The 57,671-nt window shown below is 53.1% G+C and carries 49 protein-coding genes and 3 riboswitches (1 of these 52 running past the window's edge); of the genes, 48 read left to right on the plus strand and 1 reads right to left on the minus strand.

Annotation, left to right across the window (positions count from 1 at the left end; all coding sequences use genetic code 11):
- Window positions 1-218: 218 nt before the first annotated feature.
- A riboswitch (cyclic di-GMP riboswitch) is annotated at window positions 219-306 on the plus strand.
- A gap of 34 nt (window positions 307-340) precedes the next feature.
- A riboswitch (cyclic di-GMP riboswitch) is annotated at window positions 341-426 on the plus strand.
- Between the two features lie 13 nt (window positions 427-439).
- The gene (locus tag DFP98_RS34730; RefSeq protein WP_116065228.1) at window positions 440-1,255 is read left to right on the plus strand and encodes a transglutaminase-like domain-containing protein; all 816 of its coding nucleotides are present in this window, start codon (window positions 440-442) and stop codon (window positions 1,253-1,255) included.
- Window positions 1,256-1,315: 60 nt separating this feature from the next.
- On the opposite strand, the gene DFP98_RS34735 is transcribed toward DFP98_RS34730, so the two are convergent.
- Window positions 1,316-2,008 (minus strand): class D sortase, encoded by a 693-nt coding sequence (locus DFP98_RS34735; protein WP_116065229.1) that lies wholly within the window; start codon window positions 2,006-2,008, stop codon window positions 1,316-1,318.
- Window positions 2,009-2,247: 239 nt separating this feature from the next.
- On the opposite strand from DFP98_RS34735, the gene DFP98_RS34740 reads away from it, so the two are divergent.
- The 47 genes from DFP98_RS34740 to DFP98_RS34970 form a co-directional block, all read left to right on the plus strand.
- Window positions 2,248-3,696, plus strand: a complete 1,449-nt coding sequence (locus DFP98_RS34740; protein WP_116065230.1) for a polysaccharide deacetylase family protein — start codon at window positions 2,248-2,250, stop codon at window positions 3,694-3,696.
- 28 nt (window positions 3,697-3,724) lie between these two features.
- Complete coding sequence (locus DFP98_RS34745) at window positions 3,725-5,038, plus strand: nucleotide sugar dehydrogenase (RefSeq protein WP_116065231.1); 1,314 nt, start codon at window positions 3,725-3,727, stop codon at window positions 5,036-5,038.
- Between the two features lie 29 nt (window positions 5,039-5,067).
- On the plus strand, window positions 5,068-6,939 hold the full coding sequence (locus DFP98_RS34750) for a glycosyltransferase (RefSeq protein ID WP_116065232.1): 1,872 nt from the start codon (window positions 5,068-5,070) through the stop codon (window positions 6,937-6,939).
- Between the two features lie 38 nt (window positions 6,940-6,977).
- Entirely contained in the window at window positions 6,978-8,711 is a 1,734-nt protein-coding gene (locus DFP98_RS34755) for a polysaccharide deacetylase family protein (RefSeq protein ID WP_116065233.1), read from the plus strand.
- A 28-nt stretch (window positions 8,712-8,739) separates the two neighbouring features.
- Complete coding sequence (locus DFP98_RS34760; RefSeq protein ID WP_116065234.1) at window positions 8,740-9,846, plus strand: glycosyl hydrolase family 18 protein; 1,107 nt, start codon at window positions 8,740-8,742, stop codon at window positions 9,844-9,846.
- 350 nt (window positions 9,847-10,196) lie between these two features.
- Window positions 10,197-11,705, plus strand: a complete 1,509-nt coding sequence (gene wsfD, locus DFP98_RS34765; RefSeq protein ID WP_116065235.1) for a glycan biosynthesis hexose transferase WsfD — start codon at window positions 10,197-10,199, stop codon at window positions 11,703-11,705.
- Window positions 11,675-12,514 carry a GGDEF domain-containing protein gene (locus DFP98_RS34770; RefSeq protein ID WP_116065236.1) on the plus strand — a complete coding sequence of 280 codons (840 nt, stop codon included), beginning with the start codon at window positions 11,675-11,677 and terminating at the stop codon, window positions 12,512-12,514. The genes wsfD and DFP98_RS34770 overlap by 31 nt, the downstream gene beginning before the upstream one ends.
- Window positions 12,504-14,090: a DUF2334 domain-containing protein gene (locus DFP98_RS34775; RefSeq protein WP_181918132.1), complete on the plus strand. Its 1,587-nt coding sequence runs from the start codon at window positions 12,504-12,506 to the stop codon at window positions 14,088-14,090. The genes DFP98_RS34770 and DFP98_RS34775 overlap by 11 nt, the downstream gene beginning before the upstream one ends.
- A 5-nt stretch (window positions 14,091-14,095) precedes the next feature.
- The gene (locus tag DFP98_RS34780; RefSeq protein WP_116065238.1) at window positions 14,096-15,358 is read left to right on the plus strand and encodes a glycosyltransferase family 2 protein; all 1,263 of its coding nucleotides are present in this window, start codon (window positions 14,096-14,098) and stop codon (window positions 15,356-15,358) included.
- A 10-nt stretch (window positions 15,359-15,368) separates the two neighbouring features.
- Complete coding sequence (locus DFP98_RS34785; protein ID WP_116065239.1) at window positions 15,369-17,510, plus strand: cellulose biosynthesis cyclic di-GMP-binding regulatory protein BcsB; 2,142 nt, start codon at window positions 15,369-15,371, stop codon at window positions 17,508-17,510.
- 6 nt (window positions 17,511-17,516) lie between these two features.
- A complete protein-coding gene (locus tag DFP98_RS34790; protein WP_147310322.1) occupies window positions 17,517-18,602 on the plus strand; it encodes a glycoside hydrolase family 113 in 1,086 nt (361 codons plus the stop codon).
- A 14-nt stretch (window positions 18,603-18,616) separates the two neighbouring features.
- On the plus strand, window positions 18,617-19,597 hold the full coding sequence (locus DFP98_RS34795) for a glycosyltransferase family 2 protein (RefSeq protein WP_116065241.1): 981 nt from the start codon (window positions 18,617-18,619) through the stop codon (window positions 19,595-19,597).
- Window positions 19,598-19,812: 215 nt separating this feature from the next.
- Entirely contained in the window at window positions 19,813-20,967 is a 1,155-nt protein-coding gene (locus DFP98_RS34800) for a D-alanyl-D-alanine carboxypeptidase family protein (protein WP_116065290.1), read from the plus strand.
- Window positions 20,968-21,127: 160 nt separating this feature from the next.
- Window positions 21,128-21,481 (plus strand): anti-sigma F factor antagonist, encoded by a 354-nt coding sequence (gene spoIIAA / locus DFP98_RS34805; protein ID WP_116065291.1) that lies wholly within the window; start codon window positions 21,128-21,130, stop codon window positions 21,479-21,481.
- Window positions 21,478-21,924: an anti-sigma F factor gene (gene spoIIAB / locus DFP98_RS34810; RefSeq protein ID WP_116065242.1), complete on the plus strand. Its 447-nt coding sequence runs from the start codon at window positions 21,478-21,480 to the stop codon at window positions 21,922-21,924. Before spoIIAA ends, spoIIAB begins: the two co-directional genes overlap by 4 nt.
- Window positions 21,925-21,949: 25 nt before the next feature.
- Window positions 21,950-22,708, plus strand: coding sequence for an RNA polymerase sporulation sigma factor SigF (gene sigF, locus DFP98_RS34815; protein ID WP_116065243.1), 759 nt, complete (start codon window positions 21,950-21,952; stop codon window positions 22,706-22,708).
- Window positions 22,709-22,845: 137 nt separating this feature from the next.
- Entirely contained in the window at window positions 22,846-23,502 is a 657-nt protein-coding gene (locus DFP98_RS34820) for a stage V sporulation protein AA (protein ID WP_116065244.1), read from the plus strand.
- The gene (locus tag DFP98_RS34825) at window positions 23,495-23,920 is read left to right on the plus strand and encodes a stage V sporulation protein AB (RefSeq protein WP_116065245.1); all 426 of its coding nucleotides are present in this window, start codon (window positions 23,495-23,497) and stop codon (window positions 23,918-23,920) included. Before DFP98_RS34820 ends, DFP98_RS34825 begins: the two co-directional genes overlap by 8 nt.
- Window positions 23,921-23,934: 14 nt before the next feature.
- Complete coding sequence (locus tag DFP98_RS34830; RefSeq protein ID WP_116065246.1) at window positions 23,935-25,575, plus strand: spore germination protein; 1,641 nt, start codon at window positions 23,935-23,937, stop codon at window positions 25,573-25,575.
- Window positions 25,576-25,796: 221 nt separating this feature from the next.
- Window positions 25,797-27,128, plus strand: coding sequence for a diaminopimelate decarboxylase (gene lysA / locus DFP98_RS34835; RefSeq protein WP_116065247.1), 1,332 nt, complete (start codon window positions 25,797-25,799; stop codon window positions 27,126-27,128).
- A gap of 120 nt (window positions 27,129-27,248) precedes the next feature.
- Window positions 27,249-27,674, plus strand: coding sequence for a peptidylprolyl isomerase (locus tag DFP98_RS34840; RefSeq protein ID WP_116065248.1), 426 nt, complete (start codon window positions 27,249-27,251; stop codon window positions 27,672-27,674).
- Window positions 27,675-27,739: 65 nt separating this feature from the next.
- A riboswitch (FMN riboswitch) is annotated at window positions 27,740-27,938 on the plus strand.
- A gap of 278 nt (window positions 27,939-28,216) precedes the next feature.
- Window positions 28,217-29,392 (plus strand): bifunctional diaminohydroxyphosphoribosylaminopyrimidine deaminase/5-amino-6-(5-phosphoribosylamino)uracil reductase RibD, encoded by a 1,176-nt coding sequence (gene ribD / locus DFP98_RS34845; protein WP_116065249.1) that lies wholly within the window; start codon window positions 28,217-28,219, stop codon window positions 29,390-29,392.
- Window positions 29,373-30,041 carry a riboflavin synthase gene (locus DFP98_RS34850; RefSeq protein ID WP_116065250.1) on the plus strand — a complete coding sequence of 223 codons (669 nt, stop codon included), beginning with the start codon at window positions 29,373-29,375 and terminating at the stop codon, window positions 30,039-30,041. Before ribD ends, DFP98_RS34850 begins: the two co-directional genes overlap by 20 nt.
- Window positions 30,042-30,055: 14 nt before the next feature.
- Window positions 30,056-31,285, plus strand: coding sequence for a bifunctional 3,4-dihydroxy-2-butanone-4-phosphate synthase/GTP cyclohydrolase II (locus DFP98_RS34855; protein WP_116065251.1), 1,230 nt, complete (start codon window positions 30,056-30,058; stop codon window positions 31,283-31,285).
- 15 nt (window positions 31,286-31,300) lie between these two features.
- Window positions 31,301-31,771 carry a 6,7-dimethyl-8-ribityllumazine synthase gene (gene ribH / locus DFP98_RS34860; protein WP_116065252.1) on the plus strand — a complete coding sequence of 157 codons (471 nt, stop codon included), beginning with the start codon at window positions 31,301-31,303 and terminating at the stop codon, window positions 31,769-31,771.
- 62 nt (window positions 31,772-31,833) lie between these two features.
- The gene (locus tag DFP98_RS34865) at window positions 31,834-32,619 is read left to right on the plus strand and encodes a segregation and condensation protein A (protein WP_371822893.1); all 786 of its coding nucleotides are present in this window, start codon (window positions 31,834-31,836) and stop codon (window positions 32,617-32,619) included.
- On the plus strand, window positions 32,588-33,199 hold the full coding sequence (gene scpB / locus DFP98_RS34870; protein ID WP_116065254.1) for an SMC-Scp complex subunit ScpB: 612 nt from the start codon (window positions 32,588-32,590) through the stop codon (window positions 33,197-33,199). The genes DFP98_RS34865 and scpB overlap by 32 nt, the downstream gene beginning before the upstream one ends.
- Before the next feature lie 46 nt (window positions 33,200-33,245).
- Complete coding sequence (locus DFP98_RS34875; RefSeq protein ID WP_181918134.1) at window positions 33,246-33,938, plus strand: DUF2953 domain-containing protein; 693 nt, start codon at window positions 33,246-33,248, stop codon at window positions 33,936-33,938.
- Between the two features lie 98 nt (window positions 33,939-34,036).
- A complete protein-coding gene (ytfJ, locus tag DFP98_RS34880; protein WP_116065256.1) occupies window positions 34,037-34,531 on the plus strand; it encodes a GerW family sporulation protein in 495 nt (164 codons plus the stop codon).
- A 176-nt stretch (window positions 34,532-34,707) separates the two neighbouring features.
- A complete protein-coding gene (locus tag DFP98_RS34885; protein ID WP_116065257.1) occupies window positions 34,708-35,928 on the plus strand; it encodes a D-alanyl-D-alanine carboxypeptidase family protein in 1,221 nt (406 codons plus the stop codon).
- 3 nt (window positions 35,929-35,931) lie between these two features.
- Window positions 35,932-36,594 carry a nucleoside recognition domain-containing protein gene (locus tag DFP98_RS34890; RefSeq protein ID WP_116065258.1) on the plus strand — a complete coding sequence of 221 codons (663 nt, stop codon included), beginning with the start codon at window positions 35,932-35,934 and terminating at the stop codon, window positions 36,592-36,594.
- Between the two features lie 5 nt (window positions 36,595-36,599).
- On the plus strand, window positions 36,600-37,139 hold the full coding sequence (locus DFP98_RS34895; protein WP_116065259.1) for a spore maturation protein: 540 nt from the start codon (window positions 36,600-36,602) through the stop codon (window positions 37,137-37,139).
- A gap of 19 nt (window positions 37,140-37,158) precedes the next feature.
- Window positions 37,159-37,902: a pseudouridine synthase gene (locus tag DFP98_RS34900; protein WP_246017036.1), complete on the plus strand. Its 744-nt coding sequence runs from the start codon at window positions 37,159-37,161 to the stop codon at window positions 37,900-37,902.
- 270 nt (window positions 37,903-38,172) lie between these two features.
- Complete coding sequence (locus DFP98_RS34905) at window positions 38,173-38,706, plus strand: redoxin domain-containing protein (RefSeq protein WP_116065261.1); 534 nt, start codon at window positions 38,173-38,175, stop codon at window positions 38,704-38,706.
- 23 nt (window positions 38,707-38,729) lie between these two features.
- Complete coding sequence (gene resB / locus DFP98_RS34910) at window positions 38,730-40,439, plus strand: cytochrome c biogenesis protein ResB (RefSeq protein ID WP_116065262.1); 1,710 nt, start codon at window positions 38,730-38,732, stop codon at window positions 40,437-40,439.
- On the plus strand, window positions 40,436-41,695 hold the full coding sequence (ccsA, locus tag DFP98_RS34915) for a cytochrome c biogenesis protein CcsA (protein ID WP_116065263.1): 1,260 nt from the start codon (window positions 40,436-40,438) through the stop codon (window positions 41,693-41,695). The genes resB and ccsA overlap by 4 nt, the downstream gene beginning before the upstream one ends.
- Before the next feature lie 43 nt (window positions 41,696-41,738).
- Window positions 41,739-42,452 (plus strand): response regulator transcription factor, encoded by a 714-nt coding sequence (locus DFP98_RS34920; protein WP_116065264.1) that lies wholly within the window; start codon window positions 41,739-41,741, stop codon window positions 42,450-42,452.
- A 3-nt stretch (window positions 42,453-42,455) separates the two neighbouring features.
- Window positions 42,456-43,913, plus strand: a complete 1,458-nt coding sequence (locus DFP98_RS34925) for an ATP-binding protein (RefSeq protein WP_116065265.1) — start codon at window positions 42,456-42,458, stop codon at window positions 43,911-43,913.
- An 89-nt stretch (window positions 43,914-44,002) separates the two neighbouring features.
- Window positions 44,003-44,638, plus strand: a complete 636-nt coding sequence (gene lepB, locus DFP98_RS34930) for a signal peptidase I (RefSeq protein ID WP_116065266.1) — start codon at window positions 44,003-44,005, stop codon at window positions 44,636-44,638.
- Between the two features lie 208 nt (window positions 44,639-44,846).
- Window positions 44,847-47,765 carry an ABC transporter permease gene (locus tag DFP98_RS34935; RefSeq protein ID WP_116065267.1) on the plus strand — a complete coding sequence of 973 codons (2,919 nt, stop codon included), beginning with the start codon at window positions 44,847-44,849 and terminating at the stop codon, window positions 47,763-47,765.
- A gap of 105 nt (window positions 47,766-47,870) precedes the next feature.
- Window positions 47,871-48,800: a metallophosphoesterase family protein gene (locus tag DFP98_RS34940; protein ID WP_116065268.1), complete on the plus strand. Its 930-nt coding sequence runs from the start codon at window positions 47,871-47,873 to the stop codon at window positions 48,798-48,800.
- 6 nt (window positions 48,801-48,806) lie between these two features.
- Window positions 48,807-49,766 (plus strand): metallophosphoesterase family protein, encoded by a 960-nt coding sequence (locus DFP98_RS34945; protein ID WP_116065269.1) that lies wholly within the window; start codon window positions 48,807-48,809, stop codon window positions 49,764-49,766.
- Between the two features lie 20 nt (window positions 49,767-49,786).
- Complete coding sequence (locus tag DFP98_RS34950; RefSeq protein WP_116065270.1) at window positions 49,787-51,400, plus strand: DUF4091 domain-containing protein; 1,614 nt, start codon at window positions 49,787-49,789, stop codon at window positions 51,398-51,400.
- A gap of 53 nt (window positions 51,401-51,453) precedes the next feature.
- The gene (locus tag DFP98_RS34955) at window positions 51,454-53,250 is read left to right on the plus strand and encodes a sensor histidine kinase (RefSeq protein ID WP_116065271.1); all 1,797 of its coding nucleotides are present in this window, start codon (window positions 51,454-51,456) and stop codon (window positions 53,248-53,250) included.
- Window positions 53,240-54,682, plus strand: a complete 1,443-nt coding sequence (locus DFP98_RS34960) for a response regulator (RefSeq protein WP_116065272.1) — start codon at window positions 53,240-53,242, stop codon at window positions 54,680-54,682. The genes DFP98_RS34955 and DFP98_RS34960 overlap by 11 nt, the downstream gene beginning before the upstream one ends.
- Window positions 54,683-54,890: 208 nt before the next feature.
- Entirely contained in the window at window positions 54,891-56,231 is a 1,341-nt protein-coding gene (locus tag DFP98_RS34965) for an ABC transporter substrate-binding protein (RefSeq protein ID WP_116065273.1), read from the plus strand.
- An 80-nt stretch (window positions 56,232-56,311) separates the two neighbouring features.
- Window positions 56,312-57,671, plus strand: the 5' end (the start) of a protein-coding gene (locus DFP98_RS34970) for an extracellular solute-binding protein (protein ID WP_116065274.1). The gene runs 1,568 nt beyond the window's last position; 1,360 of the gene's 2,928 nt are visible here — the first part of the coding sequence; it begins with the start codon at window positions 56,312-56,314; its stop codon lies beyond the right edge, outside the window.

The following is a 57,671-nucleotide window of genomic DNA, read 5'->3' on the forward strand; positions in this document are numbered from 1 at the left end:
GAATGGGTCATGAGTCTAGATGACCGGTCAAAATTCTTCTGGCCGAGAAAGAACGTGAAATAAAGAGCATAACTGCGACATGAGTCGGTTTGATATGGAAGACTCCGGAATTAGGGGGTCGCACCGTAGAGATAGAATATTCCAAACCTACCGAGAAATCGGTAGGTTTTTCCTTGCATAATCTATGAAAATTTGCTATACTTCTACTATAAAAGCAAGCTCGATAACGGCAAACCTGTCGAAAGGCAGCGACGCAAAGCTAGAGGGTCTTCCCTTCCGTTGGAAGGATGACAGCCAGCTACCGAAAGTCTCGGCTTTTTTTGTTTTCTTCGGACGAGCTTCACGATAAAGGCAAACCTGTCGAAAGGCAGCGACGCAAAGCTAGAGGGCCTTCTCTTCTATGAGGAATGGCAGCCAGCTATCGAAAGGAGTCAGGATTATGATTAAATTTACAAGAGTGTTGCTGGCCGCTTTCGTTCTTTTCGCTACGATCCCGGCAATCGCTTTCGCTGATACGCAAGCAAATAAAGTTACTTTGGATACGATCCAATTGGAGAGAGGCACGATTGGCATCCGACTGGCTAACAAGACATCAGTCGACATGAAGGCGAAGATTTCGAAGGGAAGCGCGAGCTATACATATACATTGAGCACGACAACGAACGACCAGACGGTGTGGCTGCCGCTGCAGTTGGGCAACGGGCAGTATGAAATTACGGTGCTTGAGCATGTTGTCGACAAAAAGTACCGCGTGAGCCTTACAGATAAGGTCGATGTAACGGTAAAGAATGAGCCTGATGTATTCTTGAATTCGACGCAGACGGTAGCTTGGAAGGAAGCTGACAAGGCGTTGGCCAAAGTCAAGGAGTTGACGAAGAAAGCTGCTACGGATGAACAGAAAGCAAAGGCGATCTACGAATATATCATTCAAAATGTCAGCTACGATAAAGATTTGGCTCGTAAGGTTGCTGCGGATTACATTCCGGACATTGACGGAACTCTGACCTCGGGCAAAGCCATCTGCTATGGTTACGCTACTCTCTACGCGGCTATGCTGCGCAGCGTAGGCATTCCGACCAAACTGGCGATGGGCAAGACGAACTTGGTTGATGAATACCACGCTTGGAACGAGGTTTACTTGAACGGCAAATGGGTTGTTGTAGACACGACTGTTGACGCAGTGCTGAGCAAAGGTGCTAATAAGATCACATTCAATAAAAAAGCAAGCGACTACGCGGCAGTCAAATATTACTGATTGAACTTAAAAGCGTCCGGAATCGTTATAGATTCCGGACGCTTTTTTCGCATAGAGAGTTTAACTTTGAGCTTCAACCCGTTCGGCGTGAACGATGAGACGATGCGTTGGATTGACTAGCGGGTCACAAGTGATTAGTGTAAGAGTCGTTTTGTCTTCGTCTTTTTTCAGTACGGACAGATCGTTTGGAAGAACGACTTTAATGTCGGTCACCTTGTAGACGAAGCTGCTGTTTCTTGTCCGGATGTCGATTTGGTCGCCGATTTCCACTTCGTCAAGTCGATTGAACATTCGTCCTTTTGTTCGGGCTCGGTGGGCTGCGACTGCGGCATTGCCGACCTCGCCAAGCGGTGCGGTTTCCGTCATATGGCCCGCACCTACCTTCATATTTTGCGCGGATGCTCCTTCTAAAATCGGTAGCTTAAGATCGATTTTGTCAATCTCGATAATCCCGATTGTTCGCTCATCCATAGGCTCTTGAGATTCCTCAGGGACCTCGGACGAATCAATTTCCGTTCCTGCTTGTTCCAGCCCCGCGTCAAGCACGTTAGAAAGTCGGCTGTACTCTGCTTGAATATTGTAGGAGCGTGCGGGATCGCCGGACGACAAAGATTGCTCCAATTCTTGCAAAATTTGTTTCTGTTCTCTATCTTGGAGGTACTCTCGGGCAAATGGGAAAGCTAGCAATGTTAGGCCTGCGGCGATCAAAGCGTAGGAAGCGATTTTAGTGACGGTTGTTCCAGTTCGTTTCATAGATTTACCATCTGCCTTTATCTATACATGATACGTTCAAACTGAAATAATAAACTATCAGGCTGAACAAAAACTGTACAATAGAAAACGGATTTTTCTATTTGACTTAGAAAAGTTTAGAAATTGTTCAGTAGGGCGTGGTAGAATATAAATGTTTGGTTGATTGGTTCTTTTCTCCTATTAAATAGGTAATTTGATCTATTGATGAAAACCGGATATTAGAAAGAGGCTTGATCTTAATGAATGGATTATTAATTTGTCGAGTTCGTTGGATTGCGAAGGGCTTGTTTATCGTACTGCTAATTTCCATAGTTACGGGATGCGGAATATTCAGCGGCGAGAAGAACGAGCAAGAGCCAACAACGGCAACGCCGGTGATCGAGCGCTACAGCGGACCGATGAGCAAGGTAATGCCCTATGTGTATACGGCGAAGAAAGAGTTCTCTCTTACATTTAACGGAATGAGCGACAATGTTACGATGACCAAGCTGCTAGATGAGCTGGATAAGTACGGGATTAAAGCGACCTTTTTTCTGCCGGGGATGCGCGTCGCGGAAGAGCCAGACATAGCCAAGCTGATTTTGGCCAGAGGGCATGAGGTTGAGAACAATACGCTGAATCGCCTTGATATGTCCAATCTTAGTTACGAGCAGATTTATAAAGAAATTCGTCTCAGCAACGAAATTATCGAGAGAGAAACGGGGGTTGCTCCTCGTTACATTCGCACACGTTCTGGCGACTATACCGACGATGTAAGACTGGCATCTGCTCACAACGGTATGGATGCTGTTATTGTCTACAGCCTGTTTTTGCATAATTGGCAGAAGGAGACTGACTTAGAGAAGGAACTGTATATCAGGAAATACATTACCCGAGGCGGAATTATTTCCATTGATGCGGAAGAGAATACCTCGCTCTTGGAAGATGTTGTGCTTGTGGCAAAAGCTGCAGAAGAGGTGGGGTACGACTTCATTCCTTTGGGACAATTGATCAAGCATGGTGGAGAGCGGAAGCCGTTGGAGCAAATCGAAGGTTACGACGCCGTACGGATCAACCCGGATTACGAAAACTCGAAGTACAATTTGATTTATGATGTAATGACGGACGAAAAGAAAATTACGCTAACATTCGATGATTGGGGGACCGATTATACGGTTACCAAGATACTGGATATATTGGCCAAGTATGATGTGAAAGTGACTTTTTTCTTACGAGCCAAAGGAGCAGAAGCTAATCCGAATTTGGCAAGGGCAATGATTGAGGAAGGACATGATGTAGCAAACCATACATATACCCATCCCGTCATTACAACTTTGACTCCGGAGCAATTGCAGGAAGATGTCGTCAAAGCTCATCAAGTCATTACAGAAGCCATTCAACAGAAGCCGACAATGCTGTTCCGACCTCCTACCGGAGAAATTGACGATAAAAGCGCCAAAATCGTTTCTGCGATCGGGCTTCCCAATATCGCGCTGTACAACGTAACGACGCTCGATTGGAACTCGGATAACAGCGCAGAGGATATTGTGAATAAAATTATGGAGAAGACGGATAAAGGGAGCGTTATTTTGCTTCACATGCTTGACGATATTCATACGATCGAAGCTCTACCTACAGTGCTCGAAAGTCTGAGGAAGTCGGGTTTCACATTCGTCAAAATGGCGGAATTAGTCGGGTTGCAAGAGTAGACGATTCGGGAGTACGGGAGAGAACAGAATGAATATCTATGATCGGCTGTTGGACAGAATGGAGTCTATCGCGGTAGTAGGATTGGGGTATGTTGGCTTGCCGCTTGCGCTAGCCTTTGCTAAAAAAGTAAATGTGGTGGGATTCGATTTAAACAAGAAGAAAATCGAAGGATACCGGAATGGATTAGATGCGACTGACGATGTCGGCGATGAGGCTGTAAGAAACAGTACAGCATCGTTTACTTCAGACGTTTCGAGGCTTGAGGATGTGCATTTTTATATTGTAGCTGTACCGACGCCGATCGGCAGCGGGAATGTTCCAGATTTGACCTACATTGAGAATGCAAGCCGGCTTGTTGGGAGCAAGCTGAGTAAGGGAGCGATCGTTGTCTTCGAATCTACCGTATATCCTGGTGTGACCGAGGAGATTTGCGTACCGATTCTGGAAGCGGAATCCGGCTTGCGCTGCGGAGAGGATTTCAAGGTCGGCTATTCGCCAGAGCGAATTAATCCGGGAGATAAAGTCCATCGTCTGGAAAATATTATAAAAATCGTATCGGGAATGGACACAGAAACGCTTGAGACGATTGCCAAAGTGTACGAGCTCATAATTGAAGCCGGCGTATACAGGGCCGAGAGCATTAAAGTGGCGGAAGCGGCTAAAGTGATAGAGAATGCGCAACGCGACGTCAATATTGCATTCATGAACGAATTAGCGATGCTATTTAAGCAAATGAACATCCCTACAAGAGCTGTGCTTGAGGCTGCGAAGACAAAGTGGAACTTCCTTCCGTTTGAACCGGGTTTGGTCGGAGGGCACTGTATCGGGATTGATCCGTATTACTTAACTTATAAAGCGGAGGACACGGGATATCGGTCGCGCATTATTCTTGCCGGACGCCACATTAACGATGGTATGGGTAGCTTTGTCGCACAGAGTATCGTCAAAATGCTGGTCAAACTTAAAGTAGACATTTCCAGTGCCAGAATCGGTTTTCTAGGACTTACATATAAGGAAAACTGTTCAGACATTCGAAATACGAAAGTCATTGATGTGATTCATGAGTTGAACGAGTATGGCATAACGCCGCTTGTAACAGATCCGATGGTTGATCCTGAACAGGCGTTTGAGGAATACGGCATAGAGTTAATGAATATGGAGCATCTGCAGCAGCTTGATGCCGTTGTAGTTGCCGTACCTCATAGCAGCTTTGCATCGATGACAGCACGGGACTTTGAGGCTATGTTTGCCAAGAATAAAACCAAGGTTCTAGTCGATGTAAAAGGTGTATTCAACAAATCGGATTTTGAGAAAAACGGCTTCCATTACTGGAGTCTGTAGCGTCGGTCTCACGGATTGGAGGCAGCGAAATGTTAAAGTTGAAGAAGAAGCCGAAGAAAACTGTCGAAGAAATATTAACAGTTCCAAAAGGGGACAGGCGTACGTTAGCTTATGTGCCGGACCCGGATAAGCTTCGAAACTCGGCTGATCGCAGAGGGCTTAAGAGCGAGGAAAGTGGAGCCCAGCAGGAAGGGAATATCCACGATAAACTTCGTATGCTTAGTTTGCGTTATGTTGCGGAGTTTGAGGTGATGATCGATTTAGCTAGGAAGGGTAAGCCGGTCCGAGGTCGATCTGTGGATGTTTCAGCAACGGGCATCTTGATTGCGGTCGATGATCTGTCACAGGATTCCTTCAGAGTCGGAGGCAATGTCCAGATTCGTTTTCGTATTCCTCCAGGAGCGATGCCCGAAGGGTTCGAATCGAACGTTAAAACACAAGCTACTGTTGTGAGAATTCTTGTCAAAGAGCATGACGGACAAGAGCAGACAATGGTCGCATTCGAGTTCGTCAAACCGCTGACTGAATATTTCCAGAAAAAGCGCTGGGGATATTCCGTTTACATGGCTAGTAGTTTGCTGCTCTTTACGGCTTTGTTTGTCATGCTTATGCGCGCGGAGAGCGTTATTTATTTCAAATACAACTCGCTTTTGTATACGTACAGCATCATCGCCGCGGCATTCTTGCTGTCGAGATATTTGTTTGGATCGTTATATCGGGATGTGCCGATTAATCCTGTTTACACGCCCGGCGTTACAATTATAATCCCTTGCTTTAATGAGGAGCAGTGGATTCACCGTACGATTCTAAGCTGCGTCAATCAGGATTATCCGGTTCACAAGCTCGAAGTGATCGTAGTAGACGATCGTTCCACGGATAATTCCCCACAGCGTATTCAAGAGACGATTGAGCTGATTCACAAAGAGGCAGAGCGCTTCGGTACTAGAGATAGAGTGAAGATGCTCCTGCTTGAAGAGAACGGCGGGAAGCGGGTGGCGTTAGTCAAAGGCGTTGAGATGGCGAAACACGATTTGGTTGTGTTCGTTGATTCGGACAGCTTCCTCGAACCAACCGCGATCCGTCATCTTGTTCAGCCTTTTCAAGATCGTAAGGTTGGAGGCGTAGCCGGGAGAACGGACGTTGAAAACAAATTTACGAATTCCATCACCAAGCTTCAAACCGTCCGCTACTATATCGCGTTCCGGATTATGAAAGCGGCCGAATCCTGGTTCGATAGCGTGACTTGTCTTTCCGGGCCGTTGTCCTGCTACCGCAAAGAATTAGTGCTCAAGCATTCCGACGCATGGTTGAATCAGAAGTTTTTAGGGCAGCCGGCCACGTTCGGAGACGACCGAAGCATGACCAACTATATTTTGCGTACACACCGCACAACTTATCAGGATAAGGCGATCTGTTCGACTATCGTACCTTCGGATATGGGCGTATTTTTGAAGCAGCAAATGCGCTGGAAACGTTCCTGGCTAAGGGAATCCTTGCGCGCATGCAAATTCATTTGGCGCAAGGAACCGTTTATGGCACTTTTCTTCCTTGTGGGATTGATAGTGCCGATTGCCGCTCCCGTAATCGTAGTATACAACCTGATCTACGTCCCTTTGTTTCATCATGTTTTTCCGGGAACATTCCTTATGGGATTATTGCTGATGGCCCTGTGCATGAGCTTGGCGCATTTGTTTTTCCGTAAGAGCAAGCTATGGATATTCGGAATTGTATTCTGTTTGTTTTATGAATTTGTGCTTCTGTGGCAGATGCCTGTAGCCTGGGTTACTTTCTGGAAATCTACATGGGGAACTAGGGAAACCCCTCAAGATATCGAGGCCAGAAACAAGAAAGAAGCGCGCAAACAAAAAAGAGTCAACCGGAAGATCGGGCTGCCGTTTTAATATGGCGGTTACGTTCCGTTCAGTAAGGAGAAGCAGAGATGGGGAACAAGAATCGCGCTCATACCCTGGACACGCGGAAGAAAGACCGACGCAAAGTAATTAAGACGGTGATTCAGCTGACCGTGCTGCTCGTTGTTGGATATATCTTGTTTCACGCGCTTGTCGACGTTGAAAAGTACAAGGAACCAGAGCGGACTGAATGGGCCTCGGACAAAGGTTTTGTCGCCTTGTCATACTTCGGAGTCAGCCGTTCGGGCACACCAAAACTGATCTCGAAGCGAGAGCTGAATAAGCATCTCAAGGCGCTCAAGGATCAGGGCTTTGTCGCAATCTCTCAACAGGATGTGCTTGATTATTATCAGGAGGGAAAGAAGCTTCCAGATAAGGCGCTGTTTCTATCTTTTGAGGACGGTCGAAACGATTCCGCGTTATTCTCTCAGCCGCTGCTAGAGAAATACAATTTCAAGGCAACTTTTCTCTCATATGCGAACAAGATGGGGAACGGAGATCGCAAGTTTCTTCAGCCGAAGGATATGAAGAAAATGACCAAAAACGGTTATTGGGAGCTTGGCAGTAACGGTTATCGACTCACCTATATCAATGTTTTCGATAGCGAAGGCAATTTCATTGGTATGAAGGATGAGAACGAGCTTCGAAATAAAATGAAAATCGATTATTACAATCATTATCTAATGGACTTTTTAAGAGACGGCGATATGATTCCAACCGAGACGCGAAGCGAAATGGAAGCACGCATTTCGGAAGATTACAGGCTGATGGAAGAAATTTATACAGACCAGCTTGGTTTCGTGCCGAACGTGTATATGATCATGCATGCGAACGCTTTGGGAGCTGGGATGAACCGTCTTGTGACGGAGGCCAACAATACAGAAATACAACGGATTTTTAAAATGCATTTTAACAGGGACGGGATTTCTTTTAACGGCAAGGACGAGGATCTTTTTGATTTGACGCGAGTACAGCCTGCACCCTACTGGTATACGAACCATTTGCTTATGAAAATAGCTAAGGATACCGGCCAGGAGATGAAGTTTTTGACCGGGGACGCCAAGCGTGCGAAGAATTGGACGCTAGTGAACGGTGCGGCTGAATTTATCGACAATCGTATTGCACTGACTTCCCAGCCGGCCGCTCCCGGTACGCTTCTTCTCAACGGCAGCGAAAACTATCAAGATGTTGAATTTGAGGCGACTTTGGCCGGTAACGTAGTTGGCCGACAGTCGATTTATGTCAGATATGACCGGGAACGGAATTCGTTCGTTCGGATCTCGCTGGATAATAATCAAGTGACGATCGAGCAGAAAAGAGCCGGACAAGAAATTGAGAAGCTGGTACAATTGGATTTGGACGAAATTGACTGGAAGGAAACCGATCTGGCGCTGAACAAGGCTACAGTCTATTCGAAGGTTCAAACTTCTAAGATCGACTTGACGGAAGAAACCCGGTATCCGGTTAATATCGCGCAAAAAAGAAAGGTATTCGTAACTTTGCGCGGCAACGATCTTCACGTTGCGATAGACGACGTCCAAACGCTTGACAGCGCGATTGATGGAGAAATTTCTTCTGGCTCCATCGCACTTGAGTCGGAATACAACGTACAGAACGAGCGGGACGATATTTACGACGGCGTCTTCGATGACGTTCAGATCAAGGGCTTGTACAGCAATCGGTTTTCCGGCTTAGACAAATGGTTCAAAGAAATCGAACGTTCGATGGACGCTACTCTTGATTGGGTGATTGAAACGTTCTGACTAGCTGGAAAGGGAAGGAGTGCGATAGTTGAGCAGGATTCGTACAAGCAATCGTCGTAAACGGACTGTTGCCCTCTATGCGTTTGCAGGTTTGTTTGTGCTCTCGGCAGGTTTGCTTTATATTTGCAGACAGGATGTGTTTGGAGCGGCTAGCAAACCTAAAATGACAGAATATAAAACAGAGCGATCGGTATGGTTGGCGGATTGGCGATGGGAAGCTGGTGTGGAGCAGTTGGGAAATGTTGCAAAAGGATTAACCAGCTTGCAGCTGTTTGCCGCTTATTTCGATGAATCCGATCGTCTGCTGTTTACGGACGAATTCCGGGAGGCGCTTCCTGTTGTTCAACAGGAAGTGGATCGAGGCGGCTTGAACCGCTTGTTCCTGACACTGGTTAATGACATCAAGTACCAAGGCGGAGGGAACGTGCAGAAGGACAGCGAGCTAGTAACGAGGCTTGTCAAAGATTTTTCGAGCCGTAGCAGCCATATCAACGAAATAATTGCCGCTGTCGAGTCATACGGTTTATCTGGTGTCGAACTAGATTACGAGAGAATTGATGACAAAGATTGGACGAATTACGCGCAGTTGATCAGAGAACTACATGCGCGGTTGATCGGTAAAGGCAAGGAGCTCCGAGTCGTTTTTGAGCCGCGCGCGCCGATCGAGCGGCTTGATCTTCCGGAAGGGCCGGTCTATATTATGATGGCGTATAATCTTTTCGGCAATCATAGTGGGCCGGGACCAAAGGCGGATGATGCATTTGTTCGCCAGCTTGCTGCACGGATGAAAGGTTTATCTGGTCAGCCCTATATCGCATTGTCATCGGGAGGCTTCGATTGGCACGGTGAAACCGGCAAAGCTGTCGGAATTACCGAACGACAAGCGGCGGATCTAGCTAGCGGTGCTACCTCGCCCCCTGTAAGAGATAAGGCGAGTGGCGCTCTGCATTTCGAATATATGGATTCGAGCGGTGCTAAGCACAACGTTTGGTATGCCGACGGCAAGACCCTAGGGCAATGGATTCAAGCAGCCAAGTCCAAAGGCATTTACAATATCGCCATATGGCGGCTGGACGAACTTGGTGAGGAGTCGCTTAAGCAGCTCCAAAGCACTGGTTCCATTCAAATTGAATAAACAAATTAACGCGAAGAAGAGAAGGGTTTGACACTCTCTCCTTCGCGTTTTTCATTTTCCGTCCGGGAATCTGATACGAAGTTAAGAACGTGTTTCTCCTTGTCGAGAAGCACGTTCTTTTTGTCGTTAGCAGTTTTATAAAATGTTCTTTTTGAGACGGTAAATAAAGGATATTTTTATTCAACCTAGAAAAGTTTAGAAATTGTTCAGTAGGTTGTGTTAGAATAGTAAAGTCCAAAAAATGGTATTTTAATAGAAATATGCTCGAAAAGTCGGAAAGCTGTACTGTTCTTGTCGAAGCGAGGAATCGTTTCTAGCACAGTCCTGTGAGTACATGAAGGGGAATTGGCATGAAGAAGTGGCTGTACAGTGTGTTGGCGCGACCGGGAACGATTGTTGTCTGTTTTACGGTTGCTTTGGCTCTAATTGTCTACACGATCCTGTTCGTCAAGCCTTACATAGGCATGGCCGACAACGGAGACTACTACAGGGAAATTCATAATCTTGGACTTTACTATTTAACTGACAACTTCGACGATCGCCACTTCGGCTACTTTAACCGTCTGTTCGGAATCAGGCAGTATCCGTTCGAGCAGACTACGCAGTTCGTATCCTCATTATCCTTGGTCATTCGAACCGCGCTATCGCTTGATTTATGGTTTACCTGGGACAATGTGTTTGATTTGCGCACGATGGGCGCCATTTATTCAGTTACCTATCTCGTTGCTTTTTATTTGCTGCTGAAGCTGTTCGGGACCCAAATGTCGCTTCCTGTTCTGGTTGGAACCGGAGCGCTGGCAGTTTTAATTTTCGGGGATGTCGGATACGTCGCCTATTTTAATTCTTTTTACGGGGAACCGGCCTCCTACATTCTGTTGTTCCTAACCTTAGGATTCGGCTTTAGATTGCTTCGGGAGCGAGTTCCGGCGACATCGGATTTTGTTTTATTTTTCCTGTGCTCGGCGCTTTTCGTAGCGGCCAAACAACAGAATGCGCCAATCGGTATTTTGCTGGCAGTCATTAACGCGCGGATTTTCTTTCTTAGGAAGGATATGCGCTGGAAAATCGTTGTTAGCGGCCTGACTTTCCTTCTGCTCGTCATTTCCGTATTCGTGTATGCGGCGATCAAAGACGGAATCAGCCACATCAATCAATACCATACCGTTACGAGGGGGATTTTAGAAAGTTCTACGAATCCGGAACGGGATATGGAGGAGCTTGGGCTGGACAAGAAGTTTTCCGTGCTGGCCGGTACTACCTACTACGATAAGTACAGTATGGAGCACTCCGAATCGGCATTAATGAACGAGCAGTTTTACCCGAATGCAGGGTATGGAGCGGTGCTCAAATATTACTTGCTGCATATGGATCGCGCCGTTCAAAAGCTTGATCTTGCTTCCAAGCACGCCTACTCGATTCGTCCGTTGGTCATTGGAAACTATGAGAAAACGGTAAACAAGGATTACGGCGCCAAGGCGGATTTTTTCTCGGTATGGAGCAGCTTTAAGGAAAAATTTTTCCCGAAGAGTTTCCGTTTTCTAGCGATTTTCTATGCCATCTACTACGGCTTTCTGACAAAGTTCTATGTCGATTACTATCGAAGGAACGAGACGCGGGGCATGATTCGCTTGGAGCTGTTTGCCCTTGTCGGACTTATTGGAGTGCTGCAGCTGTCCGTCTCGTTCCTCGGAGCCGGCGATGCGGATTTGGCCAAGCATTTATTTCTGTTTAACGTTACGTTCGATTGGATGTTTATCACAATGGCTGTTTATGTCATGAACTATGTCTATGTCAAAGCAAAAACAAAGGTAGGGGCAGGTGTGTTGAGTTGGAAGCCAAAAAGATCGATATCTGGGTAATCGCGCTTGCAATTGTCGCTTATGGAATTGTGAACCTCTTTCATTTGATGCCGAAAGAGTTTTATTTCGAGAACATGATTATGCTGAGTCTTCTGTTTGCGGCAGGTTTGCTTTCCTACTTCTCGGGCATGATTTTCGCGCTCGGGATGGCGGCAGTCGTCATCTTTTTCTATGGCAGCTACGTGATGTACGGCAATGTCGTTTTAGGCAACCCGGTGGAATCCCATGTGTACTATTGGATCGTTTTTGTGCCGCTTATAGCTGCGCTCTCGGCTACGCTTGGCGGAAGAATTCGCAAGGTGCAGACCGACAACATGAAGCTGACCCGCGAGTTCGAGGAATTCGTCACCGTTGATCAGCATACGGGCTTGGACAATGTCAAGGCATTTTACGGCGTATTGAATCAGCATATGGGGCTGTCCCGCAGATTTAAGCTGCCACTAAGTCTGATGCTCGTTAATCTGACGTATTATGACGATGTTCGCGGTATTGTCGGTCCAGAGAGAATGCGGGATATTCTGAAGGCGATCGGGGAGCAGATGGTGCAGTTTACTCGTACTGAGGATTGCAGCTATATGCTGGAGGACGGACGGACATTTGCTCTATTGCTATTTACGAACAGGGAAGGAGCGCTTGTCGTCAAGGAGCGAATCAAGGAGGGAATGAAACGGTTTAATCTCGATAATTCGGCCAAGCCGGTCAGCATCAAGACAGAGCTCCGAATCGGGATTACGGAATATGAGGATCACGAGCAGGACGTATTGGGCTTCCGCAAAGCCGCCGAGAAGGACATGGAATATGACGTTTAGCCGTTCGAAGAGCATCACACGGGCGATTGCGGTTGCTCTGATTTTAAATGTCTTTATGCTTGGGGGGCATAGCTTCACTTACGCATCCGCTTCATTTGACGGCAGTGCTACCGAGAACGTAGTAATTGTGTACGGCAATGCAAGCTTGGAGCATTCGCGGGATACTCGCAATGCCGAGCAGCTTATGAAGCTGTACGACAGCCTTAGAATACATAGCAGAATTGTTTCATTGATTCGCGTGGACGATTATCGGGCCGGGCAGATTCAGGGCGTCACTCACGTTTTTCTGTACGGATTGGCGGAGGAAAATGTCAATGCAAGCCTGGGCGCCGATCTGCGTCGTTTTTCCGGCGTTATTGGCTGGATCGGAGGGGGGCTCGAGCGTTATTCCGATTACGGTTTGCAGGAGCGAATCGCCGTAACCGGCTATTCGAACCAATTCACCGAACTGATCTTCGGCCCGGGTGAGACGGATGATCGGAATGAAACTCGGACCTTGATCGGAGAAACGCTACACGTTCCCAAGCTTGCGGCGAGCGACGGGCAAACCGTACAGCGGTTCGGATGGCTGTCGGATGGTCAGAAGCGCTATCCCTATGTCTTACATGCCGACAAATTATGGGCGATCTCGGCAATCGGAGAGAACGCGTCGCTCAATGACGCTTTAAGTCGAATACTAGATCAAATGTTCGATGTACAACGATCGAGTTGGCCCAATGTATTGTTGATGCTAAACAATGTGAGTCCATTTATCGATCTGGAGAGGCTGCAATCGACTGCAGAATGGCTGTACGAACAAGGGGTGCCGTTTATCGTTGAACTCAGGCCCGTGTTCGCGAATATGGAATTCAAACAGATGCAGCGTTATTTCGAGGTCATTCGCGAAGTTCAACAGCTCGGAGGTACGGCGGTTTTAGGCAACCTGCAGGGGTGGTATCCCCCGGATGCCTGGAATACGGACATCGAGCGGTATTCGGAAACAAACGTGACGAGCCCGGAGGACGCGGATGTTCTCATCGCCCTTTCGTTGCAGGCTTACTTAGATGCTAGGATATATCCGCTTGCGTTTACGGGCCCCATGGATCTGCTATTCGATCAGGAATATGTACGGACAATGTCATACTTCTCCACGTTCGTACAGAACGGCGTCTGGAAAGGATACGTCAGCGACCAATTGCCGGAACAGGCGTGGGCGGGGAATTACGTTTCCGACAAAGTGCTGCTGCAGTTCGACAGCTCCAATGATTGGGAGGGGCTGCAGGCGACAGTCGAACGGCGGAAGAAAGACGGAGCGACCTTCGACGATTTTAGAAATCATCCAAATAAAGTCTCATTCGATGAGTCGGACATCGCATCAGTAAGCGGAGAGATACGGGTAGACGGACAACGCGTGCTTTACGAGAAGATGGTAACGGAGGAGCCTCCTGAACAGCCTCCTGCGGAGCTATCGGGCGTGAATCGCGGAATCAAGCAAACAATGTCTTTCATTTTCATTATTGCCGGGCTAATCGTCGGACTGTTCTTACTGGCTTTCGTAGCCGGCAAACGGATTGATCGTAAAAAGCATCTGAGGTGAGTGGGATGTCCAACGGCTTAGGCTTCGTAGATTATCTGTTTCTATACTGTATGATCTCTATCTGGGTAATGCTGTTCGTGAATATCGTACTCATGATCGGCGGTTACCTCTACTATTTGAAAACGTTAAAGATGAATCTCGATGAGCCGTTGCAAGAGTATCCGACCGTTTCGGTGCTTGTTCCCGCCCATAATGAAGAGGTGGTCATCGGGCAGACGGTTAATGCATTGATTGCCCTCGACTATCCTCGCGACAAGCTGGAAATTATCGTGATTAACGATAACTCGTCGGATCGCACGGGTGAAATTCTGGCCGAAATTCAGCGCAAAAATCCCGGCGTTAATCTCATTGTGCTGACGACGGATAAAATTACCGGCGGCAAGGGGAAGTCAGGCGCCTTAAACAACGGCTATCTGAGAAGCACGGGAGAGCTGCTCGCCGTATACGACGCCGATAATACGCCGGAGAGAAATGCGCTGAAGTACTTGGTGCATACGCTGTCTCGCGACGATAAGCTTGGAGCCGTAATCGGCAAATTTCGTACGCGCAACAAAACGAAAAACATGCTCACCAAGTTCATCAACATCGAGACGCTGGGCTTTCAATGGATGGTTCAGGCCGGCAGATGGCAGTTGTTTAATCTTTGTACGATTCCGGGAACGAATTTTATCGTCCGCAAAAAGCTGATCGAAGAGATGGGCGGCTGGGACACGAAAGCGATCGCGGAGGATACGGAAATCAGCTTCCGCCTCTATCGGCTCGGTTACAAAATCCAGTACATGCCCTTGTCCGTCACATGGGAGCAGGAGCCGGAAACGGTTAAAGTGTGGATGAAACAGAGAAGCCGCTGGGTTAAAGGAAACGTCTACGTGCTCGTGAAAAACTTCAAGCTGATGTTCTCCAAGGAATTCAGGCATGTACGGTTCGACTTGCTCTACTTTTCCTCCGTTTACTTTCTGTTCCTAAGCTCTGCAATCATCTCGGACGTGATTTTTATTTTGGGCGCATGCAACCTGATTACTTACAATATCGCAGGCAATACGGTATTGCTATGGATTCTGGCCTACTTGGTGTTTGTCCTGGAGATGGCAATTGCGCTGAGCATGGAAAAAGGAGAAAGCAACGCCAAAAATATCGGTTTGGTCGCGCTGATGTATTTCACGTATTGCCAGATGTGGCTGATTGTGGCCCTTAAAGGCGTTTGGCAGTACATCAAGGACAGCGTGCTCGGTTTGGAAGCGAAATGGTATAAAACTGAAAGGTTCTAGGAGGTAAGTCATGAAGTCAAGGGGATCGGCCTTAGGTATATTTGTGCTGGTACTGCTGTTGTTTCTGACGACGACAACGGGCGCGTTTGCCGCGCTGGAAGAGACCGCTTCAGAGGAGCAGGCGGCGCATTGGGAAGAGCAGGCCGAAGACGGCCCGCTGTTTAAATACTATTTGCTGAATCGCGATATTGAATTCAAAGGACCTTTAAGTTCCGACCGCACTTATATTAATGTGGATAAGCACTGGCAGGTGCGCAAAGCATGGATAAGCTTGGCGGTTACGGTCAGCGATCTGTCGAAAAATGCCGCTTTGACGGTGTATGTCAACAATCTTCCGATCAATACCGAATTGCTCGCGCAAAGCGAACAAAGTCAGATTTTACGTTTGCCGTTGCCGTTGACGGCGCTGAAGGAAGGCAGCAACGAGATTCGGCTCGAGGTGTCTACTACAGGATCGGAAAATAATGAGGCCGTGTGCATGGAGGAGACGGAATCCGGCAGGTGGGTGCTTATTCGCGGTACCTCTTATGTTCATCTGAATTTTAGCGAGAATGCGCCGACGTCGAACCTTAACGAATACCCGTACCCTTTCCTGAAAACGAGCGAGAGTCCGCAAGCTCATTCGAGCCTCATTCTGCTGCCAGACCAAGCGAGCGAAGAAGAGATCGCAGCTGCATTGCGTATCGCCGCCGGTCTCGGGGCTTTGGCGCAAGACGAGAGCACAGATTTGAACATGGCTAGCTACTCTCAAGTAACCAAGTCCGAACTGAGCAAATATGACATTATTTACTTGGGCGGTTACGATCAAGCGCCTGCTGAAATTCGCTCGCTGTTGTCAGAGAGCGATAAAGCCGGGCTGTCTCAAGGAGCCGTCATTTTCAGAGGAGCGTCTCCCTTTAATAAAGAGAAAACGTTGATGGGGATTACGACGCAGGGCGACAAGGCCGATCTAGTCGACGCGGCCAGACTGTTCCAAAATGGGGACTTGATCTCGCAGATGGATGCTAACGTTTTTCAACTGCGGCATGGTATGGAAGTCGGTACGCTTGCTGCTGCTGCCGATCAATATGTCCTGAAGGACATGGGGTACGGCAACGGTATTTACTTGGAAGGAAGATACCGGCAGCAGGCAACTGCAGGAATCAGGTTGACCTCCAATCGTCTCGTTGTTCCAGGCGCCAAGGCAGTCGTGCATTTCAGATACGCGCAGAACCTGGATTTCGACAAATCCTTGATAACGATTTATGTGAACGGGGTTCCGGTCGGAAGCAAGAAGCTCACGTCGGAGAATGCCCAGGAAGATAAGCTTGAGGTGCCGATTCCCGAGAATTTGATTTCCGCCGGTTATGTCGAAGTCAGTTTTTCTTTTGATTTGCTCTTGAAAAATATGGGCTGCGATCGGTTGCATGACGAAACGCCATGGGCTTTCGTGGATGGGCAAACGGCGATTTATTTGCCGACCAAGGGAGAGCGCGCGCTTCTGCTCGACAATTATCCGTGGCCGTTCGTCAAGGATGGGAGATTTAACGATACGGCCGTAGTTGTGTCGAGCCAACCGAGCAAACAAGAGTTGGATTTCGTTGCGGAGTTGTTTGGCTTCCTGGGCAAGGAAGTGAAGGACAATGAAGGGACGTTAACCGTCGTGAAAGATTCGGAGCTTAAGGAACTCGACAAACGTTATAATTACATTATGGCCGGAACGCCTAGTCAACTGCAGGCGATTCGGACAATTAACGAATCGTTGTGGTTCAAATATGACGACCAATTCGGCTACTTTCAATCCAATGAAATGAGAAGACTGCTTGAAAGCTTCTCTCGCAATCTTGCATCCGTGCAATTGGCAATTTCGCCTGTGAATCCCGAGAGGGGGCTGCTCATCGCAACGGCTCCCAAACAAGAGAATTTGCTTCACGTTAAGAAATATTTGACGGAGCCGAGGTTTGCTTCCAATCTGCTAGGAAACGCTATGCTCGTCGATCGCGAGGAGAACGCGACGAATCATTACTTCGCGGAAGAGGAAATTTTCTCGGTTGCCGACCGGATTAATATGGGAAGCTCCCAGTTTAAAGTATTTGCTGTCATGTTTGCTACGGTCATGCTTTTGATTTTCATAGGGATTTTCTGGTATTGGAAAAACCGTAGAAGGAGGTAAGAGCTTTTGGCACGACCGATAAACCGGCGAACTCGGGGACTAATCGCTGCAGCTGTCGTTATAGCCGCAGCAGGGTTGCTGTGGTTGGCAGACAACGTTACATTTCCGAGCGGTCGCTTGGCATCGGAGGAGCAGGACGTTCGCGAGCTCAAAATAAAGTCCGGAAATTTGTCGGTCGATTATACGCTTGAACAAGCGCTTGCCGATGTGGAGCGGTTACGATTAAACGCGGTGAATGTGCCGGTAATGGTCGAAGTCGACACTTTGACTTCCAGCCGGATGCGCGTGAACGGCGAGAGTCTAATGAAAGCTCAATCTGTGATACATGAGCTTAACAAGCGCAATGTGCGTGTATTACTGGAGCCTTACCCATGGATCGGCAAAGGCGTCTATTACGAGACCGATTGGAAGCCTGACGACGTTGAGCTTTTTTTCAGCGAATGGGGACGGGCGGTTGATGAAATCGTGGATCGAATCGCCGTTCCCGAATCGATATATGCACTGTATGTGGCATCCAATCTTGTTTACTTGGAGGCATACGAGAAACAATGGGCGGATCTGATCGATCGGGTGAAGTCGCGTTATGACGGGTTGGTCACTTATCGGACGAATTGGTGGTATACGGCGGATTGGGACGCCGCCAGTCTGGAAGCCTACGAAAGAAAAATCGACAATAACATTTTCGGTAAAGTCGACTTTGTTTCGATTGCAGCGTATTTCGAATTGTCGGATCGGCCGGTCAATACGGTAAGTCAGCTAGTCGATGCCTTGCATTCGACAACCGTGTATGGAAGGAAACAGGACGTTGTTGACGAAATCGAGCGATTGCAAGCGCGGTGGAAAAAGCCCGTTTTTTTTGGTGAACTAGGCTTTCCAAAACGCGAATACGCAGCCAAACATCCTTGGAACCCTTCTCCGTCGAACGACTACAGCGCAGATGAGCAGGCTAGAGTATTTGAAGCCTATCGCCTAACCTTCACCCAGAACTGGTTCATGGGCTTTTCCGTATTCGCGATCGGCGAAGCGGGAGAGGACAAGCATTATTATCCATCGGAGCAGAGTGTGGAAGTGATACGTAACTGGTACTCATGACGAGACTGTCAGGAATGGAGAACATTAAAATGATCAAATACTCAGTTGTCGTTCCGCTGTTTAACGAGGAAGAAGTGTTGGAGGAAACCTATAAGCGCCTGACCGCGGTAATGCGGCAAACGAATGAATCCTATGAGTTGGTTTTCGTCAATGACGGAAGTCGCGATCGGACGGCGGAGATTGCGTCGGGGCTATGCCAGCGGGACAGATGTGTGAAGTTCATTCAGTTTTCGCGAAATTTTGGACATCAGATTGCGATAAGCGCAGGCATGGACTATGCGGCCGGACAAGCGATAATTGTAATCGATGCGGATTTGCAGGATCCTCCCGAAGTCATACTTGAGATGATTCAGGAGTGGAAGAACGGTTATGATGTCGTTTATGGCAAGCGCTTAGTCCGCAAAGGCGAGACATTCTTCAAGAAAGCGACGGCTTCGATGTTCTACCGTCTATTGCGAAAAATGACCAGTGTCGAAATTCCTGTGGATACAGGGGATTTTCGTCTGATCGATCGCAAGGTGTGCGATGTTTTAAAGGGACTTACAGAAAAAAACCGCTTCGTGCGGGGATTGGTTAGTTGGGCGGGCTTCCGTCAGAAAAGCGTCGAATACGTGCGGGAGGAACGTTGGGCCGGAGAGACGAAATATCCATTGAGAAAAATGATCCGATTTGCGCTCGACGGGATTACGTCTTTCTCCCACAAACCTTTAAAAGTAGCGAGTTACCTTGGTTTATCGCTTTCTTTCTTCAGCTTTATTTATTTGTTGATCGTTCTTTATCAGAAAGTGTTCACGAGTACGACGATTACCGGGTGGTCTTCCATTCTGGCCGTTAATTTGTTCTTCAACGGCATCATTCTTGTGATCCTTGGAGTTATGGGCGAATACATAGGAAGGGTGTACGACGAGGCCAAAGGACGTCCTCTGTACATCGTTTCCGAGACAATAGGAATCAAACGTCAGGAACGCGTTGAAGTTCTAATCGGCACTCGTTAATCAACAAATTGAATAAATGATGCTCCGCAAGAGTGGCTCCACCCCGATGGAATATATTTCTTCCCCGAAGGACAGACTAGAAAAATGAAGTAAACCTCTAAAGGGAAGAAATTATTGGCCGACAATCGGCCTTTCAGGAGGGGGAGCCACTTTTGGCTTGTAAAGAGACACGAATATCGTCCGGACGTCGTCTGTGCGCTTGGCTGCTGGCCGGGATGTTGACAGCGGCTCTGATTGCTCCGTCCGCTGCCGCAGCTCAGGAACCGGCTTCTAAGCAGCCGGCTGCGGATCTCGCGGCCAACGCCAAATCTGCGATTCTGATGGATGCGGACAGCGGTACGGTCGTCTACGAGAAAAATAGTACGCTCTCTTTGCCACCTGCCAGCATCACCAAAATTATGACGATGCTGCTTGTGATGGAGGCGCTTGACGAAGGTCGGCTGAAGCTGTCCGACAAGGTAACGGCAAGCGAACACGCCGCTTCGATGGGCGGGTCGCAAATTTTTCTGGAGCCGGGCGAAGAGATGACCGTTGAGGACATGCTTAAGGGCGTCGCGCTCGCCTCGGGCAATGACGCCTCCGTTGCGCTCGCCGAAAAGCTGGGCGGGAGCGAGCCGCAATTTGTCGCAATGATGAACGAGAAGGCCGCCGAGCTGGGAATGACCAACACGAAGTTCGTCAACTGCAACGGGCTGCCTGCCGAAGGCCACATGTCTTCCGCGCGCGATATCGCCATTATGTCCAGGGAACTGCTGAAATACGAAAACATTACGAAATATACCGGACTGTACCAAGATTATTTGCGCAAAGGCAGTCCCAAGCCGTTCTGGCTTGTAAATACGAACAAGCTCGTTCGTTTCTATAGCGGCGCCGACGGATTAAAGACCGGCTTTACGAGCGAAGCGAAGTTCTGTTTGTCGGCGACGGCGCGCAGGGACAATTTGCGGCTGATTGCCGTCGTCATGGGCGAGCCCAATACGAAGACGCGCAATGCGGAAGTGTCGCAGCTGTTTGACTATGCGTTCGCTCAGTACACGAATGTCCCGATCTACAAGAAGGGCGATTCGATCGGCACTCTTCAAGTGGAGAAGGGGAAAGTAGCCAAAGTTCCTCTGACGGCAAGGCGTTCGTACAGCGTTCTGTTGAAGAAAGGCGACGCAGGCAAGGGCATTCGTCACGAGCTTGTGCTTGAACCCAACGTAAAGGCTCCGGTGGAGATCGGGCAGCCGATCGGCAAACTGGTCGTATACCGCGGCGATGACGTGCTGGTCGAGTTTCCGGTGGAATCTCCGGCGGCAGTCGAACGCGCCGGCTGGTGGGCGCTGCTGCGTCGAACGACAGGGCAACTATTTTTCTCAGGGGCGGACTGACTGCGCATAAGGCGGCAAGACGAAGTTTCGTCGCCGCCTCTTTCGCGCGTTTTGTCGATTCTATGGGGCCTGCTTCTAGTTTTGTCGGAGGGCAGGAATGAGGGAGCGCTTCGTAGAATTGGTGACGAGGCAAGCAGGATATGGGGAAGGGGAAATGAGGATGAGCTTGCAGGTTGAGCTGGAACAGCAACGCAATGTTTTGATCGTACGACTGAGGGGGGAGCTGGACCACCATACCGCGGACATCGTCCGCTTCAAGATGGAGGACGCGATTATGCGCGGGCGGTGCGATCACGTCGTGCTCAGCCTGAAAGAATTGCAATTTATGGACAGCTCGGGGCTCGGCGTCATTCTCGGACGCTATAAGCTGCTTAAGAGCCGCGGCGGCAAAATGGTCGTATGCGATACGCAGCCCGGCGTTAAAAGGCTGTTTGAGCTGTCGGGGTTGTTCAAGATTCTCTCGTTCTATGATTCGGAGCGCTTGGCAGTTGCCGGTCTGGAGGTTGTATCATGAGTGGACATAATCATATGAAGCTCTCATTTGCGAGCCGTTCCGAGAACGAGTCTTTCGCGAGAGTGACGGTTGCGGCATTTATCACGCAGCTTGATCCGACATTGGAACAAGTGGACGAGATCAAGACGGTCGTGTCGGAGGCGGTAACCAACGCGATCATTCACGGCTACGAGGGAAGGACGGACGGCATCGTCACCGTCGAAGCGGAGCTGGACGGAGATATGATTTCGCTATCCGTCAGCGACCAGGGCAAAGGAATTGAAGATTTGGAGCTGGCCAGACAGCCGTTGTTCACTTCGCGCCCAGAGCTTGAACGCTCGGGCATGGGCTTTACGATCATGGAAAATTTCATGGACGAATTTGACGTCGTCAGCTCGGAAGCAGGCGGTACGTCTCTTAGGATGAAGAAGCGGATCGAGTCGAAAAAGGCGTTGTTTAACTAAAAACCGTGCGGCAGGGGTTGGAGGCATGGAATCAGAATGGAAACGATCGTCTCCGCCGGCTTATTTGGATGACGGAGAAGTGAAGCGCCTTATTGCGCTTAGTCAATCCGGAGATACGACCGCGCGAGACACGCTCGTCAATAGCAACATTCGGCTAGTATGGTCCGTCGTGCAGCGGTTTGCCAATCGCGGCTACGACAGCGACGACCTGTTCCAGATCGGCTGCATCGGCTTGCTGAAGTCGGTGGACAAGTTCGATCTTTCTTACGACGTGAAGTTTTCGACTTACGCTGTGCCGATGATTATCGGAGAGATTCAAAGATTTCTCAGAGACGACGGTACGCTGAAAGTGAGCCGCTCCTTGAAAGAGATGGCCAATCGCGTCCGCAAGACGAAGGACGAGCTGTCCAAGCGATACGGGCGTGCGCCGACGATTGGCGAAGTGGCCGAGGAGCTTGGCGTGACGCCGGAGGAAATCGTCTTTGCTCAGGAAGCGAACAAGCCGCCGACCTCGATTCACGAGACGGTGTTCGAGAACGACGGCGATCCGATCACGCTTATGGATCAGATCGCCGATGAATCTCAGGAGCGCTGGTTCGACAAGCTGGCTTTGACGGAAGCGATCCAAGGGCTGAGCGAAAGGGAGCGGCTGATTATTTTCCTGAGGTATTTCCGCGATCAGACGCAATCCGAAGTTGCCGGCAGACTGGGTATCTCTCAAGTCCAGGTCAGCCGGCTGGAGAAAAAAATATTGCAAAACATTAAAGACCAGATCGCGCAGTAGGTCGCTGCTTGCAGTGCGCGATCCGCGGGAGGCGGACGCCGGAAACGGGCGGACGCCTCTTCTTTTTTTCCGAAATACGGTTAGGCTGCCGCTTTCCATTCCATACTAAGCGAAATGCCGCTTGGGGGAGGGGGAGTATGAGTCGCTCGCATGCAGAGGAGGAAAACAGGGTCGTCTACGTCCGGATGCGCAGAAGAGCGGTCGTTCGTCCCGGCGCTGTAATTCGTTTGGGAGACGTCGCCAGACTGGTAACGGAGAAGGAACTGCAAATTCGGCTTGAAAAGCTCGCGCTGCACAAGGTTACCGCTGGCGACGGCAATATGGTGCTGATCGACATGCTGCAAGTCGTTAAAGCGATTCGCGAAGCGGAGCCGGGCATGGTCATCGAGACGTTCGGAGAACCGCATGTGCTGCTGGAGATTTCGCCTGCCGGCGAAGTTAAACCTCGCCGGATTGTGCTTGCGCTTGCCTGGCTGCTGCTGTTTTTCGGCTCCGGAATGGCGATGATGAACTTCCATGCCGACGTCAATATGCCCGCGGTGCAGAAAAGAATTACCGAGCTGATTACCGGCAAAGACGGCGCCCATCCTTGGCTGTTTCAAATTCCGTACTCGATCGGGGTCGGAATGGGGATGCTGCTGTTTTTTAACCGACTCTTGCGCAAACGGCTGAACGACGAGCCGAATCCGCTGGAGGTGGAGATGTTCATGTACCAGGAAAATGTGAATCATTACGTCATTACCGAGGAATACCGTAAAAAACACGAGGACAGGACGGGGAGAGACGGTGACTGAAGCGCTTCGGGGCCTGCTGCTTGGCATCGTAAGCCTGGCTGGGGGCTTTGCCGTCGGGAGCGCCTTCGTAGCGCTGCTGATCGTGCTCGACTTGATTCCCAGACTGGTGCAACTGACGAGAGGCCACCGCCGCTCAGCCGTGTTCGAATCCGCGATTCTGATCGGCTCGCTGTATTGGATTTGCGCGGATTTGTTCGACTGGACCTTCCGGCTGTCGGCGCGTTTTCTGCTTATTCCGGCAGTTTTTCAGGGCTTGTTCGTCGGCATGTTCGCCGCCGCTTTGACGGAGGTGCTGAACGTGATCCCTATCGTGTCTAAGAGATTAAAGCTTAAACCTTATTTATTGCCGCTATTGATGGCCATGGTGTTGGGCAAGGTGACGGGCTCGCTCGTCGACTGGCTGTGGTTGCAGCCTTAAGGAGCGTGAATGTGATGGAAACGACCGAGCAGGGCGGCGTGAATGACGGACATGCGGGCCGGCAGATGAAATTTCCGAAGGAGCTGATCCGGAAGGCTTCGGTTCGAAAAGAGAGTTCTTCGGGGGAAGAGAGAGACGCGCGGCATCAGGAAAAGAAGGAGATAACGCCATCGGCATCGGAAACAGCTCGCAAGACGTCCGAGCGCATCCCCGACGAGCTTGAGCGATGGAAGCGGCAGCTGACGGAGACGATTGGACTGGACAAAAGCTTCGAGGTTCAAGTTCGGGAGATGATTTTCGGCGGCAGGAAGGTGGCGCTGCTATTCCTTAGCGTGTTCGCCAAGGATACGGCGCTGACGGAGATCATCAAGAGATTAACCTATCTGAATCCCGACAGTTCGCTGGATTCCGACGCACTGCAGTCTTTTCTGGAGTGCTATGTGCCTGCGGTACAGGTCCAGAGAACGGATTCTTTCCCGGAAATGGTCGACGGTGTGCTGATGGGCAATACCGCCTTTTACGTAGACGGGCAGTCGGCGGCGCTGATGATAGACGCGAAATCTTTCCCGGGAAGAAATCCGGAGCAGCCTTCGCTGGAGAAGGTCGTCAGGGGCAGCCAGGACGGTTTTACGGAGACGCTGCTAACGAACGTCGCGCTCATTCGGCGCAGGCTGCGCGACCCGAATTTACGCTTTGAGATTATGAAGGTCGGGCGTCGCACCCAGACGGACGTCTGCATCGGATATATCGACGATATCGCGAACACGGAGCTGGTGGAATCGATTCGGGACAAAATTCGCGCGATCGATATCGACGGCCTCCCGCTCGCGGATAAGCAGTTGGAGGAAATGACGGTCAGCAGCAACTGGAATCCGTTCCCTCTGGTGAGGTATACGGAACGGCCCGACGTCGTTGCGGCGCAACTGCTCGACGGAAGCGTTACCGTTATCGTCGATACTTCGCCCAGCGCGATTCTGCTGCCGACGACGTATTTTGATTTGGTGCAGCACGCGGAAGAAAATCGCCAAAACCCGTTCATGGGCTCCTATATGAGATGGGTGCGGTATTTGGGCATTCTCGCATCGCTTGTGCTGATGCCGCTGTGGTTTTTGTTTAACGCCAATCCCTCGATGCGCCCCGAGTGGTTATGGTTTGTAGGAACGGACAAGGCGGGGCAGCTTCCGCTGATACTTCAATTTCTGATTGCGGAGGTCGGCGTCGATCTGCTCCGGCTTGCGGCCGTGCACACGCCAGCGCCTCTCGTCACCGCGATGACTTTGCTGTCGGCGATCCTGATCGGCGATATAGCGGTCAAGACAGGGTTATTCGTCAACGAGGTTATTTTATATATGGCGGTGTCCGCAATCGGCATGTTCGCGACGCCGAGCTACGAGTTGGGCTTGGCGAATCGAATCATACGATTGGGTTTGCTTCTCGCCGTGTTTTTCTTCCAGGAAATCGGCTTTGTGATCCTTGCGACGGCCACGCTGCTGTATTTGGCCTTCAAGCGATCGTTCAACGCGCCTTACCTATGGCCTTTCCTGCCCTTTAACGCAGTCGCGTTCCGCAACATCCTGTTCAGAATGCCGCTGTCGACGAACAAGAAGAGGCTGTCGATCTACCGGACCAAAAAAAATCGCAAGCAGCCGGTATAGCGTAAAGGCGGCTTCGTATGCCGGGTTTTCGGGGTTTCGGACGGACGAAATGCCCCGATTGCCCGGCTTTTTGGCGACTTTTCATAAAGTTAGTGCAAATGTTGTGGCAAATCCTCCATATCCCCTTGGCCGGATTTCCGGTATACTGAGTGTTAAAGTGCAAACTCCGGAGAGGTCGGCTAACGGCCGTTTCCGAATTATTCGCCAAAGGGGAAAAGGATATGTTTTTGCATGGTACGAGCAAAATAAACAGCAAAGGTCATCTGGAAATCGGAGGATGCGACGTTACGGATTTGGCGAAGCAGTTCGGCACTCCGCTATATATTGTCGATGAGGCGCTGGTGCGTCAGCGCGCCCGCGAATTTATGGAAGCTTTCCGCGCGACGGGCATGCGTCATCAGGTGGCTTACGCCTCCAAGGCGTTCTGCGTCATGGCGATGTGCCGCGTGGCCGAAGAAGAAGGGATGAGCCTCGACGTCGTGTCCGACGGCGAGTTGTATACGGCGCTGCAAGCCGGTTTCCCGGCCGAGCGCATTCATTTCCACGGCAACAACAAAACGCCGGAAGAGATTTTGATGGCGCTGGAAGCGAACATCGGCTGTTTTGTCGTGGACAACTTTAACGAGCTGCACCTGCTGAATGCCTTGGCCGGAGAGCAGGGCAAGCGCGTAAATGTGCTGCTGCGCATTACGCCGGGAGTCGAGGCGCATACGCACGATTATATTTCCACCGGTCAGCAGGACTCCAAGTTCGGCTTCGACCTGGGCAACGGCACGGCATTCCAGGCAATCGAGACGGCGATTTCCTTGCCCAACCTTCAGGTGCTTGGCGTTCATTCTCATATCGGCTCGCAGATTTTCGAGGTTGAAGGTTTTCGGATGGCGGTCGAAAAAGTATCGGCCTTCGCGGTCGAGATTCGCGACAAGCTAAGCCATACGTTTACGGTGTTGAATCTCGGCGGAGGCTTCGGCATCCGCTACGTGGAAGGCGACCAGCCGCTGCCGCTCGGCACTTACGTGCAGGCGATCGCGGACGCCGTCCGCACGACTTGCGAGCAAGCGAGCTTCCCGCTTCCGGAAATCTGGATCGAGCCGGGTCGCAGCATCATCGGCGATGCAGGCACGACGCTCTACACGGTAGGAACGAGCAAAGACATTCCGGGCGTGCGCAAATATATCGCGGTGGACGGCGGCATGACCGACAATCCGCGTCCGGCGCTGTACGAGTCCAAATACGAGGCGCTTCTAGCCAACCGTGCCAACGACGCAACGGAGGAGGTCGTCTCCGTCGCGGGCAAATGCTGCGAGAGCGGCGACATGCTTATCTGGGACTTGAACCTGCCAGCCGTTCAATCCGGCGACCTGCTCGCCGTGTTCTGCACGGGAGCGTACAACTATGCGATGGCCAGCAACTACAATCGCATCCGTCGCCCTGCCGTCGTATTCGTTAAGGACGGCCAAGCGGATCTCGTCGTCGCTCGCGAAACGTACGAGAACATCGTCGGCAACGACGTCATTCCGGCCCGCTTGCAGAAGCAGGCGGTCGCGAAATAAAATTTTCTTCCGGCGTAGCCGCGTTCCGAATCGGGACGCGGCGTTTTTGCTGCGCACGTGGCACGGCTGCGTGGAAATGTTGTAAAATGAGATGAACCGAACTAGAGGAGGCAGATTGTTTTGGCTAAACAAGCGAATATTAAAATGGCGGACGGCAACGAAATCGTCCTTGAGTTGTTCGATCAGGACGCTCCGAATACGGTGGCAAACTTCGAGAAGCTGGCTAACGAGGGCTTCTATGACGGTATTCCGTTCCACCGCGTCATTCCGGGCTTCGTCGCGCAAGGCGGTTGTCCAAACGGAAATGGGACGGGCGGCCCCGGTTACACGATCAATTGCGAGCACAACCAGAACAAGCATGAGCGCGGCAGCTTGGCGATGGCTCACCGCGGACCGAATACCGGCGGCAGCCAGTTCTATATTTGCTACCGGCCTCAGCCGCATCTGGACGGCGTACATACCGTATTCGGCAAAGTAACGTCCGGTATGGAGCACGTGGATGCGTTACAAGGTCAAGAGAAGATGGAATCGGTGCGCGTAAGCTGACAATAATTCCAACCTAACTGCTTGCAAATTGGCAGGCGGAGTGATACACTGACTAACAATAGTTGCTTATCCTTCGGGGCGGGGTGCAATTCCCCACCGACGGTGATCGGCAGCGTCTCGGCCATCGATCTCATCGAAGCCGCTTGCGCCGCCGTCAGTCCGTGACCCGTCATTGCCGCTTCCGGTCCAACCGGCGACGGCTTTGCGGTGGACCTGGTGAGAATCCGGGACCGACAGTAACAGTCTGGATGGGAGAAGGAAGCACAGCGGCCATGCCGTATTCTTGAAAAGCGTCGATTCGTGGTTGGGAGAAATCAGAGAGATCTTTTACGGCTTTGATTGTTCCTTTTTTCACAAACCTGCGATGGAGACGGGTTGTTTCAGCATGCTTTCGATCTTGTTCTATTCGATCGGAACGAGCTGTTCTCTTTGCTTTTCGAAATACGACTGAAGGTCTGTTTAACGCTGTGCATTTAACGCCCCCTGGAGAATTTACACCCGGGGGCTTTTTTGTTTGATCTCGGCGGGAGAGGAGGAGACGGATGGAAATACTGAATGACGAATACTACATGCGGCTAGCCTTGAATTTGGCGGACGGAGCCTCCGGTCAAACCGGCGTCAATCCCGTAGTCGGCTGCGTTGTAGTCAAAGAGGGTCGGATCGTCGGCTTAGGCGCGCATCTGAAGCGGGGGGAGGGCCATGCGGAAGTTCATGCGCTTAATATGGCTGGAGAACAGGCCAGCGGGGCGACCGCTTATGTCACGCTTGAGCCTTGCAGTCATTATGGGCAGACCCCGCCTTGCTGCGAGCGTCTAATCAAGGAAGGCGTATCGCGCGTCGTCGTCGCTGCGGTCGATCCGAATCCGCTCGTTGCCGGACAGGGGCTTGCAAGACTTCGGGAGGCTGGCATCGAGGTGTTGGCAGGCGTCCTGGAAGCGGAAGCTGCGGTTCAGAACGAGGCGTTTAACAAGTTCATTCGCACCGGACTGCCCTTCGTCACGCTGAAGACGGCGATGAGTCTGGACGGACGCATCGCCACCCGCACCGGCCACAGCCGATGGATTACGGGAGCTGCCGCCAGGGAGGCCGTACATACGCTGCGGCATCGTCATAGCGGAATTATGGTCGGCGTTCAGACGGTTCTGGCCGACGACCCGGAGCTGACGACCCGCCTCAGCGTGCCCGCGCTTCATCCGGCTCGCATCATTGTCGATTCCAAGCTGAACACCCCGATTACGGCGAGAGTGCTGAACGAAGCCGCCCCGACAATCGTGTTGACTACGCTTCGCGCAGATGAAAGCCGTGCCGAACGTCTTAGGCAGCTTGGCGCCGAGGTGCTGCGTTGCGGCGATGGCGAACGCGTCGATCTCGTGGCGGCGATGAGGGAGCTGGGGACGCGAGGCATTAGCTCCGTGCTGCTGGAGGGCGGAGGCGTGCTCAACGGCGCTATGCTGGAGGCGGGCCTCGTCGACAAGGTTAACTTGTTTTACGCTCCGATTATCGTCGGAGGAGAAGGCGCTCCATCCGCGTTCTCCTATGTCGGCCCGAACGAGATGTCCGCGGCGCTTCGGCTTTCCGGAGTGTCGATGCAAAGCTACGGGGACGATTGGTGCGTGACCGGGTATCCGAGCAATCGGCTTGACCGGCCGGAGAACGAAGCGGGATCGCAGGAGCGCGCAGGTAAGGAGGATGTTCAAGATGTTTACGGGACTTATTGAAGAGATGGGCGTTCTGCGCTCTGTGCAGCGCAGGGGAAAAGCAATGATTATGGGCGTCTCGGCCTCCAAGGTTCTAGAGGACGTCAAGCTCGGCGACAGCATCGCAGTCAACGGGGTGTGTCTAACCGTCGTGTCGTTCGACCGAACGAGCTTTGAGGTGGATGTCATGCCCGAGACGTATCGCCATACGAACCTTAGCTCGCTGAAGCCCGGCGCTCCCTTGAATTTGGAAAGGGCGATGCAGGCGGGAGGCCGCTTCGGCGGGCATCTTGTGCAGGGCCATGTCGACGGCGTCGGAACGATCAGAGGACGAACGGCGGAAGCCAATGCCGTCGTCTTCGCAATCGAGCCCAACGAGCCGGCCATGCTGCGCCACGTCGTGCAGCAGGGTTCGGTTACGCTGGACGGCATTAGCTTAACGGTCGTCTCGACGAATCGGGACGAGGGCATTTTCACAGTATCGATCATTCCGCATACGCTGCGCGAAACGGTTCTGCAGCACAAGCACCCCGGCGATTCGCTGAATATCGAATGCGATATTCTCGGCAAGTACGTCGACCACCTGCTTGGCTGGAGAGATCAAGCGGCCAGCACGCGTAAAACTGGCGGCTTGACCGAATCGGTGCTGCGCGACAACGGGTTTATGTGAAAGGAGCGACCAACATGACAGAGCAACATTTTGACCGGATCGACGACGCGATCGAGGACTTGCGCCAGGGGAAAATCATTATCGTCGTCGACGACGAGGATAGGGAGAACGAAGGGGATTTGATCGCGCTGGCCGACAAGGCGACGCCGGAAGTGATCAACTTCATGATCAAGGAGGCGAGAGGGCTGCTTTGCGTGCCGATTACCCAGGAGCGGGCCGAAGAGCTTGACTTGCCGCCTATGGTCAATCACAATACGGATTATCACGGCACCGCGTTTACCGTATCGGTCGACCACGTGTCTACGACGACGGGAATATCCGCTCACGAGCGTTCGTTGACGGTACAGGCGATGATCGATCCGGCGGCAAGGCCAAGCGACTTCCGCAGACCGGGCCATATTTTCCCTTTGATTGCCAAAAACGGCGGCGTGCTCAGAAGAGCCGGGCATACGGAAGCGGCGATCGATCTGGCAAGAATGAGCGGGTCCGCGCCTGCGGCCGTTATCTGCGAAGTTATTAAAGAAGACGGGACGATGGCAAGGCTCCCCGATCTGCAGACGTTCGCCAAGGAGCATGGCCTCAAGCTGATCACGATCAAGGATCTGATCCATTATCGCAATGAGAAGGAGAAGCTGGTCAAACGCGAGGTCGCGGTCAGAATACCGACCGATTTCGGAACGTTCCAAGCAGTCGCCTACACGAACGAAGTCGATCGCAAGGAGCATGTCGCTTTCGTCAAAGGAGAGCTAGACGGTTCAAAACCGGTGCTTGTCCGCGTGCATTCGGAGTGCTTGACGGGCGACGTCTTCCATTCTCATCGCTGCGATTGCGGTCCTCAGTTGGAAGCGGCGCTCAGGCAGATCAACGAAGCGGGCAGCGGAGTACTACTCTATATGCGCCAGGAAGGCCGGGGCATCGGTCTGATCAACAAATTGCGCGCTTACGAGCTGCAGGAGCAGGGATTGGACACGGTGGACGCGAATATTCAATTGGGATTCGCTCCGGATCTTCGCGATTACGGCATCGGGGCGCAAATTTTGAAAGATCTCGGCATTCGCGACATTCGGCTGCTGACGAACAATCCGCGCAAGATCAAAGGGCTGGAAGGCTACGGTCTAAACGTCGTCGAGCGCGTTCCGATACAGATGCAGGAGAACGAAGACAATACGGGATATTTGCATACCAAGAAAGCCAAGCTAGGCCATCTGCTATCGTTCCAAGGCGAGCCAGACTACAACATTTGAGGGGATGAACGAACAATGTCAATCGTATATGAAGGTCACTTAGTATCCAAAGGGTTAAAATACGCAATCGTCGTCGGAAGATTCAACGAGTTTATTTCGTCCAAGCTGCTCGGAGGGGCGCTAGATGCGCTGAAGCGTCACGGAGCGGAGGATAGCGAAGTGGAGATCGCCTGGGTTCCGGGAGCTTTCGAAATTCCGCTGATCGCCCAGAAGCTTGCGGAGAGCGGCAAGTACGATGCGGTCATTACGCTGGGCGCGGTTATTCGCGGCTCCACGCCGCATTTCGACTACGTCTGCAACGAAGTGGCCAAGGGAGTCGCCGCTATCTCGCTAAAGACGGGCGTGCCGACAATCTTCGGCGTGCTGACGACGGACAGCATCGAGCAAGCGGTGGAGCGCGCGGGAACGAAGGCTGGCAACAAGGGCTGGGACGCGGCTACGACGGCCATCGAGATGGCGAATTTGACGCGGGCGATCTCGGGCTGATAAGATTTCATTTTAGAAGGTAAAAGGGACGTGCGTGAAGGCAGGAGGAAACCCGCGTGGCAATGCTGTACAAGCTGGAGACGTTCGAAGGTCCGCTCGATTTGCTGCTCCATCTGATCGACAAGGCGGAAATCGACATTCAGGACATCTCGATCAGCGACATTACCGATCAATATATGGAATATTTGGCGGCGATGCAGGAGCTCGAGCTTGACATTACCAGCGAATTTCTTGTGATGGCGGCGACACTGCTCTCCATGAAGAGCAGGCAGCTGCTGCCTAAGCCTCCGGTCACCGAGGAACCGTGGCTGACGGTCGATGAGGACGACGATCTCGACCCTCGCGAGGAACTGATTCGCAAGCTGATCGAATACCGCAAATTCAAGTCGGTGGCCGGACAGCTGCGCGAGAAGGAATGGGATCGCAGTCAGGTGTACACGCGAGAGCCAACCGACCTAACCCCCTTCGAGAAGGCGATCAAGACGAATCCGGTCGAAGGACTGCACGTGGACGATCTCGTCAAAGCGTTCCAGAAGGCGATGAGAAGACTGGCCGGACGAAACCGGGTTTCTTCGATTCGCAAGGACGAAATTTCGGTCAAGGATCGAATTCTCGACATTATCCATACGCTCAAGAGCCGTTCGACCGAAGGAAAGCTGCTGTTTTCGCAATTGCTCAGGGAAGAGGAAGATCGCGAGGAAATCGTCGTCACCTTCCTGGCAATTCTGGAATTAATGAAGCGGAAGTGGATTTCCTGCCATCAAAACGCACTGTTCGATGAAATCGTGTTGTCGTGGACGGGGAGAGAAGAGAACGATGAATTACTCGACATTGAAATCGGTACTTGAAGGCTTGCTGTTCGTATCCGGAGACGAAGGGATCAGCGCGAAGACGGCCGCCGAGGTCGTCGAGACGGACGTAGCCGTCGTGGCGGACGTGCTGAAGGATTTGCAGAAGGATTTCTCCAAAAAAAGCCGCGGAATCCGGATCGCCGAAGTGGCCGGAAGTTTCCGGCTGACGACGGCCAGCGAGCATGCGCCGTTTTTCGAGAAGCTGGCTTACTCTCCCTCGCGTTCTTCGCTGTCGCAAGCAGCGCTTGAGACGCTGGCGATCATCGCCTACAAGCAGCCGATTACACGGATCGAGATCGAAGAAATACGCGGAGTGAAGGCGGATCGGCCGATTCACCATTTGGTGAACAAGGATCTGATCGAGGAGAAGGGCAGAGCCGATGCGCTTGGCCGTCCGATTCTGTACGGCACGACTAAAGCGTTTCTCGACTATTTCGGATTGCCCGGCATCCAAAGCCTGCCTGAACCGACGTTCGCCGACGGCGACGACGAACTGGAGGAGAGAACCAAGCTCCTGTTCGACCGAATCGAAGGTCGGCAGCTTTCTCTGGAAGATTTGGATCGGGAATTGGAATGAACGAAAGCCAGAAGGCCATACTACCCCTATGAAAGGCGGGGGAGGTATGGCCTTCTGGCTTTGGATCGCCTCGGCGGCCGCTGCGGCGGCGCTGGTCGCGGCATGGTTTTCGCCAATCAAAATCCGCGTCCGATACTCGCGCAGCGGTCGATTGGATCAGTTGGTCGTTGTCGTTCAAGCGTTGTTCGGTCTTTTCCGTTATCGCATTCTGCTCCCGTCGGTTGTCATTCGCGGCTGGAACGTCGTATACCGCGAACAGAGGACCGGCGGATTGCCTGGAAGGACGCAAGGAAGCAAAGCAAAGCGGATAGTGGGCAGAAAAACGATTATGCGGTACATAAGAGCTTACCGCTCGATACTCGTTTCCACGAAGAGGTTCAAACAATGGGCGAGACAAACGCTGAAGAAAGTGGAATGTACCCGGTGGAGACTCGATTTTCGCGTAGGCACGGGGGATGCGGCATCGACTGCGACTTTGACGGGCTTGCTGTGGGCCGTATCCGGCTGCGCTTCAGGCATCGCTAGCCGCATGCTCGCTTTCCGTACATCGCCGTATGGCGAGGTGACGCCGAACTATGCCGCACCCGAGTTTACGGTTGTATGGGAAGCGGACTTTCGCATTCGACTGGGAACGCTCCTAAGGGCATTTCTTAAACTCGGGGTAAGCACGATTCGCGTCGGCAAGGCGCTGCGGGCATGGCGGAGCTGGCTGACGCCTCCCAAGGAAGGTTTAAGCTAGTCGACACGAAGCTTGAACATCCCGCAGCAGGCAGCAAGTGGACGCATAAAGGCGTAGGGGATTCGGGCAAATTAGGTACACGAAAGGAGGAGTTGAAGATGTCACAGCATCAGCATCCGATTAACGGCTTAATGCAAACCGCAATGGAAAATATCAAGGATATGGTCGACGTCAATACGATCGTCGGAGAACCGGTGCAGACTCCCGACGGGAGCGTTATTATGCCGATTTCTAAAGTCGGCTTTGGCTTTGCGGCGGGCGGTAGCGAATTTTCGGCGATGGAGGATGGATCCGACCATTCCGGAAAATCCCGTTCTCACGAACAAGAAGGTCACCATGCCTCGGTTTCGCTTCCGTTTGGCGGCGGCAGCGGCGGCGGCGTATCGATTACCCCGATTGCCTTTCTAGTCGTCGGCTCTCAAGGGGTTAAGGTCGTGCCGCTGGACAATCAGACGCATCTGCTGGAGCGACTGATCGACGCCGCCCCGGAATGGGTCGACAAGTTAAAGCACGCCTTTATGCGTAATCCGAATTCTACGGAGACCATTCGAACGGTCGAAACGAAAACGTCGAACGATTCCTCGTTAATGTAAGATCCGAAATACCGACGAAGCGCCGACTCCTGAATAACGTCAGGAGGCTGGCGCTTTTTTGAGCCCGGAAGGAATCTATCCTCATACTTTAGGACATGCATACATAAAATGGAGTCAGAAGTGCCGTGCGCGTTCGATGCGTCCGGCAATCAAGTTCAAATTCGAGGAGGATCGGCATGCTGCTGTTTTTGGCCCGTCGTTTCAATATTTATCGTTTGTACGTGCTTAGCATCTGTCTGACAATTGCCGCAGCATTGTCCGCCTCGTCGGCAGCCGGAGCCGCCGCTCGCCCGTCAGAGAAGCCTCCCGCGAATCAAGCCAAAGCCGCCGCGCTTGCCGATGTCGCATCCGGGCGGATTTTGTACAGTCAACATGGGGACGAGCCGATGAAGATCGCCAGCTTGACGAAAATTATGACGGCAATTGTGGCGATTGAACACGGCAATTTGGAGGATAAGGTAAAGGTGAGCAAACGGGCGGCCGGCAAGGAAGGTTCCTCGCTCTACTTGAAAGCCGGAGAGACGATCACGCTGCGCAACGCGCTGTACGGCCTGATGCTGCGCTCCGGCAACGATGCCGCAATCGCGATCGCCGAGCATGTCGGCGGTTCCGTCGAGGGCTTCGCTTTTCTGATGAACAAGAAAGCCGAGGAGCTCGGCCTGGAGAACAGCCATTTTATGAATCCGCACGGACTGGACGAGCCAGGCCACCATTCCTCTGCCAATGATCTGGCCAAGCTTGCCGTGTATGCGCTGCGCAACCCCGAATTCAAGAAGATCGTCGGAACGCAGGTACGATCGGCGCCGAATCCGAACGATTCCTGGGATTACAAATGGGTGAACAAAAATAAAATGCTGCAAATGTACGAAGGGGCGGACGGCGTCAAGACCGGCTACACGAAGCAGGCGCTGCGAACGCTCGTCAGCTCCGCGACCCGGGGCGACCAGCAGCTGGTGGCGGTTACGCTCAACGACCGGGACGACTGGAAGGATCATGCCAGTCTGCTGGATTACGGCTTTGCCCGATTTCCGCTCGTTCGCGTTGTCGGCGCGGGGGAACCGTTGAAGGAATATCCTTTCGAGACGGCAGAAGGCTTTGCCTATCCGTTCGCGCAAGAGGAGCGCGAACGTCTGGAAATCCGACTCGTTCCGCTTAATCCGGAATCCGTGCAGTATCGTCTAGGCTACCGCGGCCAGCTTAAGTTCATGCTGGACGGCCGCCAGGTCGGCGGAGTGCCGTTAGTGGCCGACGCAGAGCGAGAAGCTTCTCCGCCGAAGTCCGGTCAAGCGCAGCCTCAGGCCGATCGCCCGTCCGTGGCCGCAACTGCCTCGCAGCGCACGTTCGGAACAGCGTTTCAAACGGTTCTGAAAGCTTTGTTACTGCAAGGAGGGGAATGAGCAGTGGTAAACTGGATATGGATGGGAATGATCGTGTTCAGCGTTATATACGGCGCCGCGAACGGGAAGATGGAGAAGGTCGCGGAAGCGGCGTTCGGCGGAGCGCAAACTGGCGTAACCGTATGTCTCGGGTTGATCAGCATACTTGTGTTTTGGATGGGGCTAATGCGAATCGCCGAGGAAGCGGGCCTTGTCCGTAAGCTGGCGCAGTTGATGGCTCCAATCGTCCGCAGGCTGTTCCCCGACGTTCCCGGGGATCACCCGGCAATGGGCTACATTTTATCCAATATGAGCGCCAACCTGCTCGGTCTGGGCAATGCGGCCACTCCGATGGGCATCAAGGCCATGCAGGAGCTTCAGAAGCTCAATCCCGAGCCGACCGTCGCCACCCCGGCGATGTGCACGCTGTTGGCGCTTAATACGGCCAGCATTACGCTCGTGCCGACGACGATTATCGCCATCCGGATGAATTTTGCGGCCGTTCATCCCGCGGACATTGTTGCGCCGACTCTGTTGGCTACATTGATCTCGACCGGGGCAGCTATTTTGGCGGACAGATGGTATCGCCGCCGCAGCAAGCTTCCGCCTGCCTATAAAACGAACTGGGGCAACGGCGCGGGCGGCGCCTCTGTCAATCCGCCTTCCGCGTCCGCCGGAGGGGGCTGAGCGCATTGATCTCGATCATTCAGATCGTCTCGACCTGGACGATTCCCGTACTTATCGCTTTTATTCCTCTTTATGCATCGCTTCGCAAAGTGCCGGTTTACGAGACGTTTGTGGATGGGGCGAAGGATGGCTTTGGAACGGCGATCGGCATCATCCCTCATCTTGTAGGAATGATGACGGCGATCGGTATGTTTCGGGCCTCCGGCGCGTTGGACGCTCTAATCGGCGTCATTCGCCCGGCGCTTGAGCTGATAGGCATTCCAAGCGACGTATTGCCGCTTGCCTTGCTGCGGCCGATTACGGGAGCGGGGTCGCTCGCCTTCGTCACCGATCTGATCAAGGAGCAGGGACCGGACTCCTTCGCGGCGCGTGTAGCGTCTACGATCCAAGGCAGTACCGACACGACCTTGTACGTCTTGACTGTCTACTTTGGGGCAATTGGCATTCGCAATGCTCGCTATGCGCTCAAGGTTGGGTTGTTCTCCGACCTTGTCGGATTTTTCGCCGCGGTATTCGCTTGCTGGTTGTTGTTCGGCTTGGTATGATGGGTTAGAGGTGAAAGTCGTGGAGGAAAGATTACAGAAGGTTCTTGCGAACGCAGGCGTCGCTTCTCGGCGCAAATGCGAGGAACTGATAACGGCCGGCAAGGTGACGGTCAACGGAAAAGTCGTGACCGAGCTCGGTGCCAAGGCCGATCCGGCCGTAGATACGATTACGGTGTCCGGCAAGGCGATCAAGAAGGAAGCTAAAATTTATTTGATGTTCAATAAGCCCAAAGGAGTGATCACAAGCGTCTCCGATCCCAAGGGCCGGAGCGTTGTGACCGATTACTTGAAGGAAGTTAAGGAGAGGCTGTATCCGGTAGGCCGGCTCGATTACGATTCGGAAGGGCTGCTGCTGCTGACGAACGACGGAGATCTGGCCCACAAGCTGACGCATCCAAGCCATCGCGTGCCGAAGACGTATCATGCGACGGTTGAGAGAGTGCCGCACGGAAACGCTTTGGAGAAGCTCGCGAAGGGCATCAAGCTGGACGACGGCATGACCGCTCCGGCGGAGGTCGAATATCAAGACATCGATCCTGAGGGCAAATACGCCACCATAGCTATAACGATCTACGAAGGTCGCAACCGGCAGGTGCGCCGGATGTTCGAAGCGATCCGCCATCCGGTGACGCGGCTGAAACGCATCTCCTTCGGCGGGCTGTATCTGGACAACCTCCAGCGAGGCAAGCACCGCAAACTTACCGCGGAAGAGCTGGGGAAGCTTCGCGAGATCGCGGATTCGGTTCAACTTGAAGAAAAATAGGATAAACCGTCGAGGGGCTTAGGCTTTTTGGCGGTTTTTTCTTTTTGGAAGGTCTCTTTAGCCCCTTTTGAAAGCCATTTTCACTCTACATTCTCCCCGCGAAACTCCATGTCGCCTCTCGAATTTCCCCCGGCCCAATTGTGCTAATTTAGACAAACAAAATAATGAAATGCCCGTAAAATCAACGTATACTTGATGTGGTTGATTGAAGCTAGACAAACTATCCGGTAAAATGGAACTAACCGAAACGCAGGTGGTGTTGACACGATTATGGGACGTTATCGGAAGCCGATTCAATATGCGATTTTAGCCGTCGTGATCCTGATCGGAGGATTCGCGATCGGCAATTCGTTGTTTTCGAAAAGCGTGGTCCTTGCGAAAGGCGACAAGCCGCCAACCTTTCGTCTGGCCGACCTGAACAGCCAGGTGCACGACATGACAGATTACGAGGGGCAGCCTCTCATAATCAATTTTTGGGGAACCTTCTGTCCGCCGTGTCGCAATGAAATGCCCGCTTTGCAGCACCAGTACGACAAGTGGAAGGATCGGGGACTGAAGCTGATCGGCATCAATCTGAGCGAAGACAGGCTGACGGTCCAAAGCTTCATTCGTCAGATCGGCGTCGATTTTCCGATTTTGTTGGATAAGGACAAGCAGACGGAAAGGAAGTACGGACTCAAGCAGTATCCGACAACGTTTTTCATCGCTCCCTCCGGAGAAATCCAGGAGGTCGTGATCGGCGGCGTGCTGACGGAGGAAGAGATCGAGCAAAGGATAGAACGACTCATTCAGTCGAAGTCGTGACGCCAGTCAGGGAGGATTAACCGTTGTTTCAGAACACGAAGTGCGAATGCGGCCATCAAAATCCTGTCGGAACGGTGTTGTGCGAGTCCTGCGGCAAACCGCTCGACGAAGCGCTGCTGAAGGATGAGAAAGCGCTGCTGGAAATGAGGTACGACGGCGTGGCCCGGAGATCGCAGAAAGCGAATCCGCATTTCGTCGATCGGATATGGAATTTCTTTTCATCGGTTAAAATTGCCGTTTATTTAATCGTAATTACGCTGATCGGCGCGTCGCTGGGAACGATTCTGCAGCAGGAGAGCACGCTCATCAACTTGACCGAGCGCTCCGAATTTGCCGCTTATTACAAGGAGCAGCACGGTACGTTCGGCGTGATCTATCATGCGCTGGGACTGTCGCGGACGTATGAATCCTGGTGGTTTATCGGGCTGCTCGTCATGATCGGCACCTCGCTAGTCGTCTGCAGCCTCGATCGTGTGCTGCCGCTGTACCGTGCGCTGTCCAAGCAGCAGATTCGCAAGCATATGCAGTTCATCAACCGTCAGCATGTCGTCTACTCCGGAGAGTTAACGGAGGACAAGCAGGCGTGGCTCGATCGGTTCGCGAAGGAACTGAAACGCAAGCACTATCTCGTATTGCAAGAGGACGGAGCGCTGTTGGGGGAGAAAAACCGGTTCAGCCGATGGGGACCGTACATTAACCATATCGGCCTTATCGTTTTTTTGCTGGCGGTGCTCGGCCGGAGCATTCCCGCGTGGCATATGGATCAATACTTGACCCTCTACGAGGGGGAGACGCGGCAAATTCCGGGAACCAACTACTATATTAAAAACGACAAGTTCACGCTTGACTATTATTCGGAGGAAGAGCTGGCGAATAACCAGAAGGGCACGAAAGTTGTCAAGCTGTACGAGACGAAGGCACGCCTGTACGAATGCACAGACGCCTGCAACGATCTGACGCAGGAACCTGTTCTGAAAGAGGTTAAGCAGCACGACATTCGCGTGAACAGCGCCCTTACCTATGATGGGCTCAAAATTTATCAGAACAGCTATATGGAAAAGGTTCGCTTCATCTCGGTGCATCCGACACTGAAGGACGTCGCAGGAGGAAGCGATATCGGCAGCTTCGATCTGAGAATGGATCAGCCGGAGGCGGAATATAAGCTTGGGGATTATACGCTTAAGCTCATCGATTATTATCCCGACTTCGGATTGGACGAGCAGACGAGGCCGATGACCAAATCGCGCGATCCGAACAATCCGGCGTTTGTGTTCCGGATCACGGGTCCCGACGTTCAGGACAAAGGCGAATTGCATATTTACTTCGCTATGCCAAGCGAGAAGAGCAAGTATTACGAGAGCATTCTGAACGAGAGCTTTAAGCAGCGAGGAGACAGTTCGGGGCGCTTCTCCATTCAAGTGGAGAACCCGATTGTCGACGGGAAGATGAACAATATTGAATATTCCGCTTTCACCACCTACCTGAACATTCGCATGGACAGAGCGATGCCTTACGTGTGGGTCGGCGCGGCCATCTCCATGATTGGTCTGATTATGGGCTTTTATTGGCAGCACAGGCGGATATGGGTCCGGATCGACGGCGATTCGCTGTCGCTCGGGGGACATACGAACAAGAATACTTACGGCTTAAGAGCCGACGTGGCGGGAGCGCTGGGCAAAACCGGCATCGCCGTGGATCCCAAAACGCTCGATAACAGGAGGAATGTACGTTGAGTTGGTTGGATTTTAGCAGTGACGCATTTATCGCAGCCTTTTTTCTGTATTGCGCGTCCTTTATCAGCTATGCGATCGCGATCGGCGGCAAGAAGTGGAGCAACCGCAAGCCGGCCGAGCATGCCGCTCGCTGGGGCAAAATCGCCTTCGTGCTTGCCGCGGTCGGCTGGCTGGCCCACCTGACGTTTTTCTTTACTCGTTGGTACGGCGGCGGCCATATTCCGACGAGCAATATGTATGAATTTATGACGTTCCTCGGCATGGCGATCATGTTTGCGTTTATCGTCATCTATGCGATTTACCGCAACATGATGCTTGGCGCGTTTACGCTGCCTCTGGTTATCATCATCATAGCGTACGCATCGGTATTTCCGTCCGAGGTTCAACCGCTTATTCCGCCGCTGCAAAGCATATGGCTAAAAATTCACGTGACGATGGCTGCAACGGGCGAGGCGTTCTTCGCGATCGGATTCGCTGCAGCGCTCGTGCAGTTGATCCGCGTCGTCGATTTTACTCGTACGGATAAGGCGGGACGTCGCGCTCAATTTTGGACGGAGTTTTCCCTGTACGTGATCATTGTGCTCGTCGGCTTCATTGTAGCGGTATTCGCTTTCCGCGGCGCAGGGTACGAAGCGTCCTTTAAGCAAGAGACGGTCACGATCGACGATGCCGGCAATGCGCTCACAAACACAGGCGAAGTGAAGTACACCTTGCCTCCGATAGTTGCGCCGTATAACAGCGAGACAGTCTCTTTCCAATCTTTCATTGGTCTTGAGAAGCCGCTGTTCGAAGCGCCGTCCTGGATGAACGGAGTCAACGCGGGTCGCAAGCTGAACACGGTTATCTGGTCCGTCATTGCCGGTTCGCTGCTCTATGGTTTACTGCGGCTCATTACGCGCAAGAAGCTGACGGCGGCGATCAACCCGCACCTTTCGGACATCGATCCCGACGATCTGGAGGAAATCAGCTATCGCGCCATCGCGATCGGATTCCCGGTGTTTACGCTTGGGGCGCTAATCTTCGCCATGATCTGGGCGGAAATCGCCTGGTCGAGGTTCTGGGGATGGGATCCGAAGGAAGTGTGGGCGCTTATTACGTGGCTGTTCTATAGTGCTTATTTACATCTTCGCCTGTCGAGAGGCTGGCAGGGAACGAGGTCGGCTTGGCTTGCCGTCATCGGTTTCCTCGTCGTGATGTTTACGCTGGTCGGCGTGAACCTCGTCATTGCTGGATTGCATTCGTATGCCGGGGTATAATGGGGCACATAGGGTATAAGAGTCGAGAGGAGCGTTTGGACGCATGAATACGGGAAGTCGGATTTTGGTCGTGGACGATGAGGAACGCATTCGCCGATTGCTGAAGATGTATCTGGAAAAAGAGGGCTACGAGATCGAAGAGGCGGAGGACGGAGAGACGGCTCTCCGCAAAGCGCAGGATGAGGACTTCGATTTGATCGTGCTCGACCTGATGCTTCCGGGAATCGACGGGATCGAAGTGTGCTCCCGTCTGCGTCAGCAGAAGGCCACTCCTGTGCTCATGCTGACGGCCAAAGGCGAGGAGGTCAACCGCGTACAAGGGTTTGAGGTCGGCGCCGACGACTATGTCGTCAAACCGTTCAGTCCGCGGGAAGTTATCTTCCGCATTAAAGCGATTTTGCGGCGGTCTTCGGCCACGGCGTTCCTGTCGAAGGAATTGAATACGAGCAATAACATCGTCTTCCCTCATCTGGTCATTGAGCATGACGCGCATCGCGTAACGGCGAGCGGCCAGGAAGTGAATTTGACGCCGAAGGAATACGAATTGCTGCATTATCTGGCCAGCACGCCCGACAAGGTGTTTTCCCGCGAAGAGCTGTTGAAGGACGTCTGGAACTACGACTTCTTCGGAGATTTGCGGACGGTGGACACGCACGTCAAACGGCTGCGCGAGAAGCTCAATCGCGTCTCGGCGGAAGCGGCGGCGATGATTACGACCGTATGGGGCGTGGGCTACAAGCTGGAGGCGACGAAATAACGCATGGCCATTCTGCGAACCGTCGTCGGCAAAATGTGGCTGACGATCATGGGCTTGGTCGGCGTTGTCATTATCACCATCGGTTTCTTTTTGCTCGAATATATCGATATCAAATTTGCTAACCCGGTCATGATCAAGCATCTGTTCATCTACTCCGGAATCGTCGGCTTTCTGTTAACGACTTTCTTCGCCTTTTTCCTGTTGACCAAAATTACAAACCCGCTTCGCGAAATGAAGGACGCGGCCAACCGAGTCGCGCAGGGTGACTATACGACGAGGGTAGCGATTCGATCTACTGACGAGATCGGGGAACTGGCGAATACGTTTAACCAGATGGCTTCGGAGCTGCAGACGCTGATTCGGGACATTCAACATGAGCGCGATCATCTGAGCAGCGTGCTTCGCAGCATGACGGATTCGGTCATCTCGTTCGATTCCGAGGGCGAGGTTATTCTAACGAATCCGCAAGGCCAGCAGCTGCTCAAGGATTGGCAGACGGTCGACTGGGCGGAACAGGACGAAGAGTCTCAGCAGCAGGATGAGCGCGTTCCCGGTCCGCTTCGGGAAACGTTCCGCAACGTCATTGCGGAGGGCAAAGAGCTGACCGTCAAGGTTCATGTCAAAAGCGGGGTTTGGTCGGTCGTCATGACTCCGCTCGTCTCGGCCGATTCCGTTCGCGGAGCGGTTGCGGTGCTGCGGGACGTGACCGAGGAATTCCGCGTCGATAAGATGAGGAAGGATTTCGTCGCCAACGTTTCGCACGAAATCCGTACCCCGCTGTCGATGGTGCAGGGCTACAGCGAGGCGCTCGTGGACGATATCGCGTCAACTCCGGAGGAACGCAGGGAGCTCGCGCAGGTCATTCACGACGAGTCGCTGCGAATGGGACGGCTGGTGAGAGATCTGCTCGACTTGGCCAGAATGGAAGCCGGCTACTTGGAAATGAATTTTCAACCGGTCGACGTAAATGCGCTCGTATCCCGGGTCTATCGAAAGTTCGCCGCGCTTGCGAAGGAGAGGCAGATCAGGCTGACGAAATCGGCGGACGACCCGGAGTTGACGCTTGAGGAAGGCGATGCGGATCGTCTGGAGCAGGTGCTGACGAATCTGATGGACAATGCGCTGCGCCATACCCCAGCGGGAGCGGCGATCGCCCTGGAGGCCAGCCGAGTCTCTGCCGTGCAAGGCAAATGGCTGGAGCTTAAAGTGATCGATCAAGGTCAAGGCATCCCGTACGAGGACTTGCCTTACGTGTTCGAGCGATTCTACAAAGCGGACAAGGCACGCAAGCGCGAGACGACCGGCGGCGGCACGGGACTTGGACTGGCCATCGTCAAAAATCTGGTCGTTGCACACGGGGGGACGATTAGCGTATCGAGCGAACCGGGTGCGGGAACGACTTTTACAATTATGCTTCCTATGATGACAACCCGTAGAGCAGGCGGGGGAAGTTCGCAATAATGAAGAGAAGTTAGCAAGGAAAGATAAGCGATTCGCAACTTGGTTTTCCGCCGAGGCTTGCGGGTCGCTTTATTTATTGGAGGTGTGCTATGTGGAGATTATTAGCGATTGTTGCCGCCGTATTTTTAATAGCAGGCTGTCAGAATAAAGCTATTCAAGACCCGTACACCTTGCCTAAGCTCCAACAAGTGGAGCCGGCAGAACATCAGGTAATCGTTCGACTATTGAACGATGCTATGCTAGGGAAGGAAGTGTACTCTCTCAAAGATTTGGTAGTAGACCCCGAATCGTATAAGAACGGCAATATTCAACGCGGCGATGTCGTTTATTTCTTCTATCCGGCTGAAGTTTTATCGAAGTACCCCGAGATTGAACTGCAGCAGGAGTTGCGAGTAGTAGCCCTAAGCGGCGAAACGATCAGCATGAAATGGGGACAAGTTTTTATCAACGGCGACAAGCTCGACGCTTTCTATGGCAAGGATATGAATAATGATGTGAAAGCGTTGAAGAAAAAGCTTAAGGAACCCGATTTGTTTGATTTTGAAAAGGAAAACTTCAATAATTTGATTCGAACGGTTGAAAGCGAAAATTTGGAGGAGCAGGTTGTTCCCGAAGGCATGTTGTTTTTGCTTGGGGACAATCGAATGCGCGCCTTAGACAGCTACTTTTTCGGACCGATCGCTGAGGAGAATATTATAGGTAAGGTAATCGGTTATACGAAGTGATCGTTTTTTTGATTATGCCAAGCCAGGGCAGTCCCGGAGCAGGTAAGGGGGCAGTCCTGGTTTTTTCAATCTATGGTTTGAGTATGGACGCGATTTCACAATAATACGCTATATGGACGACCGGAGCGCAGCGCTACAATAAATAGAATCCATACGGGAGCGGACCTGTCCGAATGCTCAGACGACCGGAATCAGAGGAGGGCGAGGCATGGCGCTGATCGTGATGCTGGCGCGCCGGATCATCCAGAACAAGTGGCTCGTTGCCAGTCTGTTCGCCGGCATTCTCCTGTCCGTAGCGCTAGTCAGCAGCATGCCGATATACGCGGAGGCGAATCTGTCGCGTATGCTGCTCAAAGATTTAGAGAGATTGCAGCAGGATACGAACGAGTACCCCGGCGCGTATTACGCCAGCATTGAGCTCTCTTCGGAGACGCCGGAGCAGGCGCGAATCAAGATCAACTGGTTTGATCGATTCATTCGCACGGAAGCGGCGCCGGACTTTCAATTGCCCATTCAGGAGCTGGTCGCGGAGCTTGCCACGCAATCGATGAAGATGAAACGGGTGAACGATCCGAATCCGCTGACGGATCAAAATATGCAATGGGTGGCGCTCCGGGCGTTCTCCGGTTTGGAAGCGCATATCGAGCTGATTGACGGGCGGATGCCGGCTGCCGAGCCGAAAGAGGGCGTATACGAGACGCTGGTGACGGAAAGAGGGCTTGCTCACTATAAGACGGTACTGGGTACGGTGTTCGTAATCGACGACGATAGATTGGCCGAGCCGATTAAGCTGAGGCCTGTCGGCGTATTTCGGAAAAAGGCGGATGAGGACCCTTATTTTCGCGCAAACGCATTAAACGATATGAACGGTGCGTTTATTGTGCCGTTTGAGCTGGCGCAGCGGCAGATTGTCAACGAGCAGCGTGTGCCTGTAAGGGCTGCGGGCTGGTACATCGCGCTCGACTACTCGCGGATCGAATTGAGGAAGGTACAGCCTTTTCTGGACACGCATGAGCAAATTCGCCGAACGCTGCTCAAATATATGCCGCTCTTCCAGATAGGAGTCGAAGCGCGGGCGCACGATACGATCGAAGCCTATCCGGAACGCGCCGAGCAGCTGCGCAAGCTGATGTGGGCGCTGAACGCTCCGATTTTGACGCTGCTGATTTTCTATATGTTTATGGTCGCAAATCTGATTGTCGGTCGGCAAAAAAATGAAATTGCCGTACTGCGCAGCCGAGGGGCGGCGAGATGGCAGATTGTCGCATTTTATTTAGCCGAAGGTGTGCTGCTGTGCGTCGCAGCCGCAGCCATGGGACCGATTCTCGGAGCCGGAATGACGGAGCTGCTGGGCGCATCCAACGGGTTTCTGGAATTTGTGCAGAGAGCGCGCCTGCCGATTCGTCTAACGGAGGAAGCCTATCGCTATGCGGCGGTCGCCGCCTGCGCTTGCCTGGTTACATTGATGGTTCCGGCGATCGCGGCCACAAGAGTGACAATCGTCGGTCACAAGCAGCAGATAGCCAGGCGCGTTCAAACGTCGTTATGGCACAAAACGTTTGTCGATTTTCTTGCGCTCGGAGCCGCCTTCTACGGCCTGTGGACGTTTCGGCGCCGCCTGCACGATCTGCAGCAGCTCGGCTTACACGAAGGGGAGCTGAACCTAGATCCGCTGCAGTTTGCCGTACCGGCGCTGTTTATGCTGGGAGCGGGTTTACTGCTGCTGCGACTGTATCCATGGCTGCTCAGGGCGATCTATTGGCTGGGCCGCAGATGGTGGCCGCCCCCAATCTATGCGGCATTGCTGCAAGTCGGTCGGTCGAGCGGCCAATATCAATTTCTGATGATCTTTCTCATTCTGACGATCGCAACCGGCATCTTCAGCGCTTCCGCGGCGCGAACGATTAATGCCAATACCGAGGAGCGGATTCGTTATGCCAACGGTGCGGATCTGGTGCTGACGGTCAACTGGGTCAACGATGCCCCTCCGCCGGGCAGGGACGTGATGCGCCCTGAAGCATCGGCGGAACTGGCGGGGCCAAGACGGATTCATTACTTGGAGCCGGCTTATGAGCCCTACCGCACTTTGCCCGGGGTGGAGCACGCCGCCAAAGTATTCACGAAGTCCGGGGCCGCTTTTGCCGTGGGCGACAAGTCGGGCAAGGCGACGCTAATCGGCATCGATACGGACGAGTTCGGCAGGACGGCCTGGTTTCGCGATTCGCTGCTGGCCTATTCCTTTAATGAGTATTTGAATTTGATCGCTGCCGACACTTCGGCGGTTCTCATCTCCGGTACACTGGCGGATATGACGGGGGCGAAAGCCGGAGACACAATCTGGATCGGCTGGCCGGAGGCGGAGAGTCAGCCGTTTCAGGTATACGGCGTGCTGGACTACTTTCCGACGTTTAATCCATTGCCACAGTTGGGCGAGGGGGATGGCGACGCCAAGCAAAACGACGATGAAATCGACAAGGAAGCGAGCAAGGAAAGCAACAAGACGCCAATGCTCATTGTCGGACATCTGTCGCGCATTCAGTCCCGGCTTGCGCTGGAACCGTACGAGATTTGGCTGAAGCTGTCCGATGGAGGAAAGACCGGTCAAGTGTACGAAGGGATTCAAGCGAGAAAGCTGTCGGTGTCCGGCATCGTCAATACGCGGGAAGAGCTCGTCAGGGCCAAAAACGATCCTTTTTTGCTCGCCCTTAACGGCGTGCTGACTATGGGCTTTGTCCTGGCGATCGGCGTCAGTTTTGCGGGATTCCTGCTCTATTGGATTTTATCTTTGAAAGGGCGTACTCAGCAAAACGGCATCATGCGCGCGCTCGGCATGTCGCTAGGCAGCCTGACGTTCATGCTGGCGGTGGAGCAGCTGTTTACTTCCGGCGCTGCGGTTTTGTTCGGTATTGCCGTAGGCAATGCCGCAAGTCTGCTGTACGTTCCGAATTTTCAGACAGCGTTTCAGCCGGGCTCCCTTGCACTCCCCTTCACTGCGCGCTTCGAGCTGATCGATCAGCTGAGAATCTGCGCGCTGACCGGCGCGATGCTGGCGACCGGGCTTGCCGTCCTGTCCGTACTGTTATCCCGCTTGCAGCTTCACCAAGCGCTGAAGCTAGGCGAAGATTAAGCAGATTTATCTAGATAGGTGATGGGCAAATGTTGGCGGTTGTTTTATAATAACATAAGGAATTCAAAGTAAAAGCAAACAAAAACAACTGGGAGGAATTTACTTATGCCGAGTTTACGTTTTAGAGAAGACGGTACTTTTACAATTGTTCAGTTCACCGATTTGCACTGGAAAAACGGGGACGAGAAAGATTTGCAGACGCGCTCGCTTATGGAATTGGTATTGAAAGAGGAAGCGCCCGATCTGATCGTGTTTACCGGGGACTTGATTTACAGCGAAAACTGCGAAGATCCGAAGCAGTCGCTGCGCGAGGTCGTTCGAACGGCGGAGGAGAGCGGAATTCCGTGGGCGGCGGTGTTCGGCAATCACGATTCCGAGGTGACTATAACCCGAAGCGAGCTGCTTGACGCATTGCTGACCAGCAAGAACGGGTTGAGCGGGCATACGCCGAATGTAAGCGGTTATGGAAATTACGCCCTGACGGTCGGGGATAACGACGGAAAAGCCGCGGCCGCCCTATACTTCCTCGACAGCGGCGACTATTCGGATCTGCCGAACGTGGACGGGTACGCCTGGATCAAGCGGGATCAGATCGAGTGGTACGAAGCGGAGTCGCAGCGATTGGAGAAGATGAACGGGGGAACGCCGCTGCCGTCGCTCGCTTTCTTCCATATTCCGCTGCGTGAATACGCCGACGTATGGGAGCGTCAGCCTTGCTTTGGCCACAAGCACGAGAATGTATGCAGCTCGCAGATCAATTCCGGCTTCTTCGAAGCGATGGTGAAGCGCGGAGATGTTGTCGGTACCTTCGTCGGACACGACCATATTAACGATTACTGGGGAGAGATGTTCGGCATCCGTCTTTGTTACGGGAGAGCCTCGGGCTACAATACATACGGCAAAGAGGGGTTCAACCACGGCGCTCGCGTAATCCGTCTGACCAAGGGAGAGCGTCAGTTCGAGTCCTGGTTGCGGCTCGACGACGGCGTCATCGACCGGCAGACGGGCGGCAATCAGGAGCGGAAAGGAGACTAAGGCTCAATGAGCAGAAAGCTCAGTTTTCGGGACGACGGAACGTTCGTTATCGTGCAATTTTCCGATGTAGAGTTTATCGCCGACGGGGATCACGATCCGGACACGCCGGACATCAACGTTGAAACGAGAAGAACGATGGAGACGGTCATTGCCGTCGAACGGCCCGACTTGATCGTATTCGCCGGCGATGTGACGGCCAGCGCAAGAGGCAACGACCCGCTTGCCTCTTTCCGGCAGGCTATTGCTCCGGCCGAGGAGCGGGGCATTCCGTGGGCGGCGGTGTTCGGCAACCACGATTCCGAAGGAGCGATCGCCCGCAGCCGAATGCACGAAGAGCAGCTGGCGCATCCACATAACGTCGCCGAAGCGGACCCGCCCGATCTGAGCGGAGCGGGAAACTTCAGCATTACGCTTGTCGATCGCAGCGGCTCCCCGGCAGCGGAGCTGTATTTTCTGGACAGCGGCGACTACAGCGCGCTTCCATCAATCGGCGGCTACGACTGGATTCGCCGGGATCAGATTCGGTGGTACACGGAGCTGTCTCGCGCCAGAGCCGAGGCCAACGGCGGAATTTCGCTGCCTTCGCTCGCCTTCTTTCACATTCCGTTTCCCGAATATCTCGAGGTATGGGAGCAGCAGATTTGCGAAGGTCACTGCTATGAAGGGGTAAGCGCACCCCGGATCAATTCCGGAATGTTCGCCGCTATGGCGGAAAGAGGCGATATTATGGGCGCCTTCGTCGGGCACGACCATGCCAACGATTACAGCGGAACGCTGCACGGGATTCGTCTTTGCTACGGCCGTTCGACCCGTTATGTAAGCTACGTTGACGGGGGGCGTCAAGACCGATTCCCGACAGGGGCGCGCGTCATTCGGCTTAAGGCCGGGGAACGCAGCTTCGAAACTTGGATTCGCCAGAACGACGGCAGCGTCGCCGAGCTGCCTGTGCATCACCCAGAACGCTAACGAGGAAAGGAAGCGATCGGATGAGATGGCAGACGTACGACGCGAACAAATGGCTATACCCCGATACGGACATTGCTCTGGACGGAACGCGAGACATCGTGCTGGAAGCGGCGCGGGGCACATCTGTCGGATGCCAGATTCTGTGGGAGGAGTTACCGTCCGATGCGGAGCTATCGTGGGAATGGGTTTCAGGCGGCGGGGAGCATTCCCTGCGATCCGAAGCCGTTGAAATGTTCCAGTTGGTAGACGCGAAGGTAAGCGAGAATACGGGTCCGGATTACTCCACCGTGCCGGTCGGAACGCCGGCAGACTATGTGACAAGGCTTGCTCCGTTCAGAGTGTACGATGCGCTTCGTCCGGTCGGCCGCGCGTTTCGCGTAGGCGGGAGCAAGACCGCGCTGTACGTCTGCTTTCGTATCGATGAAGCCTTACCCCCGCAAAACTACTTGGGAGAGCTGAGCTTCGAAATCGGCGGGCAGGGAGCAGCGGTTTCCGTTCGACTGGAAGTGTTCGCAGCCGTCGTTCCGCAGCGGGAGACGTTGGCGCTGACGAACTGGTTCTCGCTCGGCAACATCACCGACCGGCACGGACTCGAGAAGAACTCCGAGCCTTTCTGGGCGATGGTTCGTCGTTACGGCGAGGCGATGCGCAGGGCGAGGCAGACGCATTTTATCGTCGATCCGGGACTTATCGAGATTCGCAAGTCCGTCGAAGGAAGCTATACGTTCGATTTCTCTCGGGCGGAGCGGTTGATCAAGCTGTTTCTGGAGCTTGGCTTCTCCCGTATTGAAGGCGGTCATGTCGCGACTCGCAACGGCTGGGAGGACCCTCGTTTCGTGCTGGTATACGACCGCGGCGTCGAGGCGACAAGCCCCGAAGGCTATGCGTTCCTTGCGCAATATTTGAACGCATGGCGGCAATTTCTCGCGGACAAGGGCTGGCTCGACATCATCGTGCAGCATCTGGCCGACGAGCCGATCGAACAGTCCGCGACGGATTACCGGGTGCTGTCCGGCATCGTCAGGAAGCATATGCCGGGCGTTCCGCTCGTGGATGCGGTCATCGATCCCGGGCTGGACGGCGCGCTGGATATTTGGGTGCCGACCAATCGGGATTTCGAGCGTCATTTGGCCGATTACGAGCGAATTCGCTCCGATGGCGATACATTGTGGTTTTATACGTGCTGGAATCCGGGCGGCCATTATATGAATCGCTTCCTGGACGTGCCGCTGCTCAAGACGAGGCTGCTGCATTGGGGCAACTATTTGTACGGGCTGGACGGCTACCTCCACTGGGGCTTTAACTACTACTTCAAGGACCAGGACCCGTTCGAGACGAACAACCCGATGCTGGCACCGGGCGTGCATAGCAAAAGAGTGCCCGCGGGCGATACGCATATCGTCTATCCCGGCGAGGACGGGCCATGGCCGAGCATGAGGCTGGAAGCGATGAGAACGGGAGCGGAGGATTACGAGCTGCTGCGGATCGTTGATCGAGCGGATTCGGCTCTAGCCGAGGAAATCGTGCGCGGCTGCATGACGAGCTTTACCGAAGCGAATACCGACCCGGCTCATTTCCGCCGCATTCGGCGCAGGCTGCTCGAAGCGGCTTCCGCCGTTCAAACCGGAAGCTGAAGCGAAGCAAGCGCTAGGGGAGCCGGACTCGGCTAACGGAACGGGGGATCGATATGAACCTGCTGCGAAGATTGACCATTCGTTCGCAAATCTCCATTATCGCTTGCCTGATCGCGCTTGTCGTCATGGCGATTTTGTCGGCGAGCTACCTGCAGATGGCGAAAATGATCGGCTCCAACAACGAGAAGCTGACGAGCGATCTGGTGCTCCAGATGAGGCAGACGGTACATTCCAACAAGGACGTTCTGGAGCGTCTGATGATGAACATCGCGTTTAATATGGACGTGCAGAACTTCCTGATCGAACCGGACAAGACGGAGAGCTTTATGCTCTCCAAACGGGTAGACAATCTCTTTATTAATTCGAGGACGCTGAAGGAAGGCATCCTCGATATTGTCATTCACGGAGAAGACGGGCGTTGGATCGATATCGCCGGAGGGAGAGGTTTGACGAAGCCGTACCGGGGCGCGCTCACGGAAGGAAAATTCTTTCATTATTACGGGCTGCAAAATTTCGGGCGTCACTACGAGCTGGAGAACGTATTCCTGATCGGCTCGAAAATCAAATATTCGCAGCCGGGAGAACTGTTTAACGATACGATCGGCACATTGTTCTTCGTTGTCTCCCCGCAGGCTCTGCTCGGCGAGATCAGCGATCTGTCGGCGGAAATGAATACGATTTCATTTTTCGTCGATTGGCAGCGCAAGGTCGTCTCGGGCAACGAATCGCTGCACACGGTCGACGGTCTGGAGCTGCTGGGCGTCGGTCGCGACGGCTCGATCAAGCGGGAAGTAGAGTGGGAGGGCGAAACCTATATCGCCCACTCCGAGTATTTGCCGGATATGAAAAGCGCGATCGTCAGCATGATTCCGAAGGATGCGATTATGCGCGACATGAACGCGATTCGGATTTTCTTCATTGTGATGTTCCTGATCGGCGGTTTCGTTATGATGCTGCTGTTCAGGGCGATTACCGGCAACATTTTGCACCCGTTGAAGAAGCTGATCAACTTTATGAGCACCGTGAAGCGCGGGGATCTCGCCAAGCTGAAGGGCAGAATCGATCTGGACGGTTACGTGGAAATCAGCCTGATGGCGACCGAGTTCAACAACATGCTGAACAAGATCGATTCGTTGACGCGAGAGCTGCTCGATACGCATGCCGCCCTATATGGCGCCGAGCTGGAGAAGAAGAAAGCCGAGCTCGCCTATTTGCGCAGCCAGATCCATCCGCACTTCCTGTACAATACGCTGGAAATGATCAAAGGCATGGCTGCGGTCAAAGGCGCGCAGGAAATCCGGGAGGCGGCTTCTTCGCTCGGCAGCATTTTCCGCTACAGCATCAAGGGGGAGAGCGTTGTGCCGTTTCAGACGGAGCTGGGCGTCGTGGAGTCCTATTTGCAGATTCAGCGGCTTCGCTTCGGCTCGCGGTTAAACGTCCAGATGGAGATTGACGAGAACTGTCTGAATTGCCATGTGCCGAAAATGATTTTGCAGCCGATCGTCGAAAATGCCGTCTATCACGGCCTTGAGCCGAAGGAGGAGCGCGGCGTTCTGCGCATTGAGTCGTACTTGGACGAACGCCGCGATCTGATCGTCGTCGTCGAAGACGACGGAATCGGCATGGACGCGATCCGGCTGGAACGGCTGCAGGCGGCGCTGTCCGAGGAAGACTACCGCACGAGGCTGGGAGGCGAGGAGAGGCACAGTATCGGCTTCGCCAATGTGAATGCCAGAATCAAAATGATCTGCGGCCCGGACTACGGACTTCAGGTGGCCAGCAAGGAGGGCGGAGGCACGCTTGTCCGGGTGAAGCTATCGACGAAAGGAGAATTGCTTCATGCGATATAAGGTATTGCTCGTTGACGATGAGGCATGGGTCATTGAAAGCTTGAAGGCGAACGTCGATTGGCAGCTGCATGGGTTCGAGGTGGCGGGAACGGCGTTAAGCGGCGGCGAAGCGCTCGCCAAGATCGACGAAATTCGGCCGGACGCGGTGTTTACCGACATTCGCATGCCCGGCATGAGCGGCCTGGAGCTGATCAAGAAGGGCAGCGAGCTTCCGTACCAGCGCGCGCATTACATCGTCGTGAGCGGCTACGCGGAGTTCGCCTATGCGCAGAAGGCGTTGACGTACGGAGCGTTGGCTTACTGTCTGAAGCCGTTCGACGAGAACGAGATCATCGCGATTTTGCACAAGATTAAACGGGAAAAGGATGCAAGGGCGGCGAGGGCTCCTGAGCGCGGCAAAGCGCTGCAGGCGTTTCTGGAAATTCCGCTCGATGCTCACCGCGCCCAACTGCTGAATGAGCTGGAAGAATGCGGCTTGTCGATGGAGCCGGACGAGGGCGTCTGCGCGATCGTCTGCGCCTTGGGCGGTCCCCCGTCGGCACTCGCGACGCTTGAGTTGCTTCACGTTAAGATCGGCGCTTGCAAGCAGCTGTTTCTCGCGCCATGGGAGCGGATGGATGAAGCGATCGAAGAGATTCGCGAGGCGCTGGCCGACGGTTTGCGGGGCATCGGGGTCAGCGGTCGGATCACGGACATTGACCTGCTGACCGAGGAGATCGACGCCGCGAATGAGGCTGCCGACCATTACTTCATTGCCGGCAGCGCAGGAACATTCCGCAGGCGGAAGCCGAACAAGGCGACCTTTCACGATGCGATGAAACAGCTCGGAGACGCCATCCACGAAAGCGATCTCGCCGCGGCGAACAGAACCTTTGACGCCATCGCCGCTTTATTCCGAGATGCCGACCTTTCGGTAAAGCATGCGCTGCATCTGTACAATATGGTCCACTCGCTGATGTATCGCTTCCAATCCGATATTTCCGACGGCATGTTGTACAGCCATGAGCTGCTGCTCGCCGGATTTCCGTCGCTGGCGGAGATGCTTCATTATTTGCGACAATTCGTCAGCCGTTATATGCTGGAAACTCCCGAATTCGATTCCCAGGATTCGAGCAATGAAACATTCCGCGCCATTCTGCAATTCGTCAATCAAAACTACCTCCAAGACATTTCCATCCAAAGCTTGTCCGGCAAATTTTATACGAACCCCAGTTATATCTGTCAGCTTTTCAAGAGAGAGGTAGGGGACACGTTCACCTCCTACATCGCCCGGCTGCGAATCACCTATGCGTGCGAGCTGCTCTCGCGTACCAATCTGCTTGTCGGAGAAATCGCCGAGAAGGCCGGCTATTCCGATTACTTCTACTTCACGAGATCGTTTAAGAGAATTGTCGGCAAGACGCCGTCGCAGTATCGCGAAGAGATGAAATAAAACGGTATGCACAATTTTTAGTGATATTATGAAAGCTCTTACATGAGGAGGCCGCTTCCCGCAATTCCAGGGGGCGGCCTATGTACGAAAAGTATACATTCCGCGAAATACTCCTCGCCCGCCCATCCCCTTACAATTAAAACGGAAGCGAGTGAAACCGCTTTCGGTAAACCGAGCTTCTACACTATTTTTAGTAGGGGGACGAAGAATGAGGATAAAATGGCTTTCCACGATGCTCGTCGCGGTTATGCTGGTGCTGGCGGCTTGTTCCGGCGGGAACGGTGGCGGAGGCAACGAACCGTCGCAGCAGGCTGCACCTGAGGCGTCGCAGCCCGCCTCGCCGGCGGACTCGGGCTCAAGCGAGCCTTCGCCCGCTGTCGAAGAGCCCACGCCCGCGCCTTCAGACGGCCCGATCGATTTGAAAGGACGGACGATCCGGATCGGACAATGGTGGGGAATGGAAAACTACCTTTCCGAAGAGGAGAAGGAGCTGCAGAAGAAGGCCGAAGAGAAGTTTAACGTCAAAATCGAATATGTCACCGTTCCGTTCGGAGAAATTCAATCGCGCATTATCACAACCTCGGTTGCGGGACAGCCGTTTGCCGACATTATTATGATTCCGCTCGAGTGGTCGATTCCGAAAATGGTGAGCGAGGGCTATATCCGCAACATCGACGATCTGGTCGATATGGCCGACCCGAACTGGAACTCCATTATGCTTAAGTACGGCAAATACAACGGCAAGCAATACAGCTTCACCGACAAGGACAACAACGGCCACGGCTTCTTCTACAACAAAACGCTAATCCAGCGCAACGGTCTCGAAGATCCCTATGAGCTTCAAGAGCGCGGCGAATGGACATGGGACAAATTCCTGGAGATGGCCAAAGCGGTAACGAAGGACGGCGTGTTCGGCGTATCGGAGTACGACGCGCCTTCGAGTCTGGCGATTCCGTTTATTTATTCCAATAATGCGGCGGTGACCAAGGACGACCAGATTACGTACGACGCTCCGGAAGCGCTTGAAGCGATTCAGTTCGTATCGGATCTGTACAACGTTCATAAAGTCGTAGGCGGCAAATGGGCCGAAGGCACGACTTTGTTCTACCCCGGCTACCGCTGGGCCGCTTACGACTTCAACGGCAGCATGGCCGACGATTGGGGCTACGTCTTTTTCCCGAAAGGGCCGAACGCCGACAACTACGTCGTTCCGACTACGATCAATATGTGGCATCTGATGGCCGACGTAGAAAACCCGCGCGAGGTTATGGCCGTATGGAAGGAGCTTTACGAGCGGGATATCGAGAAGGGCTTTGACGCCGTTATCCGCGCCGAGGAAGCCAACTTCCGCAACCAGGAAGGACTTAATACGCTGCGCAAAATGCTCGGCAACGGGACCGTGCTGCAATTTTTCGCCTACGAGGGATTCAGCAACTACTTCAACGAAGCGATCAACAATATTATGGCCGGCAAAGGAACGCCGTCGAGCGAACTGGCGCGCATCAAACCGCTTACGCAAGCCGCTATCGACGTCACGCTAAAAAAATAGACGTCTACAATACTCAGCTGCGGGCACCCCAATGGGCTTAAACTGTTGGGGTGTCTCTCTTAAGCGGGAAGGGGATCCCTATGGTTCACAGGAACGGCTACAAAAGAGCGAAAGCGGCCCTGTTCGTGACGATATGCGCGCTGCTCCTGCTGTCCCAGCCGCATCGCTTGCAGGGCTTGTCCGCCGTCGAGGCGGCTTCCGGCAGCGAGCGTCCGACGCTTGATCTGGGCAGTCAAAACGAGGGGAGCTACGATTACTATCTACAGCAGCATCGCGAGGCGCCAAGGCCCGACCGGGAGCTGGTCATCGAGGGAAGCGACTATGCAAGCGCCGAAGGGATGGAGTCGATCCGCGTGCGCGAAATGGAGGGCCAGCCCGTTCATGCGGCGGAAACCGGGGAGTCGGGCAGCATGACGTGGCGGGTTGAAGTGCCCGAAGCGGGACTGTACGGAATTGCGATCCGGTACTACCCCGTGAAGGGGAAAGGAGCGGACATCGATCGCGAATTGTGGATCGACGGCCAGCTGCCGTTCGCGGAAAGCAGGAATCTGGTGTTTCGCCGGGTGTGGACCAACGAAGGGGATACGATCCGCGACGACCGCGGCAACGATATGCATGCGAAGCAAATCGAACGTCCGATGTGGCAGGAGACGTTTGTGCAAAGCTCCGACGGCCGTCATAACGAGCCCTATTTGTTTTATTTGTCGGAAGGAAGCCATACGATTACGCTCGTATCCGCCAAAGAAAAGATGCTCGTCGATCACTTGCGAATCGCTCAGCCTGAGCGGGCCGAACTATACGAGGACGTATTGTCGCGGTACGAAGCGGCGGGTTATCGGGATGCGGCGGATGCGCTCGTTAAAGTGCAGGGAGAGCATGGCGTATTGAAATCGAGCCAGGTGCTGTACCCGGTTATGGACCGCAGCAGCCCGGCAACCGAGCCTTACCATGTGTCGCAAATCAGGCTCAATACGATCGGCGGCTATAACTGGTCGAGAGCCGGGGATTGGATTACTTGGGAAATCGAAGTCCCGGAGGACGGACTTTACCATATCGGCGTCAAGTATCAGCAAAGCTTTCAGAGAGGCGTAACCTCGTATCGGAAAATGTATATCGACGGCAAGCTCCCGTTCCGCGAGGCGAACAGCATTGCTTTTCCCTTTTCGACCGGCTGGCGGATGAACCGGCTCGGAGACGGGGCGGAGCCCTACAAGTTTTATTTGACGAAGGGGAAGCACGAGATCAAACTGGAAGCCACTTTGGGCGAGATGGCGGAGATGCTGCGCACCGTCGAATCGAGCGTCCTTGAGCTAAATCGGATGTATCGCCGCATCATTATGGTGACGGGCGTCGTTCCGGACGAGTTCAGAGACTACCAGTTGGAGCTGAAAATTCCCGAGCTGCTCGGCGTGCTCGACGAGCAGGCAGCCATCATCGAGA

It is taken from the genome of Cohnella phaseoli, from assembly GCF_003386235.1.
Taxonomy (GTDB): domain Bacteria; phylum Bacillota; class Bacilli; order Paenibacillales; family Paenibacillaceae; genus Cohnella; species Cohnella phaseoli.

Coding starts and splice junctions, on each gene's coding strand:
- DFP98_RS34950 (WP_116065270.1), top strand. CDS start 49,787: ATGAGATGGCAGACGTACGACGCGAACAAATGGCTATACCCCGATACG.
- DFP98_RS34865 (WP_371822893.1), top strand. CDS start 31,834: ATGCTGTACAAGCTGGAGACGTTCGAAGGTCCGCTCGATTTGCTGCTC.
- DFP98_RS34955 (WP_116065271.1), top strand. CDS start 51,454: ATGAACCTGCTGCGAAGATTGACCATTCGTTCGCAAATCTCCATTATC.
- DFP98_RS34830 (WP_116065246.1), top strand. CDS start 23,935: ATGGAAACGACCGAGCAGGGCGGCGTGAATGACGGACATGCGGGCCGG.
- lysA (WP_116065247.1), top strand. CDS start 25,797: ATGTTTTTGCATGGTACGAGCAAAATAAACAGCAAAGGTCATCTGGAA.
- ribD (WP_116065249.1), top strand. CDS start 28,217: ATGGAAATACTGAATGACGAATACTACATGCGGCTAGCCTTGAATTTG.
- DFP98_RS34920 (WP_116065264.1), top strand. CDS start 41,739: ATGAATACGGGAAGTCGGATTTTGGTCGTGGACGATGAGGAACGCATT.
- DFP98_RS34965 (WP_116065273.1), top strand. CDS start 54,891: ATGAGGATAAAATGGCTTTCCACGATGCTCGTCGCGGTTATGCTGGTG.
- DFP98_RS34795 (WP_116065241.1), top strand. CDS start 18,617: ATGGAGAACATTAAAATGATCAAATACTCAGTTGTCGTTCCGCTGTTT.
- DFP98_RS34875 (WP_181918134.1), top strand. CDS start 33,246: ATGGCCTTCTGGCTTTGGATCGCCTCGGCGGCCGCTGCGGCGGCGCTG.
- DFP98_RS34940 (WP_116065268.1), top strand. CDS start 47,871: ATGCCGAGTTTACGTTTTAGAGAAGACGGTACTTTTACAATTGTTCAG.
- wsfD (WP_116065235.1), top strand. CDS start 10,197: ATGAAGAAGTGGCTGTACAGTGTGTTGGCGCGACCGGGAACGATTGTT.
- spoIIAB (WP_116065242.1), top strand. CDS start 21,478: ATGAGTGGACATAATCATATGAAGCTCTCATTTGCGAGCCGTTCCGAG.
- DFP98_RS34750 (WP_116065232.1), top strand. CDS start 5,068: ATGTTAAAGTTGAAGAAGAAGCCGAAGAAAACTGTCGAAGAAATATTA.
- ytfJ (WP_116065256.1), top strand. CDS start 34,037: ATGTCACAGCATCAGCATCCGATTAACGGCTTAATGCAAACCGCAATG.
- scpB (WP_116065254.1), top strand. CDS start 32,588: ATGAATTACTCGACATTGAAATCGGTACTTGAAGGCTTGCTGTTCGTA.
- lepB (WP_116065266.1), top strand. CDS start 44,003: ATGTGGAGATTATTAGCGATTGTTGCCGCCGTATTTTTAATAGCAGGC.
- DFP98_RS34755 (WP_116065233.1), top strand. CDS start 6,978: ATGGGGAACAAGAATCGCGCTCATACCCTGGACACGCGGAAGAAAGAC.
- spoIIAA (WP_116065291.1), top strand. CDS start 21,128: ATGAGCTTGCAGGTTGAGCTGGAACAGCAACGCAATGTTTTGATCGTA.
- DFP98_RS34820 (WP_116065244.1), top strand. CDS start 22,846: ATGAGTCGCTCGCATGCAGAGGAGGAAAACAGGGTCGTCTACGTCCGG.
- sigF (WP_116065243.1), top strand. CDS start 21,950: ATGGAATCAGAATGGAAACGATCGTCTCCGCCGGCTTATTTGGATGAC.
- DFP98_RS34960 (WP_116065272.1), top strand. CDS start 53,240: ATGCGATATAAGGTATTGCTCGTTGACGATGAGGCATGGGTCATTGAA.
- ribH (WP_116065252.1), top strand. CDS start 31,301: ATGTCAATCGTATATGAAGGTCACTTAGTATCCAAAGGGTTAAAATAC.
- DFP98_RS34885 (WP_116065257.1), top strand. CDS start 34,708: ATGCTGCTGTTTTTGGCCCGTCGTTTCAATATTTATCGTTTGTACGTG.
- DFP98_RS34905 (WP_116065261.1), top strand. CDS start 38,173: ATGGGACGTTATCGGAAGCCGATTCAATATGCGATTTTAGCCGTCGTG.
- DFP98_RS34785 (WP_116065239.1), top strand. CDS start 15,369: ATGAAGTCAAGGGGATCGGCCTTAGGTATATTTGTGCTGGTACTGCTG.
- DFP98_RS34945 (WP_116065269.1), top strand. CDS start 48,807: ATGAGCAGAAAGCTCAGTTTTCGGGACGACGGAACGTTCGTTATCGTG.
- DFP98_RS34730 (WP_116065228.1), top strand. CDS start 440: ATGATTAAATTTACAAGAGTGTTGCTGGCCGCTTTCGTTCTTTTCGCT.
- DFP98_RS34850 (WP_116065250.1), top strand. CDS start 29,373: ATGTTTACGGGACTTATTGAAGAGATGGGCGTTCTGCGCTCTGTGCAG.
- DFP98_RS34735 (WP_116065229.1), bottom strand. CDS start 2,008: ATGAAACGAACTGGAACAACCGTCACTAAAATCGCTTCCTACGCTTTG.
- DFP98_RS34775 (WP_181918132.1), top strand. CDS start 12,504: ATGACGTTTAGCCGTTCGAAGAGCATCACACGGGCGATTGCGGTTGCT.
- DFP98_RS34740 (WP_116065230.1), top strand. CDS start 2,248: ATGAATGGATTATTAATTTGTCGAGTTCGTTGGATTGCGAAGGGCTTG.
- DFP98_RS34855 (WP_116065251.1), top strand. CDS start 30,056: ATGACAGAGCAACATTTTGACCGGATCGACGACGCGATCGAGGACTTG.
- DFP98_RS34745 (WP_116065231.1), top strand. CDS start 3,725: ATGAATATCTATGATCGGCTGTTGGACAGAATGGAGTCTATCGCGGTA.
- DFP98_RS34780 (WP_116065238.1), top strand. CDS start 14,096: ATGTCCAACGGCTTAGGCTTCGTAGATTATCTGTTTCTATACTGTATG.
- DFP98_RS34800 (WP_116065290.1), top strand. CDS start 19,813: ATGTTGACAGCGGCTCTGATTGCTCCGTCCGCTGCCGCAGCTCAGGAA.
- DFP98_RS34925 (WP_116065265.1), top strand. CDS start 42,456: ATGGCCATTCTGCGAACCGTCGTCGGCAAAATGTGGCTGACGATCATG.
- DFP98_RS34935 (WP_116065267.1), top strand. CDS start 44,847: ATGGCGCTGATCGTGATGCTGGCGCGCCGGATCATCCAGAACAAGTGG.